Raw genomic sequence first — 57671 nt, forward strand, 5'->3', positions numbered from 1 at the left:
AGCAGTTCTCCTTCCACGAAATAATGATTTATTTCTGGATAGGGTGTCACTAGTGGAACGAATTCTTTTGTATTTACAATCATATCATTTGCATCATCGCCAGGAATTCCTGCAAGTTTGTAGTTATTGGTTAGATCATCTAAAAAACTTTCCTGCCAGGCATCCAACCCAGCTTTGGCATCAATTTGTGACATCGATATCCGGGCGCCAGTTCGTTGCTGCAATGCACCAGCAAACCCGAAATGGTCCGGATGATAATGTGTAATCAGAATATCTGTTACCTTTTTTCCCTCCAGTTCTTTTTCCCACCTTCTAACTGTATGCTCATTATGAAGACCAGCATCAATAACTTGTACGCCATTTTCCGATTCAGCAACGAAACAGTTAACGTGATTTAAGCGGAAGGGGAGGTCGAGTGTAACCATTTTAATTCCGTATTCTTCCAACAAAATAGATTCACTTCCAATTCTCTTATTTTTTGAAGGCTACTTTCGTAATCTCAAAACATATCTTCTCTTTCATAGACTTAATTAACTTTTCTTGTGCTCTCCCAGAACATTTCACGCAAGCGATATTTCTGCAATTTACCAGTAGCTGTTTTTGGTAGTTCTTCCACGAATTTCACAGCTTTTGGAGCTTTAAAATGTGCCATATGATCACGACAATAGGTGATCATATCTTCTTCTGTAAGAGTTGCATCAGATTGCAGAACGATAATGGCAAGCGGGACTTCTCCCCATTTTTCATCTGGTATTGCAATAACAGCAACCTCCAGAATATCTGAGTGTTTGTATAATACGCCTTCAACTTCTGTAGAGGAAATATTCTCGCCACCAGAAATGATCAAATCTTTCGCACGGTCACGAATTTCAATAAACCCATCCGGATGGGTTACCGCAAGATCTCCTGTATAAAACCATCCATCTTTGATTGCAGCATTTGTTTTTTGCTCATCTTTATAATATCCTTTCATCACAACATTTCCCCGGGTAATTATTTCACCAAGTTCATTGCCATTCCACTCGACTTCTTCTCCGTCTTGATGAATAACTTTGGTTTCTCCATTGAATGCGAGTTCAATTCCCTGTCTCGCCTTAATTGTTGCCTGCTCATCGGCAGTTTTGGAATCGAATTCTTTTTTCCACTCATTGTAAAGAATGAATGGCGACGTTTCAGTCAGTCCATAGACATGAATCATATTCAAACCGAGAATTTCCTGTGCCTTCTGGATAAGTGCCGCTGCAGGTGGTGAGCCGGCTGTTGCCATTCTTGGACTCGTTGTGATGATTACTTCTTTTGCCTTTGGCTCATTTACAAGCATATTTACAACTGTTGGTGCACCGCATAGCAATGTTATTTTCTTCGATTCAAATAAATCGAGAATCAACGGCGGATCGACTTTCCGTAAACATACATGGGTCCCACCTGCTGCAGTGATTGCCCAAACTCCGCCCCAACCATTGGCATGAAACATTGGTAATGTATGGAGATAGACATCATCATGATCCACACGCATATGATGCATAAAATTAGCAGCATTAAGGTAATTACTCCGATGCGTTAACATGACACCTTTCGGATTAGATGTTGTTCCACTCGTATAGTTAAGTGTCAAAAGCTGATTTTCATCGATTTTCACTTCTGGAAGTTTAAAATCTGCTGGGACATCAGCTAAGAAGTTTTCATAGTCAGGTCCTGTTAAAGTACTTTCTTGACCTTCTACAGCAACAATAATGATTTCTTCCAGAGAAAGTTGTTCCTGGATTTCTTCGATTGGTTTAGAGAATTCCTCATCAATAATCAGCATTTTCGCATCACTATGATGAATGATATATTCCAAATCCTTTGCTGTTAGTCGATAATTCAGTGGTACCATGACAGCCCCAAGCTGACAAATGCCATAGAAACATTCGAGCATATAGTGTGTATTCGGAAGCATGACTGCAACATGATCGCCTTCCTGTATACCAGCCTCAGTTAAAGCCGCAGAAAGCCTGTCCGCGCGATTGCCAAATTCCTTATACGTGAATTCCTTTTCCCCGTCTATAACAGCCGTTTTCTCCGGATAGTATTTAACTGCACGTCTTTTCCAGTCTAGTGGTGTTAGTGGTGAAAACATGGTAACAGCTCCTTTTATGTTAGATAATTATTGTAGAATTGAGATAAAATGCGAACTAACTACTAGCTGATATCCAAAATCGTGTGCTTCTATCGCCGTCCGGGATCGCTCTGGGCGGATGCTTTCCGCGGGCACGGCCTCAGCCCCGAAGAAAAAAACACTCTTCTGGTCTTCGGACACGTGCTGGGACTGCGATTACTCGCCCCACCGAAAACCTTTGTTCCCGCAGGAGTCACCGCCCGCCGCTCACCCGGACTGGTAAAGCTGTATGACGATATTTTAGCTACCCCCCGTTAATGTAGTAATCGTCAACAATCTTCTAACTAGCTCTGTGAAATATACGGAGACTCCAACGGGAAGAGAGGCATAGGTGAGACACTGAAATGCGTTAGCATGAAGGGGCTCACCAGCCGCTGAACCGTAAGTATATTTCCCAGAGCGGTCGCCGAAGTTACTTTTTTTGTTTCGTAGTTTATACAATTTGTGAATAATACTTTTTATGGAACTAGTAGTATGCTGTCAAATCCTTAAGAAAACATATCTTTGCTAATTATTAGTTTCATAACTTCGGATGTTCCACCGTAAATACGCTGCACTCTGGCGTCTGCATAGGCTCTTGCAACCGGATATTCCGTCATATAGCCATAGCCTCCGAAAAACTGTAAACATTGATCGATGACTTCACCCTGAACTTCGGTACAACTCAATTTTGCCATGCTTGCCGTTACGGTATCCAATTTTCCATGGATTAACAGATCTGTACATTCATTAGCGAAAGAACGCTGAACCCGCACTTTCGTTTTCATCTCTGCTAGAACAAATCTCGTATTTTGAAAGGTATCCAATGTGGTGCCAAAAAGTTCCCGGTCCTTTACATAGTGGACGGTCTCTTGCAAAACTCCTTCCATAGAAGCTACTGCACTGTTTGCTACAATCAGCCTTTCCCTAGGTAACTCGCTCATCAATATTTTAAATCCCTGATTTTTCTCTCCTAAAATAGCAGTTTCTTTTACTTGTACATCTTCAAAAAATAACTCAGATGTGTCACACGAGTGCAGACCAATTTTTTCGAGGTTACTCCCTCGTTCAAAGCCGTTCACTGGAACATCTACAATAAATAATGTCGTTCCTCTGGAGGGCTTGACATCTAAATCTGTTTTGGCAACGACTACTACAAAATCACAGTGTTGACCATTTGTAATAAATGTTTTTGACCCATTTAATAGATAGGCAGATTTCTCACTATCATAGATTGCAGTTGTTTTGATTCCTTGCAGGTCACTGCCAGCAGCGGGTTCTGTCATCGCAATGGCACCTACAAGTTCACCGGTAGCCATCTTTGGGAGATAGTATTTCTTTTGACTATGCGTACCATAGTTAAGTAGGTACTGGGCAATGATTGTATCGTGAACAGAAAGATTGGCAGCAAAGGAATTAAACCCCTGCCTGCTAAACTCCTCAATAATTGTCGTTGAATAGAGAAATGTTGTCCCAAGTCCCCCATATTCCTCAGGCACTTCCGGCAAGAGAAAACCCTGTTCACCTAGCCTTCCCCACAATTCTCTTGGAATATTTCCCTGTTTTTCCCAGGCTGCATAATTACCTGCTACTTCTTTTCTGCAAAATTCCTGAACACTTTTTCTAAGTAACTGAATCTCTTCTGAATCTGATGATGCCTTTTTCAATTCGGTCATTGGATCCCCTCCTTTCATATGTCTTTGATTGGGGCTTGCGCGGCTTTTTTCTTATTGCACAACTTTGGGCGGGATCCGCGCGACTTTCTTTGCTTATTGCGCAACTTCGGGCGGCGTTCGCGCTACTTTCTTTGCATATTGCGCAACTTTGACCGGGAATCGCACAACTTTCTTTGATTATTGCGCAACTTTGAGCGAGGTCCGCGCGACTTTCTTTGATTATTGCGCAACTTTGAGCGGGATGCGCGCGACTTTCTTGCTTATTGCACAACTTCGGGCGAGGTCCGCGTGACTCTTTTCTTCTTGCGCAACTTCGGGCGAGATGCGCGCGATACTTACAGCTTTATGTTAAAACTATCTACCTTTGAATTCCGGTTTTCGCTTTTCAAAAAATGCCGTAATTCCTTCCTTATTATCCTCCGATTGAAGGAGCAATGTTTGCACCGCGGTTTCCTGCATATCATTCGTATCATATGTCAGTTCACCTGCATGGTTAACCAATTGCTTCACAAACTGGTTGGCAAGTGGTGGGCCATCAACGATAAACTGGGCAAATTCTGTTGCACCATCTAGTAGGTCACCATCAATCACCCTATTTACAATCCCTCTTTCATAAGCTTCCTGCGCAGAAACCGGCTTTGCAGAGGAAATCCATTCCTTGGCAATTGCTGAAGGAAGTTTTTCCGATAATGCTTTTAACAATCCTAGGTCTGGAATAATACCGACATTCGTAAAGCTGCTAATGAACTTTGCATTCTTATCTGCTACGATAAAGTCTGCCGCAATTGCAATACTAAAACCCGCACCTGCTGCAAAACCATGTACCGCACTAATTACATATTTATCTAATTGCCTTATTGACTGGATTACAGCCAATGCCTGCTTCATATATTTCAAAATCTCTGCAGTATTGTCTAAACTGTTCAACGTTTCCAAATCTCCGCCTGCAGAAAAAGCCTTGCCTTCTCCAGACAGAACAATAACTTTTACGTCATCATCTCTTTCTGCATCTTTCAATGCATCTAGTAATTCATTTGCCATTTCTACTGACAATGCATTCCTTTTCTCTGGGCGATTCATGGAGATATAAGCGATTTTATTTTTCTTTCTTACGTTTACAACTTCTGACATACTGACACCTCATTTGATTATTATTTAGCGGTTTGCAGGTTCTTTATAATTGTTTACTACTTTTTTCTGAGCATTTCTGTACTGTTCGAGAAGTTCATTTGTAATCTCAGCTACCGACTGGATTTTCTTCATCCCCCCGACTCCCTGACCAGCACCCCATATATCTTTCCATGCACGGATATCTGGATTTCCAAGTTCTGAGAAATCAATACTTCCTTTTTTCGGAAGATTATTTGGATCAAGACCAGATTTTATAATACTAGGAATCAAGTAATTAGCAGGTATACCACTGAATGCAGGCGTATAAACAATATCATTAATGTTTGAATAAATTGCTGTCTTTATATATTCCTCACTTGCACTGCCTTCCTTTGCAGAAATGAAGTGTGTACCGATATATGCCAAGTCAGCCCCTAATACCTGTGTAGCCAAAATATCTTCTCCCTTGGACATTGCCCCTCCAAGAACGATTGGACCATTAAAGAAATTGCGTATCTCATGGACAAAAGCAAATGGATTTAACGTACCACCATGACCACCTGCTCCATTTGAGACGAGAATGAGACCGTCACTTCCTTTCTCCAAAGCCTTTTTAGCGAATTTCGTATTTATGACATCCGATAAAACAATGCCACCATACTCATGGACAATTTCTACAACTGGACTTGGATCTCCAAGCGACGTAATAACAATCGGTGGCTGGTGTTTTTGTATTAATTCTAAATCCTCATAAAAGCGTTTATTTGACTTATGGCTAATGAAATTGATTGCCCAAGGTGCAATTTTACTATTCGGGTTTTCAATTCTTTTTTGATCCAATGTAGCATTTATTTCTTCCATCCATTGGTCAAGAATATCTTTTGTACGGGCATTAAGTGCTGGAAATGAACCAATTATTCCAGCTTCACAAGCACTAATTACCATTTTTGGATTCGATATTAGAAACATTGGCGCCATAATGACAGGTAGTGTTAATTGTTTTTTTAATTCATTTATTTGCATATAGTTGAGACCCCTCTCCTAGTAAATCATTTTACAGAATTAATTCCCCTAAGTATTTCTTCTGTATGTTCTCCATGCTTAGGTGCAGTAGTTCTTATTTCCCCAGGGGTTTCTGATAATTTAATTGGTATACCAATCTGTTTTGTCTTCCCTAATTTTGGATAAAAAACGGTTTGAATCATTTCCCTCGCTTGAACTTGAGGGTCATTTTCAGCTTCTGCCAATGTCTGAACAGGTGTCACACATGCATCTTTTTCCGAGAAGATCTCCATCCAATCCTCCAATGTTTTACTATAAATAATAGTACCGATTTCTTTTATTAATTTTTCTTGTACATGCAATGGCTCGTTAAGAAGTGGAATAAAATCATTTCTCTCAATCCCTTCACAAAATCCCTTCCAAAATTTCTCCTCAATGCCACCCATGGAAAGAAATCTATTATCTTTTGTTTCATAAACTTGATAACTAGCATTTCCACCATTGAGAAGCTCCTCACCACGGTTAACATCTTGCCCTGCAAAGAAGCTCGGTAGCAGCATATGCATCCAGGAAACGACACCATCAAGCATCGAGATATCTACAAATTGTCCTTTTCCAGATGTTGCTCGTTCAAACAATGCCAATAAGATTCCCGTTAGAGCTGGAAATGCTCCCCCACCAATATCTGCTATTTGAGCAGTGGGGATTACTGGCTTTCCATCTTTTTCTCCCATTAGATTTAATAGTCCAGCATAACTGAGATAGTTAATATCATGGCCAGGCTTATCTTTGTATGGACCGGTTTGCCCGTAACCCGTGATTGCGCAATAGATAATCCCTGGATTTATCGTTTTCAATGTTTCATAGCCGATTCCTAATCGTTCCATTACTCCTGGGCGGAAAGATTCTACAACAATATCTGCCGTTTCAACAAGCTGTAAGAAATGATGCTTTCCTTCTTCTGACTTCAAATCAAGACAGATGCTTTTTTTATTGCGATTCAGAGATTGAAAAAATACACCTTCTTTATCCAATTTAGGTTCAAATTCCCTCATATAATCGCCAGCAATAGGATCTTCCACTTTAATTACTTCAGCACCAAAGTCTGCAAGCATTAACGTGCAATATGGACCAGGGAGTAACCGCGTCAGATCAAGTACACGTATCGAATGTAATGGCAAACGATCTCCTCCTTTTAGAGATTGAAATCAATCCAATCTTTCTATAATCGTTGCATTTGCCATGCCATGACCCTCACACATTGTCTGTAAACCATAACGCCCACCAGACCGTTCCAGCTCATGCATCATCGTTACCATCAACCTTGCCCCACTCGCACCAAGGGGATGACCAAGTGCGATCGCACCACCATTTGGATTAAGCTTATTCGGATCTGCTCCTGTTTCTTTCAGCCATGCGATTGGTACGGAAGCAAATGCCTCATTCACCTCGAAAACATCAATATCCCCAATTGTAAGTCCAGCTTTTTTTAATACCTTTTCTGTTGCAGGAATAGGTCCAGTCAGCATTAACGTTGGATCAGATCCGACTACAGTTCTAGCCATTACTTTGAATTTTGGTTTTAGCCCCAGTTCTTCAGCCTTTTCACGAGACATTAATAGAATTGCTGCCGCACCGTCACTGATTTGGCTTGCATTACCAGCTGTAATCGTTCCATCTTCATCGAAAGCAGGCTTTAATCCAGCGAGCTTCTCGACAGAAGAATTCTCACGTGGTCCTTCATCTTCTTTTATCATAATTGGAGTTCCGTCAGCACGCGTAAATTCAAGCGGCATAATTTCTTTTTCAAAATTTCCTTTGCTTCTTGCTGCAAGTGCTTTTTCATGACTTTTTACTGAAAATGCATCCATTTCTTCCCGGCTTATATTCCATTTCTTGGCGATCCGGTCAGCTGAGAGTCCCTGATTAATAATTTCATATTTTGATGTAAGCGTTTCGCTCAGTTTAACACCCTGCTGATTGGAACCCATTGGGACACGAGACATATTTTCAATACCTGCTGCAACAACGACATCCATGTCGCCACTAATAATCGCCTGGGCAGCAAAATGAACTGCCTGCTGACTCGAACCACATTGCCTATCAATCGTTGTTCCTGGTACTTCTACTGGATAACCTGCAATCAAAGCAGCTTGTCTACCAATATCAAAAGCTTGCTCCCCAGTTTGGGTCACACAACCCATAATCACATCCTCGACCAACGCTGCTGAAATTCCTGCCCGTTTGATTACTTCTTCCAATGGTTTAGCTGCCAAATCCTCTGCTCTAATTTCACTTAAACTTCCATTCCTTTTCCCAACCGGTGTACGAACCGCTTCAACAATAACTGCTTCTCTCATATACACTTTCCTTCCCATTTTTATTTAGGCTGCATTCGGATTGCTCCATCAAGTCGGATGGTTTCTCCATTCAGCATTGGATTTTCAATAATACTTTGAACCAATTGTGCATATTCTTCAGGTTTTCCAAGCCTTGGAGGAAACGGTGTCATTTTCCCAAGTTCCTCTTGAGCCTTTTCTGGTAACGTTTCAAACATTGGTGTCAGAAAAAGTCCAGGTGCGACGGCCATCACCCTAATTCCAAGCGATGCAAGATCCCTGGCTATCGGCAATGTCATACTAGCAACCCCACCTTTTGAAGCACTGTATGCTGCCTGACCAATTTGTCCTTCAAAGGCGGCAACGGATGCAGTATTAATAATCACTCCACGCTCATTTTCCTCATTCACCTCATTGGATGCCATTTTAGCGGACGCCAATCGAATTACATTAAACGTTCCAATTAAGTTAATCTGTATCACTTTAGAGAAATTTTTTAAATCATGTATTCCTTTGCTGCCATAGGTCTTCTCTGCAATCGCAATCCCTGCACAGTTAACGACTGTTGTAATCTTTCCAAATGAACGAACCGCTTCATTTAATGCATTTTCTACACTCTCTTCATCTGTTACATTGGTTTTTATGTAGATTGCACTTTCTCCAAGCTCGTCAGCCAGTACCTTTCCTCTTTCTTCATTTAAATCCAACAAAGCAACTTTTCCTCCATTTGATACAATTCTCCTGGTCGTTGCTTCTCCAAGTCCGGATGCTCCACCGGTGATGACTGCTGCGCTGTTTTTTAGCTTCATAGTTACACCTCTAATTAAGTCAATTTTTTTAAAAAAGAATGCGGGGTAAATGATTGGATATAGGTAATGGTTCTCTTTTGACTACCTTTTATCGGTTGAATAGCCTTCCGTTGTACATTTTATTGGGAATCAAATTCTGAGCTATTCATAGTGTGACCCAGGGATTTCCGGCAATTTTGATCGTAATTAAGTTTTTTAAAATTATACATTAATGGGTAAATCTAGTTGTTGGGTGCTTTGTATGTTTTCAATACTGTGTTCAAGTAGCATTTGGTGACTTTGAAAGAGCAGATCTTGTTTATCTTTGTAGTAATAGTTAATTGATCGTTTTGTCATGAGGAGTTTTGGAGCGCTTTCTTCTGTAATTCGTTGATGGTCTCATTCAGTTAATGCGGGCTGACTTATTTATATTTCCTTTACTATGTTTTTCTCGGTAAAGACTAAGCAGTCAATCTCCCTCTTTAAATTTTGCAATCGTTTACATTCATTTTAAGGAGTGAGGTTTTGAATGTCAAGCAGGATACTGGAAATTTGGAATAATCAGATTCCCTACACACCTTCTATAGTTTATTAAAATGTTCCCCAGTTATTTCTCTAATCCTACTTTCCAATCTTGGTGGATATGAAATCAAAAAGGAAGAAGATGGTCCCCCTGATTTTAAAAGATCAATCATAGGGGAGAATGCCACTTTATTTCTATCCATTCCAGGAAACATTCTCTCTAATTCGTTAAGTACTCCTTTTGATCCGACCAGCCAAACAGTTACATCTTGAAGATGACATATTTCCTTAAAAACAGATAATGGTGCAACAGCATCGACTTGAAATACCACCTCATCTCCAACCAAAGGCATACCAATCAAGGCAACATGTTGACTTTGCAGGTCTCCTTGTTCTGTATTGCTTACAATTGATTTTTTTCCAATTACATTGATTCCAATTGCCGATTGGGATAGCGAAAAATTACTTTCCGTACTTCCTGTAATTGGTATGTTTTCCATATCAAGTTCTGATAGTCCCCTTTGTATCCCTGAAATAAGTTCCTCCCATGGTTCATTTCCGCAAAAGTTTTGAATAACCACTGAAATAGGAGAAGCTCCTGATGCCATACATTCCATTACTGCCACTCTAAATGAATAGTAACTAACCATTTCATATGGAACCTTAACGACATCTTGTTCCTTCATTCCAATCGCTCCACTATTATCACTTGTAAGCACAAGCACTTCTTCTTTATTAAAAGGAATGACAATTGAGTCTCTCATCCCTTCACTCCTCCTTTATAATAAACCCCTTGAAAAATAGAGTTTAAACGTGGAATAGCAATATATGCGATAGCTGTATTTAGGAATGAACCAATTAATATAGAAGGAACAAGAGCGATATAAAAGGCAAAATCAAATAAAAAAACAAAAGGTAAAGGGGCAACAATTGCATTCCCAATTATGAATATCGTACCAGCTAAGATCTTTTTTCCACTATTAAAAAGAGATGCGAATAAGGAAACAAGCAAAGCCATTTCTATTGCAATAATAAAATGAAGGGGTCCTAGTGACATCCCACCAATTAGTGCTGATACCATATGTCCTAAACCACCAACAACGGCTCCTGAACCCGCCCCAAAAAACGCTGCAGCAAGTAAGGCTGGAAAAGCATCTAGTGCCACACTTCCAATAACTGCGGGAACTTTTATCGCTGCCCCTATCACAGATAAAGCGATAAATAATGCTAATAAACTCAATCTTAGTACACTCACTTTAAAATCTCTCCTTTATTTTCCATCTACTTCCTGGACTTAATCGTTTGATTGATTCCGTACCAAATCACATCAACCTGCTCACAGCTATCAGATAAATCTTGGTATATCCATCCAGTCAGATCCCGCCAATTTCTATCACTTTTATTCATAGGAACAATTCCTTTGGTAATATCTGTGCCAATGACAATTATTTTTCGATTGGAATCCGCATTTTCCCATTCCAGCCAACGATCTAATACATTTCTTAAATAATCTCTTGCTTGGTTGATTGTCATTTCTTCACATAATTTTTTCGCCCATATTTCTATGCCTTCTAATACAACAACTGGGCTCGATAACATTTCTAAATCCTCTTTCAACGGATTTCCTTTATAAGCAGAAATCCACTCACAACCGGGATAGTTCTCTTTCACCCATGTCCGTTTCCCATTAAAAGCACCTCCTGTAACGAAATGCAATGTTCGCGCCTCCTTAATTGCTCTCTATTAAACTGAAGTACATAGCCAGTTCCATGAGGGATATTCCACTCCCAAAATTCTTTTTCTATTAGAGAAAAAGAACTCAACAAATAACGAATAACCCCACCATGTGTGACAATAAAGCATCTTTTTGAATCCTGTTGAAGAATTAGATCAACCAATCTATCCCAGCCTTTCCAAACCCTAACTGTAAACTGTTCAAAAGATTCACCGCAGGGAGGGGAATCGGAGAATATGTTATTGATCCATTGCTGATATTCCTTAACATCTTTTAATTCCTCGTATGTCTTCCCTTGAAATGTTCCGAAATTTATTTCTCTTAACTCGGTAAAAATGACTGGTGTTACATTTGAAAATAAAAACTCCATGGTAGACAAACATCTTTGTAAATCACTGGAAACAAATAAATCATAGGATTGCGGATTAAATGTATAATTAGACAATATCTGAATTGCTTCTTTACATAGTGGAGAATCATTCCACCCCAAATAAGCTTTCCTCTTATTTTCCTCTGTTAGCCCATGACGAAATAATGTAATAGCCACAGTGTCATCCATAAGAAAATCTCCGTCCCTTCTACAGAGGCTCCAAGTACATCTCCAGTAATCCCGCCGAACCATTTTACAGATTCTCGACGAATGAACATATAACATCCGAATGCAACCACAACTAATAGGAAAGCAGGAAAAACAGAATAGGTATTTAAAAAAGCGTATAAGCCGATAAGAACAACCAAATAAACCGGATAAATTTTCAACGTCCCTGGTTTACCCGCCTTTTTAAAAAAAGCTGCTAACCCATCCTTCTTCGCCGCTGGTACCGTTAATAGCGTGGTACCCATAACCCCTTTACTTAAAAAGGGAATGAATAAAATAAACATATAAGACAATTCATTTACTGAAGTGGTAATTTCATAAATAAATAAAAATCGCAAGCTTAATAGAATAATAACCGACAATACACCAAAAGCACCCACTCTTGGATCCTTCATGATTTCCAGCCTTTTATCTTTGTTTTGGTAAGAGAAAAAGGCGTCACTGGCATCCATCCAACCGTCCAGATGGATGCCACCCGTTAAAATAATGGTAAATAGCCAGACAAAAAAAGCTGCCGCAAAGGCTGAAAAAGGAGTCCATTCTACGAGTGAATATAAAAGCAAACTGTATAATACACCTTGAAACAAACCTAATAGAGGAAAAGTTTGGATACTTTTCTCAATATGAACTTGATCCATTGGTAAAACTCTCTTCATAGGAAGTGAAGTTAAAAATTGTAAATTGATGAAAAACCCTTTTAACATTTTCATTTTCTTCTGTCCCATTCGTACATGATGTCTTTTATCCTTTTCCAATTCAGATGACTTTTCATATTGAAAGCAAGCTTATCATATCTTTCCTCTTTTAAATCTTGTGTGTATACTATTTCCTTTATGGGTTTTTGTTTAGACTTGCGGATTTTATTCAACCATTCGTTTCTCCACTCATCATTATGAAAAAGATGATGGATATTCGTACCAATGATTTTTCCGTTAGGACTGTAATATCCTTCCTCTTTGCCATTCTCCAGTTCGAGAAAGAAGGTATCCTTTTCAAAAATCTCAGTTTTCCCCAAATGGATTTCGTACCCTTCAATTGGTCTGTTTCCATTTAAACTTGTATTATGATGATAATGCCCCTTCACTCGAACCGTTTCTTTTTCTTCATAAAAGACGGTTTGTGCAGGAATAATGTGTAATCCTTTGACACGAATCCCTGGGACTCCCGTATCCGAACCTATTTGGTCAATAATCTCTGTCCCCATCATTTGAAAACCACCACAAATCCCAATCATGTATCCGCCTTCTCTAACGAAATCGATCAGTTTTTCATCTAACTTTAACTCTATTATGACGTTTAAATCATTGATTGTACTTTTTGTACCTGGAATGATGACCGCATCTGGCTGACCGAACTCAGAAGCGTCTTTAACAAATCGAACCGAAATATCCTCTTCATAGAGGAAGGATTCGATATCACTGTAATTCGAAATGTAAGGGAGATGAATGACCGCAATATCAATTTCCCTTTTTCCTCTTTGGTAGATTTGTTTTTCCATCGATAAGGAATCCTCCCCATCAATCCGATGATCCACCATAAAAGGAAGAACGCCAAGAACGGGAATGCCTGTTTTATCTTCGAGCCACCTCACCCCATCTCGGAATAACTCTATATCTCCACGAAATTTATTGATGATTAACCCCTGTACTCTTTTTCTTTCATCTGGAAGAAGAAGCTCCAATGTGCCGACAATATTTGCAAAGACTCCGCCACGGTCAATATCCGCTACTAAAATGACTGGAACATCGGCTAATTCTGCAACTTTCATATTAACGAGTTCTCTGTCCCTCAGATTGACTTCAGCCGGACTGCCTGCCCCTTCTATGACCACAACATCAAATTCCTTTTCTAAGTGATGAAGAGATGTGCTGATAACCTCTAACCCTTTTTTATAAAATTTTTCTCGGTAGCCTTTACCAGATAACGTCTCTGTTGCTGTTCCAAGCAGAACGATTTCTGATTGGAAGTCCGATCGGGGCTTTAGTAAAATCGGATTCATCCATACCGTTGCTTCTGTTTTAGCCGCTTCAGCTTGTATCCCTTGGGCTCGTCCAATTTCTTCCCCATCGATTGTTACATAAGAATTATTTGACATATTTTGTGATTTGAAAGGCGTTACTTTCACCCCTTCGTTTGCTAACAATCGACATATTGCGGTTGTAATGAGACTTTTTCCAACATCAGAAGCAGTCCCCTGAATCATCAGCCCTTTCATGGTTGATCCCCCTTCATTAACATTGGTATACCAGCTTCAACGACATAAGATTGATCCGCAATATTCACGATTTCCTGGTGTAACCTCCCTATTAGCTGACAATACGTAAACACTAATTTTTTTTCATGGAAAGGATCAAATAAGACCTCATTGCTAACAATAATCAGTTGATGACAACTTTTTTCTATTGCTTTTATTCCAGTTAAAATACGACGGAAAACCTCTTTTAAATAGGATGCACTCCAATCTTCTTGATTGGAAAAAAGTTCATTCGTTAAAAGAATTGTCAAACAATCTAGCAGGATAATATCCTTTTCCTTAAAACAAGATGCCAACCACTCGATATTCATTGGCTGTTCCCATGTCTGCCAATGAAAACCGCTTACTCTTCTGTCCTTTTGATGTTTTAAAATTCTCTTTTCCATCTCACGATCAGACGGCATTCCTGTTGCAATATAATGAAGGGAACCGCCAATTTCAAATGCTCTTTGAACAGCTATTTTCTCGGCGAAATTGCTTTTTCCACTCCGTACCCCACCAGTTATAAAGGTTATGGAAGCTGTTTCCACTCTGTTAGCACCTCCATCAGCCGATTATTCTCTTTTGTACCTTTTATCGCAAACCGTAACCATTTGCCTTCTAAGCCAGGGAAATTATATGTATGTCTCGGAACAATTCCTTTTCTTAACAGAAATTTAAAAAGCGACATCTGTTCTTCTACTACCGGATCTCGCAATAAATAAAAATTAATCTGTGACGGTGAAACGACAAAACCTTGCCTATGAAAGAAGGAAAATAACTTTTCGCGTTCCGTATGTACATAATTGATCGTGTTATCAATAAACCAATCATCTTGTATGCAAACTTCCCCTGCTAACATTGCAAGCATATTCACACTCCAATGTGGTTGATAGGCTCCAATTTTTTCAATAATAGATTGACTCGCGAGTAGATAGCCAAGACGTAATCCAGGAATAGCAAACATCTTCGTCATCGAACGAAGAATGAGTAAATTGCTGTAATCTTTTAGCAGAGGTGTAATCGGCACGTAGTCTTCCAAAAAGTCATAGAAAGCTTCATCGATGATAAGATAGGTATTATTTTGATGACATTCCTCTACTAGCTTGATGATTGTCGAATTAGAATACCGTACTCCAGTTGGATTATTTGGATTGCATAAAAATACTGCATCCATATACTTTAGCTTTAAGGCTATTTCTTTCTCATCCAGATCCCAGTCAGGTTCTTTTAAATGATGATGAAAGATGTGGCAGTCATTTTCATGACATGCCTTCTCATATTCCGAAAAGGCCGGTTCCACGATTAACACATTTTTACCAGCCAACAATCTTCCTATTAACGTAATAATTTCTGACCCGCCATTTCCGATCAGGATAGATTCCATATCTACATTCTCTTTACTCGCAATCTGTTTCTTTAAAACACGTGCATTTGGATCCGGATAATCATTTATCTTATAATAAAATTCTGTCCATTTTTGCTTGAGGATTTCAGGCGGTCCTAAAGGATTAATGTTTGCACTAAAATCTATCAATATTTTTGGTTTCACAATTTCCATTTTCTTATATAAATATTGAGGATTAGAACCATGTTGTGGCCAATTCAAACAGTACCCCTCCAATCAATAACACAATTAAAAATAAAAGGCTTGTTCGCAATAGAATCGTGTTTGTTAGTAAAATATGTTCTTTTATTAACGGTACAATCGAGTCTCCCATTTTTGCTCTATTGGAGATTATTCCTTTATAATAATTTACTCCACCAAGCTGAACCCCTAATAGGGCAGCCACTGCTGATTCCAACCAGCCGCTATTCGGACTTGGATGTCTTAATGCATCCCGGAATAAGATTCTCCATGCTCTTTTCCTGCTCATGTTGATAGGCTTGTTTCCCAATAAAATAAGGAAAGCGGTTAGACGACTTGGTATCCAATTGACTAAATCATCAAATTTAGCAGAAGCCCAGCCAAATTCCAGGTACTTTTCATTTTTATATCCAACCATCGAATCACAAGTATTGATTGCACGATACATAAAAGCTAGAGGAGCTCCCCCAATTAATCCCCAGAATAAGGGAGCTGTCACACCGTCACTTATATTTTCTGAAACCGTCTCAACTGTTCCTCGAACAATTTCGCCTTCTTCAAGGTTATGTGTATCTCTTCCAACAATATAGGATAGCTTAAGCCTTGCTTCTGCCATCTCTCCATTTTTAAGAGGTTGATAGATTTCAAGGGCTGCTTCTTTCAGACCTTTTTGTGCGATAGTAGTGGCAATCATCACACTTTCTACAATGATTCCAATCATTGGATGAATGCGATAGAAAAACCACACAAGGAAACTCGTTATCAGAAAAGCAACACTGATGATGAGGAAGACCATCACCATTCCTTTCCATTTACGGAAATTCCCTTGATTTAACCGTTTTTCCATAAGGCTAATCCCACTCCCTATCCACCTAACTGGATGTGGTAGCGCGGGGGGATCACCAATAACAAAGTCAATTAGAAAGGCAAACATAATAACAATTAGATGATTTCCCATTAGTTTTGAATCCCTTTAATAGTTTTTAAAAACTTCCTTACTTACATTCATAAAAGAGCAAGGCACCTTTACTTTATCTCCCAAAGTCTATAATTCAATTCCTTTAACAGCTTTTACTCCTTCGTTGTAGTAATGTTTTTCAGCTTCCACTACAGATACGAGATCGGCTACATTCCTAATTTCCTGCTTCGCGTCTCTTCCTGTAATGACAAGGTGAACATGTGCAGGTTTGTTTTCAATCATGTCCATCACTTCGTTTAATGGTAAAACATCATCGATTGGAAATGTATCAATCGCTAAAGCATTGTTTAATTCATCTAAAATCACTAAATCATATTCTCCACCCATGACGGTATCTCTAGCTATCGGCCAGGCCTTCTTCAATGCTTCCCTATGTTCCTCCGGTGTTTTTAACCAAGTAAAACCAATTCCTAGTTGAACCATCTCAACACCTAACTTTTCAAGTGCAATTTGCTCACCATATGACCGTCGCGGTGATTTAATAAACTGAAGGATTTTTACATTAAAACCTCTGCCAACCCCTCTTAATGCTAAACCTAAAGCCGCTGTTGTTTTCCCTTTTCCATCCCCTGTATAAACCAATGTTAGTCCTTTTCTATTTCTCTTTTCATTTCCCATAATGCTAAAACCTCCTGTAATTAATAGATGGAAACACAATGAAATTTCACGTTAGATTCGTTCCTAATATCTCAAACACTTTACTCAGTTAGATTTTTATTACTGTTTTACACGATTACCTCTACATCCTTCTCGTTTCAATACATTTTTCAATCCAATTACCAACGATTGCTGGACAAGAGGCAAAATGAATATATGTGAAACCTGCTACTAAGTTGTAAGCTAAATAGCCTTCTCTATTTTTCCCTCTCATACCTTTTGTCTCGTATGCATATGGAACATCTTCTTCAGCTGATAGATAGGTAGAATAATGAAATTCATGCCCCCTTGCTATGTGATTTCTAAGTAAAAAGTTATTTTGGTGCCCACTGATTTCTCTATAACCTAATGCAGCTAATGTGGACTGCATTTTTATTTCACCTGGAATGATTCCCACCATCTCATGTTTCTTCTTTTCCGTCGTTTCAATGGATTCTGTCAAATACATGAATCCCCCACATTCCGCTAAAGTAGGTAATCCATTTTCAATGTTAGTTTTCAATGATTGTTTTGTTTTATGATTGGAATCAAGTAAATTAGCAAATTCTTCAGGAAATCCTCCACCAAGATAGAGTCCATCCACATGGTCTGGCAACACATCATTTTCTAATGGAGAAAAATAAACGATTTCTACACCGTTTGCTTCCATTATTTCTAAGTTCTCAGGATAATAGAAGTTAAATGCTGCATCTTTCGCTACCGCAATTCTTAAGGAAGTTTCTCCCTTTCTATCAAAAAGTGAAAGTCCTTTACTTTCTGCTAATGGAGCAGCAACCGATAATTCAAGGAGTTTATCAATGTCTACTGTTTCAAGGACCAAATCTCCTAATGTATTTAAGAGTGGATCAAGATCACCTTTTTCAATAGAAGGAAGAAGTCCTAGATGTCTCTCAGGGATTTCAATATCAATTTCGTGTTTTAAATAACCGATTACAGGAATACCACATTCTTGTTCAATTGCCGTCTTCACTAACTGAAAGTGACTTTCACTCCCCACACCATTTGCTATCACACCTACAATATTTGTTCCATCTGAAAACAATTGAAACCCTTTTACAATCGCAGCAGCACTTCTGGCCATACTCGAGCAATCAACAACAAGCAGTACCGGACTTTTTGTTATCATACTAATCTCTGCAGTAGTTCCTTCATTTGTTTCTGGTCCTTTTCCATCAAAAAAGCCCATCACACCTTCGATAATAGAAATGTCAGCATTTTTACTCCCATGTGTAAAAACATCCAGCAGGCTTTCTTTCGTTAACATCCAACTATCCAGATTACGAGACAACCGGTTTGTAACCGCTGTATGATAGGAAGGATCAATAAAATCAGGTCCACATTTAAACCCTTGAACCTCTAGTCCACGCTTTTTTAAAGCCGACATGATACCAATCGATAAGGTCGTCTTCCCGACACCACTACCAGTTCCCGCTATTACCATCCGTCGTTCTGTCATAGTAAGCCCCGCCTTTCTAGTAGAATCCGTTATTTTTGAACTCTCTTTAAGTATTTCTTTACTGCCTTCTTTGTTGCATGATATACCAACTGACCAATTCCTTTTCCCACAGGTGTTCCTGACCCGGCATAGGGCGTGACATCCCCTTGCTGTGTAAGGGCTAGAAGCAAAGCATCTGTTGATGTACCAGTTGCAATTGTAGTCGACTCGGAGTCTCTTATATCAAGGTCTTGTAAGGCCTTCACTTTTGCTTCTGTTGCAGACATGTAGCCATTTACAAGTGCTCCATCCGTAAAATGTGCATCAATAAAAACCATTGTATTTATCGTACCAATTTGGGAGGTAGCGTTTGCTGAATACCGAGACGATATATCAACAGCATTCCCAACTCCAGCAGTTACAACGACCATTATTTCAATGCCTTCCATTACTTTTATTTCCATAACCATATCTTCTAGGTTGACAGCTGTCATCATTCCGACAGCCTGCTCATGAGGTATTTGGTATGTATCCATCCAAGCTTGCAAATCCTTCTTAGGATCAGAGCAATTATAGTGCTTTTCAACATGAAAGTTACAAAAATGCTTTAACCACTGTATCCCTTCTCCTATGACCCCGTTGGATATAGTTCGTAAGGCTTGGTCAAATTGAATATGAATATACGCATTGCTTTTCACTATTTTATAAGAACTATCAAAGTCATATTGATTATTCTTTGTAGTGTGTTGTGGTGTCATAAGAATTTGTGGTTTCGGTACAGCTGGGTGTGACTGTGTTTTCACCTCGACCTCGTACACCTTTTTTAATTGATTTTCATTCCTTAATGTGTCTACATCCCCGACTTCTAATAATCTTCCTTTTTCAAGTAAGCCAATACGATCTGCATATAGGGAAGCTATGTTTAAATCATGTAATATAGCAAAAATTGTTAATCCCATTGTCTGTTGTTGTTCCTTTATCAAATCCAACATATGGAATGTATGTTTGATATCCAAATGATTGGTAGGCTCATCTAAAAGCAAAATTTCAGGCTCCTGTGCCAAAGCTTTTGCCAACAGGACGCGTTGTTTTTCCCCACCGCTAACCATTCGCAATTGGGTATTTCGATACTGACTTATTTGAGTTAATTCCATGACATCTTCAATGACTTTTCGATCCTTTTTTGACAACTGCTTAATGATTCCCTTTTGATGCGGGTAACGTCCAAGACTAATGATTTCCTCGACTGTATAATCAAATGAAACTTGGACTTCTTGTGTTAGTACGGACACTTTCCTTGCCTTTTCAAGCTTCGAAAGAGACGCTATTTCTTTTCCAGATAGAAGAATTTTCCCCTTCTGAATGGGCAGTTGACCTGTAATGAGTTTAAATAATGTTGTTTTACCACTCCCATTTGGCCCGAGTAGCATAAAAAACTCTCCTCTGTCAATTTCTAGATGAAGGTCTTTAATAATGGGGGTATTTTTATATCCGCCTGCTAAATTCTCTATTTTAATCATGATTCTACCCCTTCCTATTAATCCTTTCTCGAACAAGTAATACCGCAAAGATTGGAGCACCAATTAACCCTGTAATGACACCAATCGGAAGTTCACTCGGAGCAATGATAGTTCTTGAAATTAAATCTGCTAAAATTAGAAAAGCTCCCCCAACTAGCATAGATAATGGCAGGACGTGTCGATGGTTCGGACCTGTTACAAGTCTAACGAGATGGGGAATCACAAGACCAACAAACCCTATTGAACCAGAAACCGCGACAGAAGCACCTGTTAATAACGATGCACCAATTAATATAAATATTTTCCCTCTTTTTACATTTACTCCAATGTGATCAGCCGCATCCTCACCTAATGCTAGTGCATTTAACTCACGATAGTGAATGAGAAGAATAAAGATGCCAATAAGCATAAAGGGCAGGATTAGCTGAACGTGACTCCACCCCCTCATGGCAACACTTCCATATAGCCAGTAGATAATTTCCATCATGGAATCCTGATCTGCTAATGAAATGATTAAAGATACGATAGATCCTATAAAAGCACTTACAATAATTCCTGCCAGGATTATCGTTTCAATTGCTAAACCTTTATTGCTTAATCGAACTAAGCCAAATACAATGAGCAAAGATATAAATCCACTAATAATTGCAAATATTGGAAGTGTGAAACTTCCTAATCCAATAATGGTTACCTGAAAAAACAAAACGAACACTGCCCCTAAAGCAGCACCTGATGAAACTCCAATTGTATAAGGATCTGCTAATGGATTTCGTAAAAGTCCTTGAAAGGCAGCACCAGCCAATGCTAGAGATGAACCAACACAGAGTGCAAGTAAAACTCTTGGTAAACGGATGTTCCATATGATCATTTCTTCATTTTTAGGAATATCGTTCAGCCATCCAATATTTAAAGCATTTTCAGAAACGATATGTAAAATTGTAGGAATGGGGATGGTTACACTGCTCTCCAATAAACCAAGGAGAGCTGTACCAAGTACAAGCCCTCCACTTAAAACATACAACCAAACGATTTTACTCGTTAAATACTTCCGGATAGATGAGCTCAGCAAGTGTCTCCACCCCTTCGATTAGGCGAGGACCTGGCCTTGTAACCGTATCGTTATCAACATCAAATACTTGTTCATTTTTCACGGCAGGAACCTCCGCCCATCCCTCACGAGACAATACTTCTTCCGCCGGATTTTCTATATAGTACCCATAAGTCGTAATAATAATATTTGGTTTTAAAGTAACAATTTCCTCTTCTGTAAGTTTCACCCATCCCTCTTCTTCTTCTGCAGCATTTATGGCGTTAATCGACTCTAGCATTTCATGCATAAACGTATTTTGACCTGTTGTAAAAATATCTGGGGCTGGTGACACTTCAACCCAAACTTTCTTTTTATCTGTAATAGATTCTGCTTTCTCTTTAATAGATTCGAGGCGCTCTTGCATATCTGTAATCATTTCTTCCGCCTGTGCTTGACTTCCTGTTGCAGTCGCAATCATTTCAATCTGGTCATATACATCGTTGAAAGAGGTTGCGCTTCCAATAACTATCACGTTAATTCCTACTTCTTCAAATTGGTTCAAAATATCTTGATGATTTTCGTAATGATAATCAGTAACAAGTGCTACATCCGGCATAAGCTTTAGAATAAGTTCCGCATTCATATCTTGTGCACCAACCTTTTGAATTTCCAGAGCCTCAGCGGGATAGTTATCATAGTCTGAAACACCAATTATTTTATCACCTAATCCGAGGGCAAATGAAATCTCGGTATTACTAGGTTGAATTGAAACAATTGATTCAGGTTCGGTTTCAATTGTAACCTCTTGATCAGCATCATCTGTAATTGTTACCGGAAATAATTCTTCATTTCCTTCTTCTAATTCCTTATCAGTATCCTCATTTGTTTCTTCAACATCAGATACACCTGCTTCACCTTGTGTTGTTTGTTCTTCCTCCTGTGCACCACACCCTGCAAAAATCATAATACTTAATAAAAGAACAAGACCTAATAATCCCCACTTTTTAAAAAAATTGCCGCGCATCTTTTCTCCTCCTAATATTTTTGCATAAAAAAACGCCATTCCCTATGGAAAAGCGTAAATGTGAAAGGTACATATGTATTCTAAAAGCAGGTCTGTATGACACAAAACCTACGAGAGATAGATTACGATGCACTTTAAACATTCCTTTTCCTCGAGGAAGCTTAAAAAACAAATAGGCAGGTCTCCTGACTTACGAATCAACGGTTGGTTAACCCTTCCCATGTAAATCACACAGTGGGTATTTTTTAACCTTCCTCATCGCTCACAGTGGCGGGACCGTGTTGGTTTTGCACCAACTTCCCTCTTCGTTTTAAATGAATCTCCATATTGGAGTCATTTAAAAACCTATTTGTCTGATTATTTTTTATGTTAATGATAATTATAGAATAGTTCCTCTTTTTTGTAAATTGAAAACCCTAGCGTGGTAAGAATGCTTTATCGTCCGTTATCTCAGTGACTCTAAAAAAACTCAAAGAGGCTATCAAAGTTATACAAATGAATACTGGTAATAAGACAGTTTGCTCCACCAGTAATGACTGCTGCACTGTTTTCTAGTTTCATATGTTTCACCACTTTACTAGTGTATTATTCTTACTTGAAAGATTTTGTTATGGTAATGGGAAGTTGTTTGACTACTTTCTAGTGGTTATGTTAAATAGTTTTTTTCAAAATCTATTCAACTTTCTAAGATTGTTGTTCATCTTCCTTTTTTTGCAACTAAAATAATGTTTTTTTACAAAAAGCAAAACTTTGGTGTATATAATTAAGATAGAATGATAATTAAAGGAGATGAATGGACTTGAAAATCAGAGAAATGAATCCTGAAGAAATAGAAGCGGTTCGAAGCCTTCGGTTAAAAAGTTACAAGGAACATGAACAATCGGTTCCAAAAGAACATTGGGAAGTATTAAAAAGCACCATTCTTTCGGATAATGATACCAAAAACAATGCAAAAATATACGTAACCGAACTAGACGGTCGTATTGTCGGGAGTGTTGTTTTGTTCCCTCCCTCTATTCAAGCGTATGAATTTAGCGAGAATGTTCAAGAATATCCAGAAATACGAATGCTTTCGGTGGACCCGGATATTCGTGGAAGAGGAATCGGAAAAGCGTTAGTGGAACATTGTTTAAACGTTTCAAGGGAAGAAAAACACGCACAAATCGGTCTTCATACTGCCTTTTTTATGAAACAAGCGTTATCTCTTTATGAACGTATGGGATTTAAGCGTCTTCCGGAACTCGATTTAGAACCGATGAATGACGGAATCATTGTAAAAGCCTTTATTATGAATTTTAAAAGGAGCTCTTAATGAGCCCCTTTTTTTGTTTTACAGGCATGTAAATTTAAAGGGGATGCGTCAGGTGTTGCACTACTTTTAATTATAAGTTTTTTTACTAAATTGAAACAAAATAAAATAGGACAATTAAAAGGTTGGTCTGTTGGATTTGCAATTTCAGGATTTATTTTGACGCCTACAGGTGGTCATATGACTTTAAGTTGGGTTCTTGCAGAAATCAGATTCCCGTTCGATGACATTATATTTGGTGAGCCTTCCCTTGCATTCGGAGTAATGCTTTTAGGGATTTCTGTACTTTTATGGAGAAAATCTAACATTTATATGAAACATGAAAATATTTTGTGTACTTGAAACAATTGCCTACATACCCGATCCACATAAACGATTGAGAGTTAAAGCTGGAGCCTCAATAGGAACACCAGATTTCAAACCAATATGTCTAGCCAAATAGGAAGATGAAATATTTGTGTGAATAACGTTCCCAAAAGAAACATCATATCCCAATCCTCCTCGGAGACATCCATAGCAAAACTGGTTGATAAAACACCAGCATTATTAATTAAAATATCAATTCCCCTAAAATGACTTACCGTTTCTTCAACTATTGCATAAATAGATTCATTATTTCGTAGATCTGTAACTGCTTCTCCATCTTAAATCATGAAACTCTTCTCAGATTAATTTAAAATTATCTCGTGTCGGCTCTACCTTTTTAACATAAAGACTACAATTATTTTTCTTCATCCCCCCTATTTATCGTACAAATGTTTTTCCAATTCTTCCTTAATCTCCACTGGAATTGACTCTGAGCGCTGTTCCTCTACATTGAAATTCACATATACTGCTTTCCCTTTAGCACAAAGTGTTCCACCTTGGTGAATTTCCTCGTATAATTCTAAACTGGAATTTCCAATTTTCCTCACCCAGGTTCGCACTTCCGCTTCTTTTCCAAAATATATTTGACTGAGGTAATCCACATTGATATTTAAAATAATCATTTTCCAATTATCAAAAGAATGATCAGGAGTAAACAATTTAAAAATTGGATTGCGTGCCGCTTCTAGCCAAATTGGAATTGTTGTATTATTAATATGTCCTACGCCATCGGTCTCTGAAACTCTTGGTTCGATTATTGTTCGGTACATCGTTTTTTCTCCCTATTCTATACTTTTTAGTTTTCCATCATAGCAATTTTGATAAATTTCGCGAATATCTTTTTTGGTTAATTTTTTCGGGCTGCGATTTAATAATCTAGTTTGTTTTATACCATTTTCCGTCAGAGTTTCAATATCATTTTGCTTTATATTGTATTCTTTGATTGTCGTTGGTAATCCCACGTCTTTCACTAGTGTTTGTAAACTTCGAACAACGTCAATCGCTATATTTCTATCACTCTTCCCACCTAAAGGAATACGTAAAATTTTTGCAACATGGTTCATCTTATCGATACACGAGGGCCAAATATGATCATAAACATACGGAAGCAACACTGCATTTGATTCCCCGTGGGGAAGCTTAAATAACCCTCCCAACGGATAGGCAAGTCCATGGACCCCAGCAACCCCAGCATTATAAAAGCTCATCCCAGCCATGAGGCTACCTAGCGCCATTTCCCCTCTAGCCTTTTTATCGCTTCCGTTCCAAACTGCTGTACGGATATTACTAGCAATTCTATCCATTGCTTCAACTGCTAACGTGTCGGTTAACGCAGTTGCATTTACCGAAGTGTACGCTTCAATCGCGTGGGTAAATGCATCAACACCGCTAGCAGCAGTAACTTTTGGGGGGAGTGTGTATGTTAAAACTGGATCCACTATCGCATAATCAGCAAGTAAATATTCGTGCGTTATGACATCTTTCGTTTCTTCTAATGAAAAAACGGCAATATCTGTTACTTCGGCGCCAGTTCCTGCAGTGGTAGGAATGAGAACCTTTGGCAAACCTTTAGTTTGAAATGTTTTCGTTCCAGTTAAATTCAAATAGTCTTCTACTTTTCCTTCGTTTTCCGCAAGAACAGCCGCTGCTTTCGCTAAATCGATGGCACTTCCACCACCAACACCAATCACTAAATCAGGATTTTGATCTCTTACTTTTTCTACTATACGATTTCCTACCGACAAGGAAGGTTCTGGTACAACGTCTGTTGAAATTTGAACTTTCAATTCCAATCGATGAATAATCTCAATTATAGGCTCAATTACATTCAGTTCCCTTAAAATCGGGTCTGTAAGTAAGAAAATATTCTGTGCATTCCGTTCTTTTAGGATTGTTTCTAACACATTTATGGACCCTTCCCCATGATAGATTTTTTTTGGTGAAATAAATGCCTTCATTTCCTTCCCCCTGTATCGTTATTTTGCAGTGTATCTTCCATTAATAACATCAGCATCTCACTAGCAATCGATAAAGTTCCTAATGTAACTGCTCCCATCCAGACGCACATAGTTTTTCCATTGTCATTGCAGGAGTTTCATTTACAATATCTGCTTTAAGGGATGTTTGACGTGCGAGTATCCTTTTTCTGCAGCACTTTACACGATCCCTTATGATTGTTTCAGTTAAAGAAATGAGGTAGCATATTTTTTCCAGCAAATTAATGATAATCTGGAGTATGAAAATCTACATAAGGCTGAAAATTCGATTCAGCTTGCGCAAGATGATTATCTATTTTCAAACTCCCTTTCTATCAATTAAAGCATTACTTATGTGTAAATTCAGGTTTTCTTTTTTCGATAAAAGCACTCACACCTTCTTTAGCATCCTGTGTAACGAAAATCTCATCAAAAAGCACCTTTTCCTTTTGTAAACCTTCTTCAAGCGAAAGTTGACTACCTACGTTCACTAAGTGTTTAATTCGACTCAATGATTGTAAAGATTTATTAGTGAATTTTTTAGCAAGTTTTGTGGCCTCCTCTATGCCACTTCCTTTTGATATTACATAATTCACAATACCGATTTCTTTAGCTTCTTCAGCAGATAATGGTTCACCCGTAAACATGACCTCTTTAGCTCTTGCATTTCCAATAAGTCTCGGCAACCTTTGTGTGCCGCCACCACCTGGAAGGATACCTAAATTAATTTCAGGTAAGCCTACTCTTGCGTGATCTTCAGCAATGCGAATGTCACATAATAAAGCAAGTTCCAATCCTCCACCTAGCGTAAATCCGTTTAATACAGCTATTGTTGGCTTCGGTATATTTTCAATCCGATTGAATACTGCATGTGTATCGACTACACCCTTATTCGCTCCTCTATCTGGAAACTCTTTAATATCCGCTCCAGCCATAAATGCCTTCTCTCCATTACCTGTTAATATAACTGCGATAACTTCATTGTCCTCAGCTAGTGTCTGAAATACTTCGTCTAACTCTTTTGTAACTTGCATACTCAGAACATTCATTGGTGGATTATCAATCGTTACTGTAGCAATGCCTTCACTTTTTTCCATTTTTATTAATTCTGCCATAATAATTTGTCCCCCATCGTTATATTTTGTTTTATTAGTAGTAAAAATTGATGTTAGCTAATCTTTAATTAGAATCCGCATTAAATAATCAGAAGCTATATTAGCCAATTCTTCTTTCGTCATCTCACCGTCAGGAGAATACCATTGTAGCATCCAGTTCATCGCCCCTAAGATTAAATTTCTAGCTATTCTAACATTTACTTCGTTTAGAATACGCGATTTAATTCCTAATTTAATTATTTCGTCATAACATGCAGCATATTCTGAACGTAATTCTAAAATAGTATTTAATTGATCACCATCAAAGAAATGCTCTGGCTTCATTCCTGCATCAAACCCAGCTTTTTCTTCGAGGAGATATTCAATATGTGATTGCAATGCGTTTCTTAACTTTTGCTCTAATGGTAATTCGCGTTCCATAATTTTATTAAATCTATCAATACTATTCTCTAGCAGCATTTTATAACTCTCATACAATAGATCTTGTTTATCTTTAAAATAATAGTAGACAGAGCCTTTTGTCATTAATAGTTTTGCTGCAATATCTTCAATAGTTGTATTGTGGTATCCCTTTTCATAGATAACACTAATGGCAGATTGAAGAATTTCTTCCTTTTTTTTGGCTGTTTTCTTATCTCGTAGTGACATACCCTCACTCCTTTCCTATTATTTTAAAAATAATTTCATCTAATCAACCCCAGTATTGATATCGCTTACAATTTTGTTGTTTACTAGAAATTTAATTCAATTTATCACTCTATATGGATGCATGGCAACTTAGATATCATTATACACATTCAATTTTTGAAACTAAAGAATTCTTTAATTTAAACATACTTACCATACGCTCATAACCAAATTTTTGACCTCTAGTTCGAGATTTTTCGTATTTATAACAAATTCATTTCTTTCACTTTTAATATCAATTAGTATATTTTCAATCAAATCAGGGATGGTTTCTTTTGCAACATTAAAATCACTTAGTTTATGAGGTATTTCAAGATTAATGACTAAATCTTTTATAAATATCGGTGCTTTTTCCGCCCTTGCTTTTATCGACCGCCTGGTATCTGAAACAGACAAAGTATCCGTAATTTGTGCTAACCGGTCGTACGCTCTTGGCAATAGAAATTCCATTACGGACGGTAGCATAATTGCAGAAGTAATGCCATGCGGAATATTATACATAGCTCCTAATTGATGCCCGATACTATGCGAGAGCCCTAATTTTATATTATCAACAGAGAATAGTGACAGCCATGCGCCTATTTGACATTGTAATCTATACTCCAATTTATCTGGGTATTGTTTCGTTAGGGGTAAATATTGATATAATTTCTTCAGGGCAGCAAGTGCCAGAGCTTCATTGACTGGACTAGGTATAGGAGTGTATTGGGTCTCCACTGCATGATCGACAGCTCGCATACCTGTTGATAGCCAAAGCCATTCTGGTGTATCCATTGTAAATGTAGGATCTAGAAATACCAGCTGTGGTGTCATATTTAAATGATGGAATTTATATTTAACCAAATCTCTCTTATTTGTTGTTCCTGCAATACTTGTAAATTCAGCAGCTGATAAAGTGGTTGGGATTGCAAAATGAGGAATATAATTTTCCATCAGAGTCTTATTTCCCCTTATATTTTGCGAATAAGTATATAGTTCTTCCTCAGTATCAATATTCTCTGCCAATATGAGGGAGAGTATTTTCGCACTGTCTATCGCACTCCCACCTCCACAACTAATAATGAGATTTGGTTCGAAATCTTTTATTTCTTTAATATCCTGCATAAGAACGTCTCCAGGAACATGTTGCTTCATCATCATCGTAAATATTTCTATTCCATTAGCCCGGAATTGATTTACCATCCGATTATATACATTGGTTTTCAACAAACTTTTAGTTGTTACGATAACAGCCTTATTTCCGCCAATCCTTTGTATTTCACTTATAAGTTTCTCTTCTACAATATTTAGTCCATAATGCACACGGTCCACGGGAAGAAATTGATACATCATTTAAATACCTCATTTCTTGTGCTTTAATAAGTAACTTAATCGGCTATTTAAAAGTACTTTGGGATAACTAAAACAAGAAGTAGAGTCTCTTCCTTATTTATTTCTTGATACAATCTCTGCCGTTTCTAAACACGGAATAAACCCTACTTTTGATGCGTTCTTTTATAACCCCATATTCTTTGCGATAATACCTTTCATGATCTCATTTGTTCCTGCGTAAATTGGACCGACTGCTGCGTCACGATATCTTCTAGCAATCTCATATTCTTCCATATATCCGTAGCCACCATGAAGTTGCATACATTCAATGGAAGCTTTTCTCTCTAAGTCAGTCGTCCACCACTTCGCCATCGAGACCTCATCCACTAAATTTTCACCTTCTATATGACGCGTAATTAGCTGATCCACAAATACGCTCCCTATCTCTAATTCTGTCTTTATTTCTGCTAGCTTATATTGTGTGTTTTGGAATTCCCCAATACTTTTTCCAAAGGCTTTTCTTTGTTTCACAAAATCAAGGGTCAAATGGAGCATTCTTTCCACAGTAGCGATACTTTGAATCGCTACAATTAATCTTTCTTGTTGCAGCTTTTCCATTAAATAATAAAATCCTTTATTCTCTTCTCCAATAAGATTCTCAACAGGTACAGGTACATCTTCAAAAATTAGTTCACTTGTATCGTTTGCATGCTGTCCCATTTTTGAAAGTTTATTCCCTTTCGTAAAACCAGGTGTACCTGCCTCGACTAGTAATAGACTAATTCCTCTATGCTGTGGCTTAGCTTGTGGGTCTGTTTTACATACAACAACTACCAAGTCTGAGGTGTACCCATTTGTTATAAATATTTTTTCTCCATTTAATATATATTTATCTCCATTTTTAATTGCAGTGGTTTTAATATTAGCTAAATCAGATCCTGCTCCAGGCTCTGTCATCGCTATAGCACTGATGACCTCTCCACTTATCGCTTTAGGCAACCATTTTTTCTTTTGTTGCTCCGTTCCGAATGATTCTATATATGGAATGACAATATCACTATGAAGATTTACTCCAGATGCTAATGCAGTTCCAACTTTAGCTAATTCCTCAGCTATCACAGATGCATATCTAAAATCCGTGTTCAATCCACCATATGCCTCATCTACTTGAGGACATAAATAGCCTTGCTCACCCATCTTCAGCCAAAAAGAACGTGGGATTTGCTTCTTTTCTTCCCACTCTTCATAATTTGGAACAGCCTCTTTTTCTAGGAATTGTATCAGTGTTTTCCGAAACATATTGTGTTCGTCATTAAAAATTATTCGTTTCAAAAAAAAACCTCCTTCTATAAAATTAAACTTCCCTTGAAATATTCTAGTTTTCATAAATTTGTTTTTTTATTAGCAATGATTGTTCTACTACTTTTTAGAGATATTAATTATTTTCCCATTTTCCATTTTTGAAATAATGTCTACTTTTTCAATGTGGTCAACAATCAGATTTATCGCATGATGAAACCCTAAGGTATGTAGCAATTGAGATGTTTCTAATGAGTGTAACAAACTAAATTGATCTGCTTTTGCTGCCTTATAACACTCTAAAGCAGCTATCGAAGAATCTGCCAATGAATAGGAATAGGCATCGCCTATACTTAACAAATGATGAATCAACTGCCCTGCACCAATAAAATCCTCCATTGAAAATCTACCATGATTTCCTGCACAAACAATGGCTATTGAAGAATCTCCTGTATTATCATGTAATTCCTTTGCAATTACATGGCCATTTAATAGTGAGCTCGTGTATAAATTTATAGCAGAAGAAGCATTTTCTATACCCACCGTCCCGTTCGTAGTTAAGAGGATCAAGGAATCTTTTCTAGCATGTTTTTCATCATCAAATAAAAGGGGGTCAGGATATTCCATTCCTTCAATATAGTTTCCTTTACTTTCACCCATTAATAAATTATTTTTTGGATTTTGTTTTAAAATAGAAAATCCTTCATCTGGGCTTTTTACTGTAGTGACTGATTTTATACCTTTATTAAGAGCAAAGGCGATAGTAGAGGTAGCGAGTAGCACATCAATAACGACTGCGGTTGAATCTTTAATCTTTTCAGTATCTACTAATTCCTTTTGTGTGATAACATGAATTCTTCTCATATACATACCTCTCTTTTGTACGAAGTCAAATTTAGCAACGCACTAATTTAGCAACAACTTCTCACATTAATTTCCTTTATTCAATTTGTTTTTAAAATTATTTTACCTTGTGTTTTTCTTCTTTCCATTAAATCATGCACTTTTCCGACCTCTTCAAGCGGATAAATTCCTCCAACACTAATGTTCAACTGTTTATCTTTTATAAAATTGAATAGTAACTCCAGTGCCTCTTTGTTCTTCTGATGGTCTTTCCAATCACCTAAAAAGAAACCTGCAACTATTTGATTCTTATTCATTAATTTCCGAGGGTCAAACAGTGTTTCTTTCCTGCTAGCGCGACCATAGACGATTATCCTTCCAAAAGAGTCCAAACATTTGATGCTTTTATAAAAAATGTCATCGCCTACCATTTCCATGATAATATCTACACCTTTGTTATTTGTTGCCTCAAGTACTTTTTCATTCCAATTATCTTCTGTATAATTAATTAGTATATCTGCTCCGAGTGTCTTAGCATGCTGCAACTTTTCCTGGGTGCTTGCAGTAGCAATAACTAGACCAGCACCAAGTAGTTTTGCAAGTTGAATAGCAATCGTACCAACTCCCCCTGCAGCAGCATGTACGAGAACAGTTTCTCCTTTTCTTATTCTCGCCATTTCATTTAAAATATAATAAGCTGTTAATCCCTGTAGAGGAATGGCAACAGCTTCTTCCAATGATATTCCGTCTGGGATAATAGTAACCTTTTCTTCATCAGTCGTGATATATTCGCTATAGCCACCACCTTCAAGTAACAAAGCTACCACACGGTCGCCAACTTCAAATGTAGAATTACTTCCTGTTTTTTGAATAACACCTGCAACTTCATATCCTGGGATAAAGGGTAAGGGAGTTGGTTCCAAATAGGCACCTCGGCGTCTTAAAATATCTGCAAAATTTATTCCAATTGTCTCTACTTGAATCAATACTTGGTTACTAGCAGGCTCTTTCTTATCCAATTCAATTACTTTTAACTGATTTGATTCTCCATATTCTTCAAAGTGTATCGATTTCACTTATATCCTCCATTCTCTTAAAGCTTCTTGAATTTGTTGTAATTCATTGAACGCTTTCAAACTAAATTGGTAATCTGTCTTCAAAAATAGAATAGAACTAATTTGTAAAATTGCTATCAACTTAAAATAGGCTACACTTTTATAAGTATCTTTGTTTGAAATGTGATTGCTTCTTGGCCATCTTGATTCCGGATTCGAGCTTCAACATCTAATATCCCTCGATTATTATCGGAGAGGATTCTTTTATTCACAATTGTATATTCACCGACTAAACGATGATTTGGTTTCACTGGAAGTTTCCAACGTATATTATCTATCCCTAGACCACCTAAACAATCCCTACCTAATATGTTCATATGAATGAAATTAGCCCAAACAATATTAATCGAATAAAATCCAGAAGCAATTAATGATTCATAAGGACTTTCCTTGGCCTCCACTTCATCCACATGAAAATACTGTGGATCATACTTTTTAGCGTATTCAACCATGTCTCCTTTATCTACTATTACTTCACTTGTAGTAAATATATCGCCTTTGGTAAATTCATTAAATTTCATAAAGTCTCACCTCATTTACCAATATTTATATTTTCTAAATGACTTAAGTAATCAATTTGTACCAAATGTTCTCCGGCATCTAAATAAATGCACTCTCCATTAATGTAACCCGCGTTGTCAGACGATAGGAAATATGCGAGACTTGCAACTTCCTCTAGCTTACCAAAGCGTTTTAAAGGTACTTTATCCACTGCATCCTGATAAGATTTTTCCGATGGATATAATTTATCTACGCCTTCCGTACCATCAATTCCACCCGGTGCGATACAGTTAACACGAATACTGTATTTCTTTCCCCATTCTACCGCTAACGTTTTGCTCATCGCTTGCACCCCAGCTTTTGCTGAAGCAGAATGCACAACACCCGGTGCACCACCTGGCCAAGGGGCAACGATATTAATTATCGAACCAACTTTCTCGTCTCTTATCCAGTCCTTTGCAACAGCTTGCGAACAAAACCATGTGCCATACAGTACAATCTCTACCACTGCTTTCCAACCATTCACAGTCAGATCCTCTGCGTTTACAATGAAGTTTCCTGCAGCATTATTAATTAACACATCGATTCGACCAAATGCTTCCTTTGTTTCTTTAACCATTCTTTCTGCCATTTCAGGATCACGCACATCCATTTGTACGGTTAACACTTGCCCTCCAAACTGTTCAATATCTCTTTTTGTTTGCTCTAGTTTTTCAAGAGTTCTTCCCGCAATGACTACATTCCAGCCCTCTTGGACATATTTTTCAGCCATTCCTCTACCAATACCACTGCCACCACCTGTGATAATGACTACTTTTCTATCCATTGCTATTTCCTCCTTTTCTTGAACTAGTCCTTAAATTTTTCCATGTCTTTCCAAGGGTAGAAGTCTGGCATATCCGAACTTACATTCATAGTGAAATTCGGTTTGCGTTTTTCTAAAAATGCGTTCATTCCTTCTTTTACATCTGCATTTTTTCCCATCCAATAAATGAACTTCGATTCGATTTTGTGGGATATCATTGGATGACTTGTACCTAGCATTTTCCACATTAATTGACGGTTTAGTGCAACAGACATCGCTGAGGTGTTTTCTGCTATCTCTCTTGCTAGATTTCGTGCGGTATCTAGTAATTTACCTTCTGGAACTACTCGACTTATTAAACCTTTTTCCAACGCTTCTTCCGCTGAAAAAATCCGACCTGTTGCAATCCATTCCATCGCCTGATTAATGCCAACGACCCTTGGTAAGAACCAGCCACTACCCGCTTCTTGTGTAATGCCTCTCCTTGAAAACACAAAACCGATCCTCGCTACATCTGAAGCAATTCGTATATCCATTGGTAGTACCATCGTGGCTCCTATACCAACAGCAGCACCATTAATGGCTGCAATAATTGGTTTCTTTAATTCAAAGATTCGCAGGGTCAACACACCTCCACCATCCCGATGTTCCTCCATCGGCTCATCCACATCGAACGAGTATTCATGAAGATCTGCACCAGCACAATATGCTCGTCCTGAACCAGTCATTATAATTACTCGAACATTATCATCCTCATCTGCACGATCAAATGCATGAATTAATTCGTCTTGCATTTGATGTGTATATGCGTTTAACTGCTCAGGGCGATGGAGTGTTATTGTCATAATTCGTTCCGAAACTTCTACCCTAATTGTTTCGTACATGTAGAGTTACCTCCTAACATTTTTAACAGATGTAAAGAAAAAGTCACCAATTACTTGATGACTTTTCTTTTAGACTCAATTACTTTGATAGCTTTATAAATTGGTTGGTTTAAAAAACATATGATTTTGAAATATTTTCTTGTAATTCTTTCGCAATTCTTTTCACTACTTCTTCTGCACTTTCAATATCATCTATTAAACTAGAAACCTGTCCACAACTCATAAAACCATTATCTATTTCACCGTCTAGCATTGCTAGCTTATTGTATGTTCCTCTTACAAAAGGAAGTACAACATCTACTGTTCCATTTTCCTTTTCTACCTGATGTACCTTCTCGGAATACTCATTTTTAAGTACCCTAATCGGTCCTTTTAATATTCGGGTCATGATTTCTGTAGATACATCCTGTGACTTCAGTATTGCTGATTTAAAATTATCATGTGCCTCACATTCTTTTGTCGCAACAAATCTGGTACCTAACTGAACACCATCTGCACCCAACGCCATTGCAGCAGCCATACTTTTGCCATCAGCAATTCCGCCCGCGGCAATAACCGGAATTGAAACAGCTCGTTTAACTAATGGCACTAATGTCATTGTTGTTAATTCAGAAGGTCCGTTACTACCGCCTGCCTCATATCCTTCGCATACAATAATGTCCGCACCTAATTTCTCTGCCTTTTCCGAATGAAAAGCTGTAGAAGTTAGTACCAGAACTTTTAAACCCAAATCTTTGATTACCGGAATTAATTCTTTTGGATTGCCAGCGCCTAAACTTACGGCTTTAATTAAATGTTTATGTTTACTTATGACACCTAAATAAGGGGTGTAATCAGTGTGCTGACTTATCGGAATGTTTACACCAAACGGTTTATTTGTTGCATCAGCTGCTAACAAAATCTCTTCTTCAAAATTTTCAACCGTTCTTCCAGCAGTACCAATTTGCCCAAAGCCCCCTCCTTCAGAAACGGACGCAGCAAGCAGTCCGTTTCCTACATATGCAAGGCCACCTTCTATAATTGGAAATTCAATTTCCAATACTTCACAAACCTTATTCACTAGTTATCCACCTTTATATATTTTTTTATATTCATTTTCTCTAAATGTATACTTAATGTGGATTGTTACTGCTTTATACTTTAGTAGTTTGAAGTTTATTATTTAGTGTTGCTTCTTGTTTTCTTAACTCTAATTTCGCAACAGCTTCTGCATGAACTTCATCTGGGCCATCTGCGATTCGAAGTGTACGCGCGTGTGCCCAAATTTGTGATAGCGGGAATACGTCAGAAACTCCCCCTGCTCCATGGACTTGAATTGCGCGGTCAATTACTTCTAGAGTCATTTTTGGAACGACTACTTTAATCATTGCAATCTCTTTTCTAGCGGCTTTATTTCCTTCCTTATCCATTTTGTCTGCAGCCGCAAACGTTAAAAGACGTGCTTGATCAATTTCCATTCTAGCCTCAGCAATCCAATTACGGATTACGCCTCGTTCAGATACTTTTACGCCCCAAGTTACACGCTCATTTGCACGTTGACACATTAATTCTAGTGCACGCTCCGCCATTCCAATTAAACGCATGCAATGGTGAATTCTTCCTGGTCCAAGGCGTCCTTGAGCAATCTCAAATCCTCTTCCTTCTCCAAGAACCATATTAGAAGCTGGAATACGTACATCCTTAAACTCCACAACCGTATGACCATGCGGTGCATCATCATATCCATAAACCGGTAAATATCTTTCAATGTTTACACCAGGTGCGTCTATCGGAACTATAACCATTGATTGTTGATTATGTCTTTCAGCACTTGGATCTGTCTTTCCCATTACGATCATTAACTTGCATCGTGGATCCATCGCTCCAGAAATCCACCACTTTTTCCCATTAATCACATAATCGTTTCCATCTTTTTCGATACGTGTGGCGATATTCGTTGCATCAGATGATGCGACAGCAGGCTCTGTCATTACAAATGCAGAGCGAATTTTACCATTTAGCAATGGAATCAGCCATTCCTTTTTCTGTGCTTCATCTGCATATTGTTCGAGTAATTCCATGTTACCCGTGTCTGGTGCAGAGCAGTTGAATACTTCAGGGCCGATTAATGATCTACCCATAATTTCTTTTAAGGGAGCATATTCCAAATTAGTTAATCCTCCCCCGTGTTCCTCACTCTGGATAAACAAATTCCATAAACCTTCACTTTTTGCCTTTTGTTTTAACTCTTCCATAATTGGCGGTATTGTCCAACGACTTTCTGCAGCATTTAACTGTTCTTCATAAACATCTTCATTCGGTAATACATGCTCTTCCATGAATTGTGATACTCTTTCTTTCAAATCTCTTACCTTATCATTCTCTTCAAAAAACATATTTATCCTCCTCTATAATTATCAATTAATCGATATAAATTTATGATTGGAATTTTCTCCTTGGTCCATTAATATTACTTTCCTCCCATTTCAATATTTTTTAATTTTGACATTTATTATTCCCAAGGAGTTATTCTTGTCAAAGAAATAACCTGTTTTGTAAAATTCAGTTATTTTTTATTGCTATGGTATTAACTTCTAAGCACCTAAATAAAGTTCACGTACTTTATCATTTTTTTTCAAATCCTTACTTTCACCCGATAATTGGATGATTCCATTTTCCAAAATATATGCATAATCGGCAACTTCCAATGCTAAATGCGCATTCTGTTCAACCAATAAAATGGTAAGACCATCTTCTTCATTAATCTTTTTAATAATGTCAAAAATAGACCGAACTAGATTCGGAGCTAGACCCAAAGAGGGTTCATCTAAAAGTAAAATTTTGGGATCTCCCATTAATGATCTACCAATAGCAAGCATTTGTTGTTCTCCACCACTTAAAGTGCCCGCATGTTGAGACATTCTTTCCGATAATCTGGGAAAATAGGATAATACCTTATCCCTATCTTTTTTTATTTGTTCCTTATCTTTACGTAAATAAGCTCCAATTTGAAGGTTCTCTTCCACTGTAAGCTCTGGAAATATCCTGCGATTTTCCGGACAATGGATAATCTGATTTTTAACGATATAATTAGGAGACTTTTTATTAATAATCTGATCTTGAAATTCATAGTTTCCTTGCTTTATTTCAACTAATCTAGAAATTGTTTTTAGTAATGTACTTTTCCCAGCACCATTTGCACCAAGTAAAGTTACAATTTTACCTTGAGGAACTTCTATAGTTACTCCCTTTAAAGCTTGTACTGAACCATAATTAACATGAATATCAGTTAACTTCAGCATGAGCTTTTTCCTCCTCTCCACCCAAATAGGCTTCTATCACTATAGGATCTTTTCTGACTTCTCCTGGCTTGCCTTCTGCTATCTTCTGCCCGAAGTTCATAACCGTAACATAATCAGATATATCCATTACCATCGACATATCGTGTTCAATCAGGAATATTGTAAAGCCAAAATCCTGTTTAAGCCGGAGAACTAAATCACTTATTTGTCTTGATTCCACGTTATTCATACCCGCAACTGGTTCATCAAGTAGAAGTAATTTTGGTTTAGTCATCATTGCCCTACCGATATCAACCATTTTCTGAAAGCCAAATGGTAAGTTTTTAACTACCTCGTTAGCTAAATGTGTTATTTCGAGTAGGTCTAAAATTTTATGCACTTGTTTTTTATTTTCAATTTCTTCTTTTCTAACATTGGGTAAGTTTAACATGATGGTAAATAAATCTTTTTTGATATTTGGATGTAATCCGACCAAAAGGTTATCCATTACCGTCATATCCTTAAACAATTCAGTATTTTGGAAGCTTCTTGCAATTCCATGTCCTATAATTTGATGGGATTTATAGTCAAGAAGGTTCTTACCTTCCATAATAATCTCCCCAGAAACCGGCTGAACAAGTCTACTTAACGTATTAAACACAGTTGTTTTTCCCGCACCATTCGGTCCAATGATGGAATAGATTTCTCCTTCTCTTACTTTCAGACTTAAATCATTCACTGCAGTTAATCCACCAAATTCAACTCTAACTTTGTTTAATTCTAGCAAGGTTATGAACTCCTTTCTTTAAGTGTAGACTCGGAACTGCTTTTCTTTTTCTTTTTAAAATGATCTAACAGTGTAGCTAGTCCCTCTGGTTTTAATAAAATTACAAATACTAACGTAAATCCAATAACTACATTTGTTATACCAGGGAAAGGATCAGTAAAATGTGGAATAACAGAAAACAATACGGAACCTATTATTGGACCAATAAACGTATACATTCCACCAACTATAATCATGGCCAGTAATAGAAAGGACGTTGTAACAGGAAAGTCAGTTGGCCCCACAAAACCTATCCAATAAGCATAAAGCCCACCAGCTAAACCAGTAAAGAATGCGCTAATCGTAAACATTGTTGCTTTATAATATGTGATGTTTACTCCTGAAGACTGCGCTGCAACTTCACTTTCTCTAATAGAGCTAAAAGCTCTTCCAACACTACTGTTCACGAAATTGTACATAAACCATATAAAAAGAAATGCACATATTATTATAAATAGATAAAGATTAAGTGACGAACTTAAGATTTCTGGTTTCCGTACAAGCATTCCAGAGTATCCATTCGTTAATGAATTCCAATTTAAAGCAATAATTGGCACAGACATTCCGAACCCTAGTGTTACAACTGCTAGAAAATGCCCTTTCAGTCTTAACGCAGCTAATCCAACGAGAAGTCCAATTATTGCTGTAATGACACCAGCAAGGAAGAAATTTATTATGAACGGGAAGTTAAAACGGTCAGTTAAGATCGCAACAACATATGCACCTATCATTAGAAAACCAGCATGCCCAATAGAAATCTGTCCACCATAGCCTATTAATAAATTTAGAGCTACTGCGGTAATCCCATAAATTGTCGCTAAGACGACCAGTGTCATCCAATAGTTAGACATACCGACAACAAAAGGGAAAGCTACTAGTATGATCGCTAATAATATTAATGCTATAAGTTTATTTGATGTTTTTTTCATTATGATCACACCTTCTTAACAAATTTTGTACCAAATAGCCCTGTCGGTTTAAGGTAGAGTACAACAACGATTAGTAAAAAGACAAATACGACACTTAATTCGGTACTAACATAATAACTAATCCAGTTACTATATACTCCAACTACTACTCCTCCAAATACCGCCCCTGGAAGACTTATAAATCCGCCCAGTACTGCAGCAGCGAAGCCCATCATTAATATCTCGCTCATCATACTTGGGTGGAGATAGGTAACCGGTGCTGTCAGCATTCCCGCAACAGCTCCTAACACAGCCCCTGATGCCCATGTCCAATTAAAAATTTGGGAAACTTTAATTCCCATGAGCGAAGAGGTTTCCATATCTTGCTGTGTTGCACGCATCGCTAGCCCAATTTTCGTATTTTTAAATAGATAAAATAGAAGTAACATCAGGACTAGAGTAATTCCAAGTGTAAATAACTGATTTGGTTTCATATAAATACCTAGAAACTGAAATGAATCCCCAGGAATAGCTTCTCTATATCCAATCGGTGTATGCCCCCATATCAAACCAGCAAGTCCGTGGAAGGCTAAGAACAGCCCTAGAGTTAGTACAATTTGATTAAGTGGTTCAGAATTTTGCACGCGTTTCATAAACAAACGGTAAATTGACATTCCAAATAGTGCCGCAAATACAAGTGCCAAAAGAAATGATACAATGAAAGGTAATCCCATTATTCCATAGAATGTATAGCTAACAAATGCTGTTATCATAGCCATTTCTCCATGAGCAAAATTGACAACATCTGTAGTTTTGTAAATCAGAACGATCCCGATAGCAGCTAAAGCATAAATACTTCCATGAACGAGTCCTCCAAATGATATCTGTAAGAATGCCTCCATTTTCCCTCTCCTTCCATTATTGTTTCGTCATATTACGATCTCTTACTTATGTATTCACAGTGGGAGACAATCCCACTGTGAATATTCTTACTCATACGTTATTTCGCCTGTTTCAGTATTAAAATTAATATAATCCGTTACCGCTTCGATTGTTCCATTTTGAGCTCTAGTGATAAATAAAGATGTTAAACCATAATGGTTTTTTTCATTAAATGTTACTCCTGCATATGTTCCTTCCTGCCAGTTATCAAAAGAGTTTAATGCTTCTCGTAAAGTGTCATAATTCAAATCTTCTCCAGCTCGTTCTAATGCTTCTACCAATACTTCAGCACCAGCATACCCCCATTGTGGAACGCCACTGTAGTTCTCACCAGGATAGGCTTCTTCATACAACTCTACATATCTTTCAATAGCTTCGACGCCCTCTGTACCTGGAGAGCCCGGGATCGGAATTGTACCTGCACTATACGTACCATCCCATACATCTTCGCCTGCAAGATCATAAAGGGTAAGGTCGTTCCCTCCTACAGAAGAAACCATATAATTAATATCTGTAAGACCAACTGCATGGAATTCTTGTTTCATCTGTGCAGCCGGATTCGGAGTAGCTAACATAATAACCGTGTCTGCTCCTGATGATTTAACTTGCTGTGCCTGTGTTGAAAAGTCATCCGCGTTTGCAACAAATGGCACTTCTACCGCTATTTCAGCATCATAATCATCTTTTATTTCCATTACTGCTTCGTATCCTTCTTTGCCATAATCATCATTTTGGTAGACTAAAGCAATTTTTTCAGCACCTAACTCATTTACTGCATAGTCATAAAATACTCTTGTTTCAATTCTATAGTTTGCGATTTCAGAACCATAGAACCAATCGTTTGGAGGATTATAAAACTGATCCGCTCCAGAACCTAACATCAAGCTTATTACTTCGTTTTCTATATAATAATCTTGTAAAGCAGTATTACATGGTGTACAGTCATGACCTAACATTACAAAAATGCCATCCTCTTCTACAAGGCGTTGTGCTTGCTGCATATGAACCGCTGGCTGATACTCACCGTCATATGCTAGCAATTTCAATTGACGTCCATGAACACCACCGTTTTCATTCACATAATCAATGTACGTCTCAATTCCCTGTGCAATTTGGCCATATATTGCTTGTGGTCCTGAGTGTGCAACAATGTTTCCAATAAGGATTTCATCGTCTGTTACTCCACGTACATCCCCATCCCCATCTCCATTTCCTCCTGAGGCACTATCCTCTCCACAAGCTGCGAGAATTAATAAAATTGCTACTAAGAAAACTAAATACCACTTTGGCTTTACATTGAACATAATATTTCCCCCTCTATTTAATTCACTTGATAAAATATTGAAAAAACTACTGTGATACCCAGCCTCCATCTACAAATAAAGTATGACCCGTAACATAATCAGCTTCATCCGAACTTAGATAAAGAACGGCTGCCGCAATTTCTTCTGGTTCTCCAAATCTCCGCAATGGTGTTTTTTCCATTACATGACTATGGAATTTTTCATTTTCCTCTAATGCTTCGATTGTCATGTCTGTTTTCACATATCCAGGTCCGACAGCATTTACATTAATCTTATGTCTTGCCCATTCTAATGCTAATGCTTTTGTAAGTTGTACCACACCACCTTTACTAGCAACATATGGAGAAATAAATACATCCCCTACAACACCCATCACAGAAGCGATATTAACAATTTTACCCCTACCTTGTTCCACCATCAGTTGTCCTGCAGATTGACAAGAAAAGAACAATCCAGTCAGATTTGTATCAAGGACATTTTTCCATTCTTCTTCCGTTATTTCTAGTGCGCTTTTCGCAAAGGAAGTACCTGCATTATTTATTAATATATCTACTTTTCCAAACTGTGCTTTCGCTTCATTAAATAAAGATTGGATACTAGATATATCTTGTATATCACTTGGTATAGCAATGGCTTGGTTACCATCTGCAACAATTTCTTGCACAACCTTTTCGAGCAATTCTTTATTTCTACTTGTAACAACTACTTGTGCATTCGCTTTTGCAAGTGTTTTGGCTATTACTTTTCCTAGCCCTTTACTAGCTCCAGTGACAACGGCTACCTTCCCTGATAAATCAAACATCATTCTCTTCCTTTTGATTTGTATTTTCTTTTTGTTTTCCCCTATCCAACAACTTTCGCTTCATCAATTTCCCTGTTACTGTTTTTGGTAATTCATCGATAAATTCTACTTCCCATATTCTTTTGTAAGATGCTAATCGTTCTTGTGCAAAATGCTTAATCTCATCGTCTGTAACAGAATTTCCATCCTTCGTAACTATGTACGCTTTAGGTATTTCACCTAAACGTTCATCTGGAATTCCTATTACAGATGCTTCTAAAACAGCCGAATGTTGATAGAGCACATCTTCCAATTCCTTTGGATAAATATTATAACCGCCTGATATAATCATTTCCTTCTTCCGATCTAGAAAATATACATAGCCATCATCATCTACTTTTCCGATATCGCCAGTATACAACCATCCATCTTTCACCGTTTTTTTCGTTTCTTTTGGATTATTCCAGTACCCTTTCATAACACAATGCCCTCTAGCGATAATCTCTCCCTTTTCTCTAGCTGGTAAAACTTTGCCATCAGCATTAACAATTTGGACATCAACATGTGGTAATGGAAACCCAACACTATCAAATTTTCTTTCTTTTCCAAGTTGATCAACTGAAATAACGGGAGAGCTTTCTGTTTGCCCATATGCCTGAAGTGTTATGGTATTATATCTTTGTTCAAATTTCCGTCGTACATCTGAAGGCATATGTGCTCCACTTGTGATGCATATTTCTAAACTCGACATATCATATTTTTCTTCCTCAGGTAACGTTAAAAACATATAGTACATCGAAGGTACACCAATAAAGAAATTAATCTTTTCTTTATTAATTGTCTCCGCAACGGTTCTTGTACTGTATCTCTCGAACAAATAGAATTTTGCTCCTTTAAGAAAAATAAGTGTCATGCCTGCCATAAGTACAAGTAAATGCGAAAGCGGGGTTACAATACACCCATAATGTTCGTCAGTAAGCTTGATCGATTCCGCATAAAATTCTGCATTTGTATTTAAATTATAATGTGATAATTCTACACCTTTTGGATTACCCGTTGTTCCAGATGTATATAAAATACATGCACCATGATCAGGCGATAAATCAAGGGTAATTCTTTCATCATTTACATTTTCAAGTTGGTCGTCGATGGCTAGAATATTAGGATTGTTACTTTGGACATTTGCATTCGTTGTAATAACATTTAGTTCAGATAATTGCTCATATATTTCATCTACAATCTGTAATTTTTCTTCACTCGTAATCAATAATTTCGCTCCCGAGTTTTCCAATATATAAATTGACTCCATTTTTTTAAATAAATAGTTGATTGGTACAGTAATCGCACCAATTTTTAAAATTCCATAAAAGGCATAAATAAATTCCATTCCGTTTGGCAACCAAATACTTACTCTATCTCCACTTTCAATACCAAGATTACGCATCATATTTGCGTACCTATTGGCTTCTCTATCAATTTGTTTATAAGTATAGTTATTGTTGTTGAACACTACTGCAGTAGAATCAGACTTCGTATAAGCTCTTAGTTCCAAAGCGTATGCAAGATTCATAGATTCACCTCTTTTATCAAATAGAATATGAATATATCTTTCTCTTTTACTTAGCGTGTAATAATTTCTATTAGCAGTTAAAGAAAGCCCTTTCATTTTTAGTGTTAACCCACTTCAATAATAACTTGGTATCATTATAATCGTTTAAATTTTAATTGTAAAGTATTTTTTTAAAAATATAGACTATTTTGTATTATTAGTATAAATTAATTTTTGGGATCATACAAATAACTCTTTTTGCATTTATGCTATTTATTTTTTTCTATAACTTCGAAGGCATGATAGACTAAGTTTCTGACTCTGATGTTTAGGGCGCTAAATCGATCATCGGTGGACTTTCCAATTTTGTATCGATAATAGATTTGTTGTAAGGCAACTGCAAGTTTAAAATAATTAATAGCCATATAAAAAGTCATATCCGGAATATCTTTCTTCGCTTTTAATGCATAGCGATGCAAAAATTCTTCTCTTGAGATAAACCCAGAATGTTTTGCTGTAAGGGATGGTAGACTCGATTTTAATGTTTCTGGATCATCTTTTTCAACCCAATAAACAACTGCACTTCCAAGATCAAAATAGGGATTTCCAATTGTCACCATTTCCCAATCTAATATCGCTCTAATTTCACGTAAGTCAGGTGATAATAACATATTATTTAGTTTATAATCATTATGGATAATCGCACTATCTAGTGTTTCAGGGACATTCTCTGATAACCATTTACTAACTTCAGCAATATGTGGGACTTCATCTGTTTGTACTTTTTTATACCTTTTTATCCATCCGTCGACCTGTCGATTCAAAAAGCCATTCGGATAACCGAAATCTGATAGACCTGCCTCTTCATAGTTGATTGTATGCAATGTAGCAAGTGCATCAACAACACCTGATGACAAGGTTTGTAATTGTTCCTCTACGATTTCTAGATTTGGTGGAAACACTTCATCTAAAACAATTCCCTTTTTCCGCTCCATTACATAAAATGGTACTCCTAGGATACTTTCATCTTCACAAAACGCATATGCTTTTGGAACATAAGAAAAATATGGATGAATCTTTTTTAAAAATTCAAATTCACGTTTCATGTCATGTGCTTTTCTGGGCAATGGACCATTGGGAGGTCGTCTTAATACAGCCTCCCAATCGCCACTTTTCAGCGAATAGGTTAAATTTGAAAACCCTGTTGAAAACTGCATCGCTTGAAGGGGATGATTCGGAAAATCAGCCAGTTCTTCACGTAAGAATTTTTCTAATTTTGAAGAATCAAACCCCTCTCCTTCACGAACAGGTATCAATCCCTCTGCTTGATACAAAGACAAAGTATTCACCCCACTTCATACATTATTTCTGTTCTTGCATCTGGTTGCGTAAAATAAAACGCTGGATTTTTCCACTTTGAGTTTTAGGTAACTCATCAAGGAATTCTATTTCTCGTGGATATTGATGTTTCGATAACCTTTCTTTTACAAATAAGCTTAATTCTTTTGCCATTTCTTCTGAAGCAAGATTTTTATATTCTTCTTTTAGCACAACATATGCTTTTACAATTTCTCCCTTTGCCTCATCAGGTTTTCCAACAGCTGCTACTTCTTGTACTGCTTCATGCTCTATCAAACTACTTTCCACTTCAAACGGTCCAATACGATACCCAGCACTAGAAATAATGTCATCCGACCGGCCTTCAAACCAGTAATATCCATCTTTATCAACGGAGGCTAAATCACCAGATAACAGCCATCTACCTACCATTTTTGATTCCGTTTTTTCTGGATCCTTCCAATATCCTAAGAAGAAATAAGGGAAGCTAAGCCGGTCAAAGGCTATTTCTCCGATTTCTCCCTGTTCTACAGGTTCACCTTCAGAATCCAGTAATGCAATTTCATTTCCAGGTAATGGAAAACCCATAGAACCTGGCTTCACTTCCATGTCCGTAACATTATAATTATTGACCGGCATTCCCATTTCTGTTGCACCATAGTGATCATAAATTGCCCGTCCGAAATTTTGTTGGAAGAAACGTACTACTTCAGCATTTAATGGTTCACCAGCACTACTAAACTTTTTAACGGAGAAATTATATTTTTTCACTAGTTCAGGACCCTTTGCCATCATTGCCCGGTAGGCCGTTGGTGCAAACGCAAAATTAGTTACTTGGTAATCCTGCATGAGCTGATAATACTTCTCTACTTCAAACTTTCCCTTATATAAAACAATACTTGTACCATACATCAATGGTGCAAAGGTACAGTTGACAAGTCCAAAAGACCAACCAAGATCGGCACCGCCAAGTAGTAAGTCTCCTTCTTCTATGCCAATTGCGTATTTTTGGTATGGATATAGGTTTATAAATATTTTCGGGCTCCATACAGCACCTTTAGGCAACCCAGTCGAGCCAGAAGTATATTGAATTGCAAATGGCTTATCTAATTTTTTTTCTGCAGTTTTATGTTCTTTTGAAAAAGTCCCTAAATACTCCCAGAAATTTTTTCCATTAAATGATTCTTCTATAATAATTAATTCAACTGGTGTCTTATCTACGTTCACTTTTTGAGATTGCTCCTTATTCGTTACAAGCATTTTGACACCACTATCAAGCAGACGATGTTCTAAAGCTCGCGGTCCAAAAGCAGTAAATAACGGAACATACAATGCACCGACTTTCCAAGTTGCAAGTACCGTTATGATCAGTTCCATATCCTTTCCAAGTAATCCAGCTACCCTGTCTCCTTCTTCTACACCACTCGAACGTAACCAATTTGCCATGCGATCTGACTTTTCCTTTAATTTTGCAAAAGTCCACGTTTCTTTATTTCCTACTTCATCTTCCCAATAAATCGCAACACGATTCGGATCTTTTGCCCATTTGTCGCAAGATTCATGTGCTGGATTAAATTTTTCCCGTGGATTCCAATCATACGAATCAAGCACCTTATCCCATGAAAAATTATCGACTAGCTCTTGATATGTTGTTGTCATCTAATCACCTCATTATATATTTTTTAAAACTTATCCTTTCAAGATTAAATAGCAATGTCCCAAAAAAATAAATCATTATTCCCTCTATCTAAAGATAATGGTTATAGATTTATTACTATTCTCGTAGGGTTTTCTATCTTTTTATGCAAATACTCCAATGCAGTATTAACATCTTCTAAAGAAAATTGATGGGTAATCGAATCTTCTAAAGATAACCGCTCATTGGAGACTAATTGAACTAATTGCTCAATCGTATTTTTCGTTTGTCCATAAGAGCCATAAAGAGATAACTGTTTTCTAACAAACTTGACAGACGACATGATTTTAATTGGATCGTAACCAACTCCAGTTAAGACGATTCTTCCACCAATAATCGCAGCATTTGCAGCTTGATTAATTGTCTCTTGTTTTCCAATAAATTCAGCAGCAATATCTACGCCGTAGCCTGTTTTTTGTTTAATTACCTCCACAGGATCTTCAAAAGTTGAATTAATCGTTATATCAGCACCATATTGCTTTGCTTTATCTAATTGTTCATCCAAAACATCGATTGCAAAGATTTGTTTCGCACCAGCCATCTTAGCAATTTGAACAGCATGTAATCCGAGTCCACCAACACCAAAAATTGCAATTGAATCGCCAAATTTTAATTGTGCACGGTCAATGAGTGAATGATAGGGCGTTGCTACTGCATCTGTTATAATTGCTCCGATTGGAAAAGGGATATTATCTGGCAATTTCACTAAATTCCTTGCTGGAACTACCATGTATTCCGCCAGCCCACCATCTCGATGGACCCCAACAATTTCTAACTTGTAACAAATTTCGCTATGTCCAGCAACGCAATTGCTACAAGATCCACAATAAATAATTGGATATACTGAAACACGTGACCCTAGTTCCCAATCGTTTACGTTTGCACCTGTTTTTACTACTACGCCTGATGGTTCATGACCAATTGTAATTGGCGAGAAAACTGGTCGCATGTTTCCATCGTAAACCATATGAATATCCGACCCACAAATTCCAACTGTTTTTATTTGTACTAGAACTTCATCTTCTGCTATTTCTGGTACAGGTATTACTTCAATCTTTAAAGGTTTATTAACTTCATAAAAACGAGCTGCTTTCATTGTTTTTGGTATAATCATTGCTAATCCCCTTTTAAATTTCATTTTCAAACCCTAAACTTCTACGAATAACCCCCTTTGTAAGCGTATACATATTGCCGATCATTTATTGAGTAAATTATAAACTTAGATATGTAAAGTATTATAAACAGATAATTTATAAATGTAAAGTATAATTTTGAATTTTTGTAATGTTATATAATATACTGTAAAATTTTAATATTTAAATAACCATTGAAGTTAAACGAATACACTATTATCATGCATTTTCTAATAGTTATATTTTCCCTATTTATAAATTCCAATTAAATTTTAGGTATTCATTCATGTAAAATAATGACCAGTATTAGTACATCATTAAGTATTTTATTATTTATAATTTTCACCTATTTCTGATTATTGCCTCGCTATCTTTATCCGTTATATTTATAATAAAGTACAGGCAGTTGAAAGCACATTCAAAAGTTGATGAGGAGGAATTTTTAATGATATATCAACCTGAAGTAAAGAAGTTGCTCGACATGATAAATTCCGCAGATGGAAAGTCAATTGAAGAAATGACGATTCAGGAAAATCGAGAAGGACTAAAGGCATTTTATAAAGACCTCAGAGGAGAACGGTAAGAAGTTGCTAAAGTACAGGATGTAAATATTCTAGTAGATGATGGCGAAGAAATTGGCTTGAGAATTTACACCCCAAAAGGCGAGGGTCCTTTCCCTGTTTTTGTATTCTACCATGGTGGTGGATGGGTCCTAGGCGATTTAGAAATTGTTGATCCTATCCTTCGTTGGGTAACAAATGAAACAGAAACAGTTGTGGTATCTGTTGATTATCGTTTAGCGCCAGAATATAAATTTCCTATCCTTGCAGAAAATTGCTATACTGCAACGAAATGGGTCGCAGAAAACATTCAAAATTATAATGGAGACCCAGAAAAAAATTGCTGTTGGAGGAGACAGTGCAGGAGGGAACCTAGCAGCTGTTGTCCCGCTAATGGCGAAAGATCGTGGCGGACCTTCGATTTCTTTACAAATTTTACTCTATCCTGGAACTGACTTTTCTATGGATTCGAACTCCTACGTAGAGAATGGTAAAGGAAATTATTTGGAAACAGCTGCCATGCAATGGTTTGCAGATCAATATTTTAATAGAGATGAAGATAAAAAGAATCCATACGCAGCACCATTACTTGCAGAAGATTTGACTGGTTTACCACCAGCTGTTGTTTTCACTGCGGAATTCGATGTACTCCGTGATGAAGGTGAAGCTTATGCCAAGCGATTAGAAGAAGCAGGCGTCGCCGTTGAACATAAACGGTTTGACGGACAAATTCATGGATTCTTTTGGATGCCTGCAATCATGGACGATGCGCATGAAGCATTAAAGATAATAAACAATGCATTGAAAAAATCAGTTCTCAGCAAAAGTTTAAAAAACAACTTGTAGAGACGTAAGCGTAAATAATCCACATCAATTTTTTAGATGTGGACTATTACGCTTACTTTTATAGTAAATATTTTTATAGCCCCTCTAATGTTATTCATTTTGATATGTTAATTTATAATAACATTAAAATATTACAGATTCATTTGGTAAATATTTATCTTCAAGTTTTGAAATTTTATCCATCCCTAGCACTTTCGTCAAATCATGATGTGTTGTTCGTGGTGTTTTCATCTCTTTAACTGATCTATTTCTACCAAGTTCTTGAAATGCTTGTGTAACAGCTTGATTCATAGCAGTAACTGAAATAAGTGCAAAATGTGCAATTTTCGGATTAATCCATTGAATCTCTTCATAAGTCAATTCTTCAAGCCATCCTACAATAACAAGTGAAACTGGACACTCTACCTCATCAACAAACCTTTTTACTTCTTCTTTATTTTTGAAAGTTTTTGAGATTGGCTGAACCAGATTAGCTCCTGCCTCATAATATAATTTCGCTCTATTTATCGCCTCATCTATATCTGTAACATCCGTACGTGCAATAATTATTGTTTCATCATTCATTTTATTTTCAGAAGCTGCTTTAATTTTTCCTACTGCTTCTTCTACTGGTATAACTGTATTTGTTTCATCGACAAGTATTGGGCACCGCTTAGGACTAATTTGATCTTCAATGATTACCCCTTCTGCGCCAGCACGTTCAAATTCATTAACCGATTTAATAATATTAATCGCATTTCCATACCCTGTATCAATATCTGCTATGATTGGCTTTGAGGAAACATAAGTCATTTTACTTACCGCTTCTACATTTTCCGTTCTAGTATAAAATTCTACATCTGGTAATCCTAGTTGTTGTGCTGATATCGCAAAACCACTAGATAGTATGGCATCTATCCCATCTATATTATTTACAATACGGGCACTTAAAGCATCGCCAACACCCGCTGTAATAATAAGTTCATCTCTTTCCATTAAATCTTTTAACGAAACTACTTTTTTGACTCTAATCATTTCTTACTCCTCCTCGTATAATATAGTTAATTAAGTAACATAAGACTGATCTACAGCATCAGTTTCTCGTTGCTTTTTATTAAATGTAATCCACACTTCTTTTGACATTATATTTTTAATTAAGGTGAAGATTATTTCGATAGCTATTCCACCAAATCCTAATGGTACTATATATAAAAATGGATAAAGGGGAAATAATATTCCAACTGCCGGAAAGGCAAAGCCAGATATTGTCCCAGTTATTGCATAAGTTAGTGTATAATACGCTACTAATATCATCAAAAGTAACTCTATTATCAGCATGGCTATGTGTAAAGTTTTTTGAATATGAATTGGAAACCTCTCGACAACCATTGAGATTCTAGGCATTACACCTGAAGAGTAAGCATATAGAATAACCGAGAATGATGCTACACTCATAAGATAATTCTGCACGATTTCATAACTCCCTGGAATTGATGTAGATGAAAAGTTCCGCATAATAACGTCAATTGTTATGAAGAATATCATTCCAAATAGTGCTATACCTGCTAAAAATAAGCTGAATTTTTTCATATACCCAAAATAATCATATATTTTATTTAATTTTTTCATTAGAATCATTCCAATCAATTAGTAGTAGAAGGTAACCAAGTAGCTATCTCAGGGAATATAATCATAATTCCACATACAACTACTGAAATCACAACTGCAAGCATAATTGCATACTTAAAAATGGCTTCTGATGATATCCCACTGGTACCCGCAATTGCATATACACTTAAGCCAACTGGAGGAGTAATTAAACCGATTGTGCTGACAATAGCTATGAAAACTCCAAACCAAAGTACATCGATTTGCATTTGCTCAATAATTGGAAGGAGAACAGGGAGCGTCATTAATATTACAGCCGCACCTTCGATGAACATAAATAAGTTGAAAAATACCACCGATAATATTAGCAAAACAATTACAGGGTATTCTAATATACCCTCGAGCAGACCTGTAATTTTTCTCGGTAACATTGAAAGAGAAACAAACCTACCAAAAATATTTGCTCCGATTAATATTAAAATAATCATCCCAGTTATTTTGGCAGTTTCTGTAACCGACGATTTAATAAAATCCCAGTTTACTTTCCCTAATACTAAAGCAGTTAATAAGCCTGTCAAAGCACCTACAGCTCCCGCTTCAGTTGGTGTGGTAAACCCAGAATAAATGCCTCCAAAAACTATAGCAAACATCGCAACACCCACAAAAAGCACGATAATTGTTCGCTTTAAACTCAACTCTCTAATTTCAGTATCAGTTTGATTACCCAACTTACGTTGATCTTTGAACATGAACAATAAGCAAACAATTAAAACGACAATCATTAATATCCCTGGAAGAATTGCACCAATAAATAATCCACTTATTGGTGTTTCAGTTATAACACCGAATAGTATTAAAATAATACTTGGAGGAATTATTCCCGAAAGAGAACCACTCGCTGCTGCAAAAGCGGCTGCTAGTGCTGGTTTATATCCATATCTAGTTAATTCTGGCACCGCGACTTGACCTAATGAGGCAGAGGTTGCTGCTCCTGACCCAGAAACAGCTCCTAAAAGTCCTCCAACTACTATAGTTAAAGCTCCAAGTACAGTTGGCTTACCTCGTGACATTTTGTAAATAATAGTGAATGCATCTTCAACTATCCCTGCTTTTAATATAAATTGCGCCATTATAATAAAAAGTGGAATCGTTGTTAGAGTATAACTAGAAATTTGTGAGAAAGGATCTTGGCTTAAGAAACCAGATATAATACCAAAACCCTCTAACAAAATTAACCCTAATATTCCGATAAGAAAAAGTATAGTATGGATATGGAACCCAGCGACTATTAATACTAGGAAAGCTATTATTATTACTGCTATTAAAGTTACATCATTCATATATTCCACTCCAAACGAATTCAATATTTCTCTTAAAGCTAATGTATCTATTCAATTTGAATTTACTCTATCTCTTTAATAGCCTGTGGTACATCTCCTCCCTGTTCAATAACAATGTCTCGCCACAGTTTAGCAATCTCAATTCCAGGTTCCCCTTGTTCATCTAATAGATCAATAAAATCAAACCAGGTTTGTTCCATCCCATTAATAAGAAGTTCTTCTACTTCTGGATTAAGTTCACTAACACTAACGAATTCAGCTCCTTCACTTTGTGTTTGTTCTACAATATCTTCTTTTCTCTCAACCCATAGTTCAGATGCTGGAACGATATTATCATTAGCAGCTTCTATCATTATTTCTTGAATATCTTCAGGAATTTCTTCCCACTGTTCATGCGTCATTGCTAAAGCTTGACTGAAATGACCCAGATTCACATCAGTTACTGTATACTTAAATAATTCTTCAAACCCATAGCCTGTCCAATCCGAGATGAAAAGGAAACTTCCATCCACAGCACCACGGCTCATTGCATCATACAAATCAAATGTCGGCATAGTTATTGAATTAGATCCTATATTTTTCGAAAAAATTTCATGAATACGTGAAGGTGTTCTTAACTGCGCCTTTTCTACATCTGAAATACTCTCAAATTTTAGACCTGTAGTTGAAATTGAGTATTCCTCCGAAATGGAAGTGGGAAGAACTTTGAGACCATGTTCATCATATTCCAATTCTGCAAAAGTTTTACCATCCTGTAATTCCACATCACTTTCTAGTAAACTTTTAAAAGACATCGAGCCAATAACGGGACTTGATTTAGTTAAAGGTAGCATACTAACTTCAGAAAGCGGGAAACTAGCTGGATCATATATTGGTAAGAGTGGTGCAGCAATGTCTATCGTTCCTAAATTTAGTGCTTCCATTTCATTCGATGCATCAACTAATTCACCTGAAGTAAATGTTTCGAATGATACCCTACCATCTGTTTCTTCAGTAACTTGTTCCATCCAAGGTACATAAAAACCTGTCCATATACCATGATTATCACTTAGTGCAGATGAAACACGAAATGTAAAAGTTTCACTACTACTATCACTAGATGTATTATCTCCAGAAGCATTTCCACTACAAGCAGCTAACACAGTAATTAGTGTAAGACCAATAACTACTATTATAATTTTTTTCATAATCTCCCTCTTTTCTTTAAATAGCAATAATGAATGACAAACAAATTAAATAGATTTCAAACGATTTTCTTTTAAATAAGTAATGATGTCACCAGCTTGAATTAAAGCTTTCGTTTTTTGAGGTATATTTTCACACTTCAAATGAACATCTTTATTACTAAAAGACAAAACTTCACTTTCCCAGTCAAATTTTACGCTATCCCATCTTTCTGCTATTTCTAAAATACCAGGACATTCTATTAACGGAAATCCATTAGTTGACTCACCACGATAAAAACCTGGAGAGAAAGATTCCGCAATTATAGCTTTTATCCCTAGGGCCCTCAATGCTCTACCAGAAGGATAATGTGGGTGCCCATATCCGAAATTTACCCCTCCCACTATTACATCGCCCTCTTTAACATTCTTTTTGAAATCGGGATCATAATTTTCCATACATATATCTTTAAGTTTTTCAATATCTTGGGTCTTCATATTATCAACACCAACAATCAAATCAATATCAAAATTTTCTTCTTTAAACACCCAAGCGACTCTACCATTAATTTCGGTAAGCATATTTTCCCCTCCTAAAGCATTGTCCTAGGATCAGTAATTTTTCCGTTAATTGCTGTAGCTGCGATAGTATATGGACTTGCGGTATATATTTCTGCCCTATTACTGCCCATCCGACCTGGTATATTTAAAGTTCCAGTAGAAACTGACTTCTCATCATCTGTAAGCGCTCCCATCTGACCGATACAAAAATCACAGGTGGAAATATTTACTAATACCCCAGCTCTAATTAATTTTTGAGTAATTCCCAATTCACTCATCTGAAGTTGTATATTCGTTGTTGTTGGAACTGCATTTAGTTTAAATCCATTAGCGACTCGTTTACCTTCTAGAATTTCAAGTGCTTGTTCAAAGTCTTTAATTCTTCCACTAGCACATGTGCCGATTAACCCATTGTTTACTTCCATTCCTATTACTTCGGAAATAGGAATCGTATTTGCAGGTGTAGGAGGCAAAACAATAATGGGTTCAACATCACCAAGACTTATTGTATATTCTTTAGAGTAATTTGCATTTTTATCTGGGTAGACATCGTCATAATCTTTCACACCATTTTCTTTTAGGTATTCGTGTGTTGCTTCGTCTGTTTCCATTACAGCTGAAATACCACCGAGAAACATTGCAAGATTACATAGAGTAAATCTCTCATCCATTTCTAGAGATTTAAGGCCTGGACCTCCATATTCAATTACACTCGACCTACAGCCTGATGCACCAAGTTGTTTTACAATTGTATGAAAGACATCTCGTGATGTAACACCTCTATTCAGTTTCCCAGTCAAATTAATACGAACTGTTGGTGGTACGACTAAGGAAACTTTTTCAGTCGCGAAAGCTTCTATCATACTATTCCTAATTCCAATCCCAATAGCACCTACTGCCCCGACCGTACTGATATGACCATCGAAATGGACGACGAAATTTCCAGGTCGTATATATCCTTTTTCCGAAATAACTTGATGTCCTATACCGTCTCCTTCATACAATTTAAATCCATATTTTTTCGCGAATCTTCTAGTAATCTGGTGAATCTTCTGTTCTTCAGGATTTCCTGCTGGGTATAGATGATCAATAAATAAGATAAATTTCTCTGGGTTCATTACCTTGTGAATATTAAGTTCTTCCATTTGTTTCTCATATCGGTCAATATATCCTGGATAATCATAGGCAGAAATAATATCAGGAGAAAAAAGTCGTTCATCACCTACTCTTACTTTCTCCCCTGAAATATTTGAAAAGACTTTTTCAGCAATTGTTTGCCCCATAAATAATCACTCCATCCCTTTTTTATTTTAAAACAAGTTATTAAGTCATCAATAGTTATAAGATTCATATTTTCCCAGAATTTTATTGTTCACATATTCTATTGACTCAATTCAATGACTTGATTTAATGACTTTGGTCAATTATAATATTAGTTAGTTTATTATGCAAGTTCTTTTTATAAAGAATTTATAAATTAGTCAGAATATTATTTGTTAAAGTGTCATCATAATATTTACTCTATCATTGTTAAAAATTCAGGGTATATTAATAGTTGACATATCATTTAAAATATAATGGGGTGGTAGGAACAATGAAAAAAAAGACTATTAAAACACGTGCATTTAAAGCGCAAGAAACAAAGACTTCATTGTATAACTCTGCAATTAGGTTATTTAAAGAAAAAGGGTTCGAAAATGTACATATAGAGGAAATCACAGAAATGGCTGGTACTTCTAAAGGAAGTTTTTATACTTATTTCAAATCAAAAGATGATGTTATCATAGAGCACTACAATCAAATCGATGATGTATACGAGGAAGTATCCAATCACCTTTCGAATGTTGCACTTAAAGAACAAATTTATAAAGTATTACACGCAGGTTTTCAATTCTGTGACGATATCGGATATGAATTCTTATCCATCGTTCTTTCAAGTCAATTATCCAAAAATGAAAAAGAATCACTTGTAATAAATAAAGATAGAAGATTATATAAAATTATGATTAATATTTTCCAACAAGCAGAACAGTCTGGTCAGTTTTCACCAAAGAAACCAATTGGATACTATGTGCAATCAATTCTTACTTACTATAGAGGCCTATATCTAGACTTTTGTCTCTTAAAAGATCCAGAGTTAAAACTCAGTAATTATGGTAGAGAATCGATGAAATTATTTATTGAACAGCTTACTGCTTATACGAATAAAACGAGTTGATGATGAAAAAGTTAAAAATCACAACTAATTAAAAATGAGTAATTACGGAGTAAATAGCCATTCGAACCGGTCAATTGTTGACAGGAGACTTTCACTCCATTAGATTTTAACTTTGACGGTTGCTCCGTGATAGACATCCCAAACGTCAATTATGTTAAAAAGCTAGCCCTATACAAAGAAAAAAACAACTAAAGATGGAGCTACTGTGGCACTTAATGAGAAATCGATCAGAGTTACGTAGATATTGCCGACCAGATAACCAAGCCTCTTCTAGGCATTACTGGAAAGTATGATGAAGCCACGATCAATTTTCAGACATCTCAAAAATATGTAACATACAGAAGCACGAATACTGCTCATATGTGATTAATAGAAATTGCAAAAGTGTTTTTATTACATGCTACACCTTGGCTAAACCAAAAGTCTATGTAATTCGATGGTTAACATGCATAACAATTAAAAAGCTGCAAAGAGATTAGAAACTCTTTGCAGCTTTTTTTATACTTTTATATCTTTTAAAATTTCCTGCGTATGCTCTCCCAGTTTTGGTGCTACAGTTCGAATTTCTCCTGGAGTTTCTGATAACTTAATAGGTATACCAATTTGTTTAATTTTACCTAGGGTTTGATGTTCTACTTCCTTAATCATTTCACGGGCAATAACTTGTGGATCTTCCATCATTTCTTCAAAAGTTAAAATTGGTGCAACACATGTATCATACGTTGAAAAGATTTCGTCCCACTCTGCCTGTGTTTTCTCTATGAGTTTTTGTTGAATTTCATATTTCATACGGTATTGTTCTTCCAGCGGTGCATCCAATTGAGAAATTAAATCTTTTCTTTCAATTGCATTACAAAATTCCTCCCAAAACTTCGGTTCAAGGGAACCTACAGATAAGTATTTATTATCTTTTGTTTTGTAAACACCATAGCAAGCTTTCCCACCACTCAAAGTAAGTTCGCCTCTTTTTGGTAATTCTTTAGTAGCTATATAATCCGGCAATGTCGTTTGCAACCAAGGAATGATATTATCCATCATTGCAATATCTACAACTTGTCCTTTACCTGATTTATCC

Annotated in this window: 57 protein-coding genes, 3 pseudogenes and 1 riboswitch (2 of these 61 running past the window's edge); of the genes and pseudogenes, 6 read left to right on the plus strand and 54 right to left on the minus strand. The window is 36.9% G+C overall.

Features of this window, described 5'->3' with window-relative positions:
- From ACHABU_RS05270 to ACHABU_RS05375, 22 genes are all read right to left on the minus strand, one after another.
- Positions 1 to 449, minus strand: partial view of an MBL fold metallo-hydrolase gene (locus tag ACHABU_RS05270; protein WP_435763038.1) — the 5' portion only. The gene continues 490 nt to the left of window position 1, outside the view; the window shows 449 of its 939 coding nt (coding positions 1-449); the start codon lies at positions 447 to 449; its stop codon lies beyond the left edge, outside the window.
- 77 nt (positions 450 to 526) lie between these two features.
- Positions 527 to 2119 carry a long-chain-fatty-acid--CoA ligase gene (locus tag ACHABU_RS05275; protein WP_435763040.1) on the minus strand — a complete coding sequence of 531 codons (1593 nt, stop codon included), beginning with the start codon at positions 2117 to 2119 and terminating at the stop codon, positions 527 to 529.
- 527 nt (positions 2120 to 2646) lie between these two features.
- Complete coding sequence (locus ACHABU_RS05280; RefSeq protein WP_435763043.1) at positions 2647 to 3813, minus strand: acyl-CoA dehydrogenase family protein; 1167 nt, start codon at positions 3811 to 3813, stop codon at positions 2647 to 2649.
- A gap of 354 nt (positions 3814 to 4167) precedes the next feature.
- Complete coding sequence (locus tag ACHABU_RS05285; protein ID WP_435763046.1) at positions 4168 to 4944, minus strand: enoyl-CoA hydratase/isomerase family protein; 777 nt, start codon at positions 4942 to 4944, stop codon at positions 4168 to 4170.
- 24 nt (positions 4945 to 4968) lie between these two features.
- Positions 4969 to 5946: an NAD(P)H-dependent flavin oxidoreductase gene (locus ACHABU_RS05290; protein WP_435763048.1), complete on the minus strand. Its 978-nt coding sequence runs from the start codon at positions 5944 to 5946 to the stop codon at positions 4969 to 4971.
- A gap of 26 nt (positions 5947 to 5972) precedes the next feature.
- Positions 5973 to 7106 (minus strand): CaiB/BaiF CoA transferase family protein, encoded by a 1134-nt coding sequence (locus ACHABU_RS05295; RefSeq protein WP_435763050.1) that lies wholly within the window; start codon positions 7104 to 7106, stop codon positions 5973 to 5975.
- Between the two features lie 27 nt (positions 7107 to 7133).
- Positions 7134 to 8285 (minus strand): thiolase family protein, encoded by a 1152-nt coding sequence (locus ACHABU_RS05300; RefSeq protein WP_435763053.1) that lies wholly within the window; start codon positions 8283 to 8285, stop codon positions 7134 to 7136.
- A gap of 20 nt (positions 8286 to 8305) precedes the next feature.
- A complete protein-coding gene (locus ACHABU_RS05305; protein ID WP_435763055.1) occupies positions 8306 to 9073 on the minus strand; it encodes a 3-hydroxyacyl-CoA dehydrogenase in 768 nt (255 codons plus the stop codon).
- 560 nt (positions 9074 to 9633) lie between these two features.
- Positions 9634 to 10338, minus strand: coding sequence for an ATP-binding protein (locus tag ACHABU_RS05310; protein WP_435763057.1), 705 nt, complete (start codon positions 10336 to 10338; stop codon positions 9634 to 9636).
- Positions 10335 to 10829 (minus strand): ECF transporter S component, encoded by a 495-nt coding sequence (locus ACHABU_RS05315; RefSeq protein ID WP_435763060.1) that lies wholly within the window; start codon positions 10827 to 10829, stop codon positions 10335 to 10337. Before ACHABU_RS05315 ends, ACHABU_RS05310 begins: the two co-directional genes overlap by 4 nt.
- Before the next feature lie 26 nt (positions 10830 to 10855).
- Complete coding sequence (locus ACHABU_RS05320) at positions 10856 to 11290, minus strand: bifunctional adenosylcobinamide kinase/adenosylcobinamide-phosphate guanylyltransferase (protein ID WP_435763062.1); 435 nt, start codon at positions 11288 to 11290, stop codon at positions 10856 to 10858.
- The gene (locus ACHABU_RS05325) at positions 11242 to 11868 is read right to left on the minus strand and encodes a histidine phosphatase family protein (RefSeq protein WP_435763064.1); all 627 of its coding nucleotides are present in this window, start codon (positions 11866 to 11868) and stop codon (positions 11242 to 11244) included. The genes ACHABU_RS05320 and ACHABU_RS05325 overlap by 49 nt, the downstream gene beginning before the upstream one ends.
- Complete coding sequence (gene cobS / locus ACHABU_RS05330) at positions 11826 to 12545, minus strand: adenosylcobinamide-GDP ribazoletransferase (RefSeq protein ID WP_435763067.1); 720 nt, start codon at positions 12543 to 12545, stop codon at positions 11826 to 11828. The genes ACHABU_RS05325 and cobS overlap by 43 nt, the downstream gene beginning before the upstream one ends.
- 68 nt (positions 12546 to 12613) lie before the next feature.
- Positions 12614 to 14122 (minus strand): cobyric acid synthase, encoded by a 1509-nt coding sequence (locus ACHABU_RS05335; protein ID WP_435763069.1) that lies wholly within the window; start codon positions 14120 to 14122, stop codon positions 12614 to 12616.
- The gene (locus ACHABU_RS05340) at positions 14119 to 14691 is read right to left on the minus strand and encodes a bifunctional adenosylcobinamide kinase/adenosylcobinamide-phosphate guanylyltransferase (protein ID WP_435763071.1); all 573 of its coding nucleotides are present in this window, start codon (positions 14689 to 14691) and stop codon (positions 14119 to 14121) included. Before ACHABU_RS05340 ends, ACHABU_RS05335 begins: the two co-directional genes overlap by 4 nt.
- Entirely contained in the window at positions 14673 to 15749 is a 1077-nt protein-coding gene (gene cobD / locus ACHABU_RS05345; RefSeq protein ID WP_435763074.1) for a threonine-phosphate decarboxylase CobD, read from the minus strand. Before cobD ends, ACHABU_RS05340 begins: the two co-directional genes overlap by 19 nt.
- Positions 15724 to 16686, minus strand: coding sequence for an adenosylcobinamide-phosphate synthase CbiB (gene cbiB, locus ACHABU_RS05350; RefSeq protein WP_435763076.1), 963 nt, complete (start codon positions 16684 to 16686; stop codon positions 15724 to 15726). Before cbiB ends, cobD begins: the two co-directional genes overlap by 26 nt.
- An 87-nt stretch (positions 16687 to 16773) precedes the next feature.
- Positions 16774 to 17325 carry a cob(I)yrinic acid a,c-diamide adenosyltransferase gene (locus ACHABU_RS05355; protein WP_435763078.1) on the minus strand — a complete coding sequence of 184 codons (552 nt, stop codon included), beginning with the start codon at positions 17323 to 17325 and terminating at the stop codon, positions 16774 to 16776.
- Positions 17326 to 17446: 121 nt separating this feature from the next.
- Positions 17447 to 18820, minus strand: a complete 1374-nt coding sequence (locus ACHABU_RS05360; RefSeq protein ID WP_435763080.1) for a cobyrinate a,c-diamide synthase — start codon at positions 18818 to 18820, stop codon at positions 17447 to 17449.
- A gap of 29 nt (positions 18821 to 18849) precedes the next feature.
- A complete protein-coding gene (locus ACHABU_RS05365; RefSeq protein ID WP_435763083.1) occupies positions 18850 to 20319 on the minus strand; it encodes an adenosylcobinamide amidohydrolase in 1470 nt (489 codons plus the stop codon).
- A gap of 4 nt (positions 20320 to 20323) precedes the next feature.
- Complete coding sequence (locus ACHABU_RS05370; RefSeq protein ID WP_435763085.1) at positions 20324 to 21388, minus strand: FecCD family ABC transporter permease; 1065 nt, start codon at positions 21386 to 21388, stop codon at positions 20324 to 20326.
- Positions 21351 to 22373, minus strand: coding sequence for an ABC transporter substrate-binding protein (locus ACHABU_RS05375; protein WP_435763088.1), 1023 nt, complete (start codon positions 22371 to 22373; stop codon positions 21351 to 21353). The genes ACHABU_RS05370 and ACHABU_RS05375 overlap by 38 nt, the downstream gene beginning before the upstream one ends.
- A 158-nt stretch (positions 22374 to 22531) precedes the next feature.
- A riboswitch (cobalamin riboswitch) is annotated at positions 22532 to 22737 on the minus strand.
- Positions 22738 to 23172: 435 nt separating this feature from the next.
- Between ACHABU_RS05375 and ACHABU_RS05380 the strand changes: the two genes are divergently transcribed.
- Both ACHABU_RS05380 and ACHABU_RS05385 read left to right on the plus strand, forming a co-directional pair.
- A complete protein-coding gene (locus tag ACHABU_RS05380; protein ID WP_435763091.1) occupies positions 23173 to 23685 on the plus strand; it encodes a GNAT family N-acetyltransferase in 513 nt (170 codons plus the stop codon).
- A gap of 63 nt (positions 23686 to 23748) precedes the next feature.
- Positions 23749 to 24024 (plus strand): annotated as a pseudogene (locus tag ACHABU_RS05385) (DUF981 family protein); the annotation flags it as partial.
- Between the two features lie 9 nt (positions 24025 to 24033).
- Here the strand turns inward: ACHABU_RS05385 and ACHABU_RS05390 are convergent.
- The 25 genes and pseudogenes from ACHABU_RS05390 to ACHABU_RS05510 form a co-directional block, all read right to left on the minus strand.
- Entirely contained in the window at positions 24034 to 24177 is a 144-nt protein-coding gene (locus ACHABU_RS05390; protein WP_435763093.1) for a hypothetical protein, read from the minus strand.
- A gap of 44 nt (positions 24178 to 24221) precedes the next feature.
- Positions 24222 to 24287, minus strand: a pseudogene (locus ACHABU_RS05395) (hypothetical protein); the annotation flags it as partial.
- 135 nt (positions 24288 to 24422) lie between these two features.
- On the minus strand, positions 24423 to 24818 hold the full coding sequence (locus tag ACHABU_RS05400; protein WP_435763096.1) for an acyl-CoA thioesterase: 396 nt from the start codon (positions 24816 to 24818) through the stop codon (positions 24423 to 24425).
- Between the two features lie 12 nt (positions 24819 to 24830).
- Positions 24831 to 26006, minus strand: a complete 1176-nt coding sequence (locus ACHABU_RS05405; protein WP_435763098.1) for an iron-containing alcohol dehydrogenase — start codon at positions 26004 to 26006, stop codon at positions 24831 to 24833.
- Between the two features lie 365 nt (positions 26007 to 26371).
- On the minus strand, positions 26372 to 27139 hold the full coding sequence (locus ACHABU_RS05410) for an enoyl-CoA hydratase (protein WP_435763100.1): 768 nt from the start codon (positions 27137 to 27139) through the stop codon (positions 26372 to 26374).
- Positions 27140 to 27196: 57 nt separating this feature from the next.
- Entirely contained in the window at positions 27197 to 27787 is a 591-nt protein-coding gene (locus ACHABU_RS05415) for a TetR/AcrR family transcriptional regulator (protein ID WP_435763102.1), read from the minus strand.
- A 189-nt stretch (positions 27788 to 27976) separates the two neighbouring features.
- Positions 27977 to 29158, minus strand: coding sequence for an iron-containing alcohol dehydrogenase (locus ACHABU_RS05420; RefSeq protein ID WP_435763105.1), 1182 nt, complete (start codon positions 29156 to 29158; stop codon positions 27977 to 27979).
- A 162-nt stretch (positions 29159 to 29320) separates the two neighbouring features.
- Positions 29321 to 30469, minus strand: coding sequence for an acyl-CoA dehydrogenase family protein (locus ACHABU_RS05425; RefSeq protein ID WP_435763107.1), 1149 nt, complete (start codon positions 30467 to 30469; stop codon positions 29321 to 29323).
- An 87-nt stretch (positions 30470 to 30556) separates the two neighbouring features.
- Positions 30557 to 31300, minus strand: coding sequence for a 2-phosphosulfolactate phosphatase (locus tag ACHABU_RS05430; protein WP_435763109.1), 744 nt, complete (start codon positions 31298 to 31300; stop codon positions 30557 to 30559).
- An 80-nt stretch (positions 31301 to 31380) separates the two neighbouring features.
- A complete protein-coding gene (locus tag ACHABU_RS05435; RefSeq protein ID WP_435763111.1) occupies positions 31381 to 32355 on the minus strand; it encodes a quinone oxidoreductase family protein in 975 nt (324 codons plus the stop codon).
- 131 nt (positions 32356 to 32486) lie between these two features.
- Positions 32487 to 32915: a MaoC/PaaZ C-terminal domain-containing protein gene (locus ACHABU_RS05440; RefSeq protein WP_435763113.1), complete on the minus strand. Its 429-nt coding sequence runs from the start codon at positions 32913 to 32915 to the stop codon at positions 32487 to 32489.
- An 11-nt stretch (positions 32916 to 32926) separates the two neighbouring features.
- Positions 32927 to 33721, minus strand: coding sequence for a 2,4-dienoyl-CoA reductase (gene fadH, locus ACHABU_RS05445; RefSeq protein WP_435763116.1), 795 nt, complete (start codon positions 33719 to 33721; stop codon positions 32927 to 32929).
- A gap of 23 nt (positions 33722 to 33744) precedes the next feature.
- Positions 33745 to 34584: a crotonase/enoyl-CoA hydratase family protein gene (locus ACHABU_RS05450; protein ID WP_435763119.1), complete on the minus strand. Its 840-nt coding sequence runs from the start codon at positions 34582 to 34584 to the stop codon at positions 33745 to 33747.
- A 109-nt stretch (positions 34585 to 34693) separates the two neighbouring features.
- On the minus strand, positions 34694 to 35644 hold the full coding sequence (locus tag ACHABU_RS05455; protein ID WP_435763121.1) for an NAD(P)H-dependent flavin oxidoreductase: 951 nt from the start codon (positions 35642 to 35644) through the stop codon (positions 34694 to 34696).
- A gap of 73 nt (positions 35645 to 35717) precedes the next feature.
- Complete coding sequence (locus ACHABU_RS05460) at positions 35718 to 36959, minus strand: acyl-CoA dehydrogenase family protein (RefSeq protein ID WP_435763123.1); 1242 nt, start codon at positions 36957 to 36959, stop codon at positions 35718 to 35720.
- A 198-nt stretch (positions 36960 to 37157) separates the two neighbouring features.
- A complete protein-coding gene (locus tag ACHABU_RS05465; RefSeq protein ID WP_435763125.1) occupies positions 37158 to 37865 on the minus strand; it encodes an ABC transporter ATP-binding protein in 708 nt (235 codons plus the stop codon).
- Positions 37849 to 38631 (minus strand): ABC transporter ATP-binding protein, encoded by a 783-nt coding sequence (locus tag ACHABU_RS05470; protein ID WP_435763127.1) that lies wholly within the window; start codon positions 38629 to 38631, stop codon positions 37849 to 37851. The genes ACHABU_RS05465 and ACHABU_RS05470 overlap by 17 nt, the downstream gene beginning before the upstream one ends.
- Before the next feature lie 2 nt (positions 38632 to 38633).
- A complete protein-coding gene (locus ACHABU_RS05475; protein ID WP_435763129.1) occupies positions 38634 to 39599 on the minus strand; it encodes a branched-chain amino acid ABC transporter permease in 966 nt (321 codons plus the stop codon).
- Between the two features lie 5 nt (positions 39600 to 39604).
- Positions 39605 to 40480, minus strand: coding sequence for a branched-chain amino acid ABC transporter permease (locus ACHABU_RS05480; RefSeq protein WP_435763132.1), 876 nt, complete (start codon positions 40478 to 40480; stop codon positions 39605 to 39607).
- 87 nt (positions 40481 to 40567) lie between these two features.
- The gene (locus ACHABU_RS05485) at positions 40568 to 41824 is read right to left on the minus strand and encodes an ABC transporter substrate-binding protein (RefSeq protein ID WP_435763134.1); all 1257 of its coding nucleotides are present in this window, start codon (positions 41822 to 41824) and stop codon (positions 40568 to 40570) included.
- A gap of 46 nt (positions 41825 to 41870) precedes the next feature.
- Positions 41871 to 42626, minus strand: a complete 756-nt coding sequence (locus ACHABU_RS05490) for an SDR family NAD(P)-dependent oxidoreductase (protein WP_435763136.1) — start codon at positions 42624 to 42626, stop codon at positions 41871 to 41873.
- Positions 42619 to 44175 (minus strand): class I adenylate-forming enzyme family protein, encoded by a 1557-nt coding sequence (locus ACHABU_RS05495; RefSeq protein WP_435763138.1) that lies wholly within the window; start codon positions 44173 to 44175, stop codon positions 42619 to 42621. The genes ACHABU_RS05490 and ACHABU_RS05495 overlap by 8 nt, the downstream gene beginning before the upstream one ends.
- Positions 44176 to 44423: 248 nt before the next feature.
- On the minus strand, positions 44424 to 45494 hold the full coding sequence (locus ACHABU_RS05500) for a phosphotransferase family protein (protein ID WP_435763140.1): 1071 nt from the start codon (positions 45492 to 45494) through the stop codon (positions 44424 to 44426).
- A 22-nt stretch (positions 45495 to 45516) separates the two neighbouring features.
- Complete coding sequence (locus ACHABU_RS05505) at positions 45517 to 47151, minus strand: acyl-CoA synthetase (protein WP_435763142.1); 1635 nt, start codon at positions 47149 to 47151, stop codon at positions 45517 to 45519.
- A gap of 101 nt (positions 47152 to 47252) precedes the next feature.
- Entirely contained in the window at positions 47253 to 48302 is a 1050-nt protein-coding gene (locus ACHABU_RS05510; RefSeq protein WP_435763144.1) for a zinc-dependent alcohol dehydrogenase, read from the minus strand.
- Positions 48303 to 48766: 464 nt separating this feature from the next.
- Here ACHABU_RS05510 and ACHABU_RS05515 point away from each other — a divergent pair, with 464 nt between their 5' ends.
- The 3 genes and pseudogenes from ACHABU_RS05515 to ACHABU_RS05525 all read left to right on the plus strand — a co-directional run bounded on the left by ACHABU_RS05515 (position 48767) and on the right by ACHABU_RS05525 (position 49727).
- A complete protein-coding gene (locus ACHABU_RS05515; protein ID WP_435763146.1) occupies positions 48767 to 48904 on the plus strand; it encodes a hypothetical protein in 138 nt (45 codons plus the stop codon).
- Positions 48905 to 48961: 57 nt separating this feature from the next.
- Positions 48962 to 49159: pseudogene (locus tag ACHABU_RS05520) on the plus strand (alpha/beta hydrolase); the annotation flags it as partial.
- Positions 49160 to 49202: 43 nt separating this feature from the next.
- Positions 49203 to 49727 (plus strand): alpha/beta hydrolase, encoded by a 525-nt coding sequence (locus ACHABU_RS05525; RefSeq protein ID WP_435763148.1) that lies wholly within the window; start codon positions 49203 to 49205, stop codon positions 49725 to 49727.
- Positions 49728 to 49850: 123 nt separating this feature from the next.
- Here the strand turns inward: ACHABU_RS05525 and ACHABU_RS05530 are convergent, their stop codons facing one another.
- The 6 genes from ACHABU_RS05530 to ACHABU_RS05555 all read right to left on the minus strand — a co-directional run bounded on the left by ACHABU_RS05530 (position 49851) and on the right by ACHABU_RS05555 (position 55661).
- Positions 49851 to 50741, minus strand: coding sequence for an isocitrate lyase/PEP mutase family protein (locus ACHABU_RS05530; protein WP_435763151.1), 891 nt, complete (start codon positions 50739 to 50741; stop codon positions 49851 to 49853).
- A gap of 30 nt (positions 50742 to 50771) precedes the next feature.
- Positions 50772 to 51335 (minus strand): TRAP transporter small permease, encoded by a 564-nt coding sequence (locus tag ACHABU_RS05535; RefSeq protein ID WP_435763153.1) that lies wholly within the window; start codon positions 51333 to 51335, stop codon positions 50772 to 50774.
- Positions 51336 to 51349: 14 nt separating this feature from the next.
- Positions 51350 to 52654, minus strand: coding sequence for a TRAP transporter large permease (locus ACHABU_RS05540; RefSeq protein ID WP_435763155.1), 1305 nt, complete (start codon positions 52652 to 52654; stop codon positions 51350 to 51352).
- A 62-nt stretch (positions 52655 to 52716) separates the two neighbouring features.
- Positions 52717 to 53841, minus strand: a complete 1125-nt coding sequence (dctP, locus tag ACHABU_RS05545) for a TRAP transporter substrate-binding protein DctP (protein WP_435763158.1) — start codon at positions 53839 to 53841, stop codon at positions 52717 to 52719.
- A 45-nt stretch (positions 53842 to 53886) separates the two neighbouring features.
- Complete coding sequence (locus ACHABU_RS05550) at positions 53887 to 54399, minus strand: 3-isopropylmalate dehydratase (RefSeq protein WP_435763160.1); 513 nt, start codon at positions 54397 to 54399, stop codon at positions 53887 to 53889.
- A gap of 11 nt (positions 54400 to 54410) precedes the next feature.
- A complete protein-coding gene (locus ACHABU_RS05555; protein WP_435763163.1) occupies positions 54411 to 55661 on the minus strand; it encodes a 3-isopropylmalate dehydratase large subunit in 1251 nt (416 codons plus the stop codon).
- 311 nt (positions 55662 to 55972) lie between these two features.
- Between ACHABU_RS05555 and ACHABU_RS05560 the strand changes: the two genes are divergently transcribed.
- Complete coding sequence (locus ACHABU_RS05560) at positions 55973 to 56596, plus strand: TetR/AcrR family transcriptional regulator (protein ID WP_435763165.1); 624 nt, start codon at positions 55973 to 55975, stop codon at positions 56594 to 56596.
- Positions 56597 to 57094: 498 nt separating this feature from the next.
- Here ACHABU_RS05560 and ACHABU_RS05565 read toward each other — a convergent pair whose 3' ends face one another.
- Positions 57095 to 57671 carry the 3' portion of a CaiB/BaiF CoA transferase family protein gene (locus ACHABU_RS05565; RefSeq protein WP_435763167.1) on the minus strand. It continues 554 nt past the right edge of the window, so the window shows 577 of its 1131 coding nt (coding positions 555-1131); its start codon lies off the right edge, out of view; its stop codon occupies positions 57095 to 57097.

Source organism: Oceanobacillus sp. CF4.6 (assembly GCF_051262635.1).
Lineage (GTDB): Bacteria > Bacillota > Bacilli > Bacillales > Amphibacillaceae > Oceanobacillus.

Coding starts and splice junctions, on each gene's coding strand:
- ACHABU_RS05275 (WP_435763040.1), bottom strand. CDS start 2,119: ATGTTTTCACCACTAACACCACTAGACTGGAAAAGACGTGCAGTTAAA.
- ACHABU_RS05280 (WP_435763043.1), bottom strand. CDS start 3,813: ATGACCGAATTGAAAAAGGCATCATCAGATTCAGAAGAGATTCAGTTA.
- ACHABU_RS05285 (WP_435763046.1), bottom strand. CDS start 4,944: ATGTCAGAAGTTGTAAACGTAAGAAAGAAAAATAAAATCGCTTATATC.
- ACHABU_RS05290 (WP_435763048.1), bottom strand. CDS start 5,946: ATGCAAATAAATGAATTAAAAAAACAATTAACACTACCTGTCATTATG.
- ACHABU_RS05300 (WP_435763053.1), bottom strand. CDS start 8,285: ATGAGAGAAGCAGTTATTGTTGAAGCGGTTCGTACACCGGTTGGGAAA.
- ACHABU_RS05305 (WP_435763055.1), bottom strand. CDS start 9,073: ATGAAGCTAAAAAACAGCGCAGCAGTCATCACCGGTGGAGCATCCGGA.
- ACHABU_RS05310 (WP_435763057.1), bottom strand. CDS start 10,338: ATGAGAGACTCAATTGTCATTCCTTTTAATAAAGAAGAAGTGCTTGTG.
- ACHABU_RS05325 (WP_435763064.1), bottom strand. CDS start 11,868: ATGGATGACACTGTGGCTATTACATTATTTCGTCATGGGCTAACAGAG.
- cobS (WP_435763067.1), bottom strand. CDS start 12,545: ATGGATCAAGTTCATATTGAGAAAAGTATCCAAACTTTTCCTCTATTA.
- ACHABU_RS05335 (WP_435763069.1), bottom strand. CDS start 14,122: ATGAAAGGGCTGATGATTCAGGGGACTGCTTCTGATGTTGGAAAAAGT.
- cbiB (WP_435763076.1), bottom strand. CDS start 16,686: ATGGGAAATCATCTAATTGTTATTATGTTTGCCTTTCTAATTGACTTT.
- ACHABU_RS05355 (WP_435763078.1), bottom strand. CDS start 17,325: ATGGGAAATGAAAAGAGAAATAGAAAAGGACTAACATTGGTTTATACA.
- ACHABU_RS05360 (WP_435763080.1), bottom strand. CDS start 18,820: ATGACAGAACGACGGATGGTAATAGCGGGAACTGGTAGTGGTGTCGGG.
- ACHABU_RS05365 (WP_435763083.1), bottom strand. CDS start 20,319: ATGATTAAAATAGAGAATTTAGCAGGCGGATATAAAAATACCCCCATT.
- ACHABU_RS05375 (WP_435763088.1), bottom strand. CDS start 22,373: ATGCGCGGCAATTTTTTTAAAAAGTGGGGATTATTAGGTCTTGTTCTT.
- ACHABU_RS05400 (WP_435763096.1), bottom strand. CDS start 24,818: ATGTACCGAACAATAATCGAACCAAGAGTTTCAGAGACCGATGGCGTA.
- ACHABU_RS05405 (WP_435763098.1), bottom strand. CDS start 26,006: ATGAAGGCATTTATTTCACCAAAAAAAATCTATCATGGGGAAGGGTCC.
- ACHABU_RS05410 (WP_435763100.1), bottom strand. CDS start 27,139: ATGGCAGAATTAATAAAAATGGAAAAAAGTGAAGGCATTGCTACAGTA.
- ACHABU_RS05415 (WP_435763102.1), bottom strand. CDS start 27,787: ATGTCACTACGAGATAAGAAAACAGCCAAAAAAAAGGAAGAAATTCTT.
- ACHABU_RS05420 (WP_435763105.1), bottom strand. CDS start 29,158: ATGATGTATCAATTTCTTCCCGTGGACCGTGTGCATTATGGACTAAAT.
- ACHABU_RS05430 (WP_435763109.1), bottom strand. CDS start 31,300: ATGAGAAGAATTCATGTTATCACACAAAAGGAATTAGTAGATACTGAA.
- ACHABU_RS05440 (WP_435763113.1), bottom strand. CDS start 32,915: ATGAAATTTAATGAATTTACCAAAGGCGATATATTTACTACAAGTGAA.
- fadH (WP_435763116.1), bottom strand. CDS start 33,721: ATGGATAGAAAAGTAGTCATTATCACAGGTGGTGGCAGTGGTATTGGT.
- ACHABU_RS05450 (WP_435763119.1), bottom strand. CDS start 34,584: ATGTACGAAACAATTAGGGTAGAAGTTTCGGAACGAATTATGACAATA.
- ACHABU_RS05460 (WP_435763123.1), bottom strand. CDS start 36,959: ATGTTTTTTGAAGAGAATGATAAGGTAAGAGATTTGAAAGAAAGAGTA.
- ACHABU_RS05465 (WP_435763125.1), bottom strand. CDS start 37,865: ATGCTGAAGTTAACTGATATTCATGTTAATTATGGTTCAGTACAAGCT.
- ACHABU_RS05475 (WP_435763129.1), bottom strand. CDS start 39,599: ATGAAAAAAACATCAAATAAACTTATAGCATTAATATTATTAGCGATC.
- ACHABU_RS05480 (WP_435763132.1), bottom strand. CDS start 40,480: ATGGAGGCATTCTTACAGATATCATTTGGAGGACTCGTTCATGGAAGT.
- ACHABU_RS05485 (WP_435763134.1), bottom strand. CDS start 41,824: ATGTTCAATGTAAAGCCAAAGTGGTATTTAGTTTTCTTAGTAGCAATT.
- ACHABU_RS05490 (WP_435763136.1), bottom strand. CDS start 42,626: ATGTTTGATTTATCAGGGAAGGTAGCCGTTGTCACTGGAGCTAGTAAA.
- ACHABU_RS05495 (WP_435763138.1), bottom strand. CDS start 44,175: ATGAATCTTGCATACGCTTTGGAACTAAGAGCTTATACGAAGTCTGAT.
- ACHABU_RS05505 (WP_435763142.1), bottom strand. CDS start 47,151: ATGACAACAACATATCAAGAGCTAGTCGATAATTTTTCATGGGATAAG.
- ACHABU_RS05510 (WP_435763144.1), bottom strand. CDS start 48,302: ATGATTATACCAAAAACAATGAAAGCAGCTCGTTTTTATGAAGTTAAT.
- ACHABU_RS05515 (WP_435763146.1), top strand. CDS start 48,767: ATGATATATCAACCTGAAGTAAAGAAGTTGCTCGACATGATAAATTCC.
- ACHABU_RS05525 (WP_435763148.1), top strand. CDS start 49,203: ATGGAGACCCAGAAAAAAATTGCTGTTGGAGGAGACAGTGCAGGAGGG.
- ACHABU_RS05530 (WP_435763151.1), bottom strand. CDS start 50,741: ATGATTAGAGTCAAAAAAGTAGTTTCGTTAAAAGATTTAATGGAAAGA.
- ACHABU_RS05535 (WP_435763153.1), bottom strand. CDS start 51,335: ATGAAAAAATTAAATAAAATATATGATTATTTTGGGTATATGAAAAAA.
- ACHABU_RS05540 (WP_435763155.1), bottom strand. CDS start 52,654: ATGAATGATGTAACTTTAATAGCAGTAATAATAATAGCTTTCCTAGTA.
- dctP (WP_435763158.1), bottom strand. CDS start 53,841: ATGAAAAAAATTATAATAGTAGTTATTGGTCTTACACTAATTACTGTG.
- ACHABU_RS05550 (WP_435763160.1), bottom strand. CDS start 54,399: ATGCTTACCGAAATTAATGGTAGAGTCGCTTGGGTGTTTAAAGAAGAA.
- ACHABU_RS05555 (WP_435763163.1), bottom strand. CDS start 55,661: ATGGGGCAAACAATTGCTGAAAAAGTCTTTTCAAATATTTCAGGGGAG.
- ACHABU_RS05560 (WP_435763165.1), top strand. CDS start 55,973: ATGAAAAAAAAGACTATTAAAACACGTGCATTTAAAGCGCAAGAAACA.